Raw genomic sequence first — 57,671 nt, 5'->3', positions numbered from 1 at the left:
TTACCATTGGCGACATTCCCATTTACGAAGGGGAAGAAAAACAGCTTTCTCTCCCTTTACCAAACCTCTACAACACGCCCGCATTTTTGCCCTTACATGTAAAGCGTGGGCGCAAAAAAGGGCCCACGGTTTTCATCAGTTCGTGCATCCACGGCAATGAAATCAACGGCATCGAAATCATCCGTCGCTTGCTCGAAGTCTCCTTACTCAAACGCTTGCGCGGCACCCTCATTTTAGCGCCCGTGGTCAACCCTTACGGGTTTAACACCCTCTCGCGCTATCTGCCCGACCGCCGCGATCTTAACCGCTGTTTTCCAGGCTCTTCTACAGGCTCCCTCGCCTCGCGGGTGGCCAAAACCTTTTTTGATGAAGTGGTTCTTAAAAGCGACTTTGGCATCGACCTTCACACGGCGGCCCTACACCGCTCCAACCTGCCCCAAACCCGCGTGGCCTACGAAGATAGCGCCCTTTTGGAATTTGCCAAAGCCTTTGAAGCCCCTGTCATCCTCAACGCCCCTTACCGCGAGGGAAGTTTGCGCTACTGTGCCCACAAAGCGGGCATTCCCGTGTTGCTCTACGAGGCAGGAGAAGCGCTCAGAGTCGATGAGTCTTCCGTGCGCATCGGGGTCAATGGCATTGTCCAAGTCCTTAAAAAACTAGGCATGCTTCCCCAAAAAGAGGCGCAAAAAAAGCGGCGCAAAAAACCTCTCTACACCCAATCAAGCAACTGGGTACGCGCCAGTGAGAGTGGCATTATGCGCGCGTTAAAAAACCTTGGCGACACCGTAAGCAAAGACCAAGTGATTGCCCTTATTGAAAAGCCGTTGTCCACGTCGCCAAGTTTTGTGCGTGCACCTCACAATGGCATCATCATCGGACGCACGGAGATTCCTTTGGTGCAAGAAGGGGACGCGCTCTTTCACGTGGCCGCCTTTGAAAACCTTGAAAAAGCCGAAGAGCGCATCGAATACTTCCAAGACGCCGCCATCAGCCAAAACGACTTTTTGGAACTAAAGGACCAGCATGTCACTTCCGAATAAAACCATCATCGGCAGGGTCGAACTGGTCACCTTGCCCGCCTTTGAACTCGAGGATTTGGAAGCCAAGATTGACACAGGAGCCGACAGTAGCGCCCTGCACTGCACCAACATCGCCTTCCATGAAGACCACACGGTTTCTTTTCATGTGCTTGATGCCAACCATCCAAGCTACCTTTCCAAAACCTTTCGCTTGCCCATCCATGCGCTCAAAAAGGTGAAAAGCTCCAATGGAGTTTCCAAAAAACGGGCCTTCATTAAAACAGAAATCTCTCTCTACGGACACATTCACCCCATCGTTCTTTCCCTTACTGACCGCTCCTACATGGCCATGCCTATGCTGCTTGGAAGGAAATTTTTAGAGGGACGGTTTTTGGTGGATGTCTCCCTTAAACACACATTTAAACAAAGGAAACAGCCATGAAACTGGCGATTTTATCACGCAATGAGGAACTTTATTCCACAAAGCGTCTCTACGAAGAAGCCCTTGCCAAGGGATGGAAAGTCCATATTTATGATTATTTAAAATTTACCGTTGAAATCATGAAAGACGAATTGCTCATCAACTACGAAGGGACTAAAATTCTCAAGCCCGATGCTATCATCCCGCGCATTGGGGCATCGCGTACGTTTTTTGGTGCGGCCATGGTGCGCCATTTTGAAATGCTTGACACCTTTTGCGCCAATGGTTCGCTGGCAATTTCTCGCTCACGCGACAAACTGCGCGCCTTGCAAATCCTCTCCAAGCGCGGTATCGACATGCCAAAAACCGTTTTCGCCTCCAACCAATCCGACCCCAAAGATGTCATCAAGCTTGTCGGCGGCACGCCTTTTATTATTAAGATTTTAGAAGGCACCCAAGGGGTTGGCGTAGTACTAGCCGAAACCCAAAAAGCCGCCAAATCCGTATTGGACGCTTTTTATGGCATGAACGTCAACTTGCTGGTGCAAGAGTACATCGAAGAAGCCGCAGGAACCGACATTCGCGCCTTTGTGGTGGGCGGGGAAGTGGTGGGGGCGATGCGCCGTCAAGGGGCGGAGGGGGATTTTCGCTCCAATCTTCACCAAGGGGGCTCTGCCGAGGCTGTCAAACTCAGCCGCGCCGAAAAAGCCACCGCGCTAAGTGCGGCCAAAGCGATGGGGTTAGACATTTGTGGGGTTGACATGATTCCCTCAAAACGCGGCCCTTTGGTGATGGAAGTAAACTCTTCGCCAGGGCTTGAGGGCATCGAAAGCGCAACGGGCGTGAACGTAGCAGGGAAAATCATGGACTTTATTGAGTCGAGTCTTCACCTCTCTCCTGCGCCCAAAAAACGCAGACCCAGGGATGTTATCGGCGCTTAAAGGCGGATGTGGCGGGGGAGAATGTGGCTTTTCTCTCTCCCAAAAACGTGCTGCAAAAGCGCTTCGTTGTTCAAAAGCTCTCCCACCCCTCTTCCCACGGCCAACAAGGGTTCGTACGCCACGCGCACGGGCAATTCTAGCACCTCACTTAAGTACAAGTTGAGTCCTCGAATCAGCGCACCGCCTCCGGTGAGCACGATGCCATTGTCGACAATATCGCCCGCAAGTTCCGCAGGCATCACTTCAAGGACGCTTTTAATGGTCGCGGCCATTTGGCGCAAGGGTTCGGCTATGGCTTTGCGCACCTCTTCACTGTCAAGCTCCAAACGCACCAAGTAGCCAAAGTTATCACGCCCTTTGATGATTGTCGTAAGTTTTTCTTTGAGGGGATAGGCCGCGGCGATTTCCACTTTGATGCTCTCTGCCGTACGCAAACCGATGTGCAAATTGTACTCTTGGCGCACAAAATCCAAAATGGCTTTATCAATCCTGTCTCCCGCCACCCGACTGGCTTTGCACAGCACCAAGCCACCCAGCGAAGTCACCCCTACTTCCGTCGTACCCGCACCAATATCCACCACCATGTATCCCGTGGGCAGTGTCACATCCAGTCCCGCCCCAATGGCCGCCGCCATAGGTTCGTCCACCAAAAACACTTCCCGTGCACCCGCGCCAATAGCCGCGTCTTTGACCGCGTTGCGCTCCACTTGCGTCACTTCTCTGGGCAAGCAGATGATGATGCGCGGTTTAATGAAGCGCTTGCGCCGATACACCCGCTCAATCATGGTGCGAATCATAATCTCCGTGGCTTTAAAATCCGCAATCACTCCATCGCGCATGGGGCGAATGGTCTCAATCGCTTTGGGCGTTTTACCCATCATCAATTGGGCTTCTTTACCAATCGCTAATACCCCTTCTTTAGTTAACTGCCCTTTTTTAAAGGCAATCACGGCAGGTTCATTTAAAACAATCCCATCCCGCTTTGAAAAAATAATGATACTTGAGGTTCCTAGGTCAATGGCGATATCGTTTGAAAACATTCCTATGAGTCGGTTAAACATTGGCTAGCTTCTTTGCGTAAAAATTTTAGAGACTTCGTGGATGAATCTTAACACGAATCATGTTCTAAATGCTTTAAAGTATGTCTTGTCTTGCCTTTACATGTAAGGCTCTTTTGAAATCTCTCTTAAAAAAAGCTATAATACCCCTCTTATACACTTCATCTCCATTGCAATCTAGGGGTTTTCGTGAAAAAATTTATGCCTTCTCTGGTGGGATTATTTTTCTTTTTTTTTGCAACAGTACCGTTTGCGCATGCCATAAGCGAAACTGATTTTGACGAAGAATTCACTCCCGTTGCCTCCAAAAATGACCCCTTCGAAGGGTACAACAGGTTCATGACACGCTTTAATGACACCCTTTACATGGAAGCCCTTATTCCTCTTTCTAAGGGGTATGCGACTGTTGTGCCAAAACCCGCGCGCATGAGCATCAACAACGTTTTTAGAAACCTCCTCTTTCCCGTACGTTTTCTCAACAGCCTTTTGCAAGGAAGTCCCACAAAAAGTGCGGATGAATTGTTTCGCTTTGTTATCAACACCACCGCAGGAATTGGCGGTTTATTTGATGTCGCAAGCAACACCTTTGACATGCCTATTCACAACGAAGACTTGGGCCAAACCCTTGGGGTTTATGGCGTAGGAAGCGGGCCGCATCTTGTCTTGCCTCTGTTTGGGCCTTCTAACGTACGCGACACTTTTGGCCTCGTTGGCGACTCCTTTGCAAACCCCACAAGCTACATCCAACCTGACGCGCAAGCCTTAGGGGTCAAAGCCCTTAATCAGCTCAACAGCTTTTCTTTGCGCGAAGGCGAGTACGAATCGCTTCGCAACAATGCCCTTGATTTATACCCCTACTTGCGTGACTTTTATGAAAGCCGTCGCGAGACGCTGATTCGAGAATAACCATGGGCCGATTTTTACTATTTTTACTCTTACCCCTTTGGCTCTTTGGGGCAATCCAAAAAGACCAAATAGCCCCCATCATGAAATACAAAATCCAATCTGTTACCGACGTGCTTCAACAAGAAAATGTTGACAGAAAAACCCTCTCGGGACAGATTTTTGAAGAATTTGACCCTGTGTTTGACTTTGAACTCATGGCACGCCTAAGCTTAGGCACAGCCCAATGGCGCGCCTTAAGCGTCCAAGAGCAACAAGAATTTACCCTCCATTTCATCGCCAGGCTCAAACGCTCTTTTGTCGAAAAGCTTGAATTGTACTCCAACGAAGTTGCCGTGATTAAAGACGCAAAAGAGATGCAAATGGGCTCTAGCGCGCGGGTATTTTTGTTCACCGAACTCATCAGCAAAGAAGCCAACTATCAAGTGGATTATAAATTTTACGATGCCAAAGAGCGCGGGTGGCTCATCTACGATGTGGATATTTTGGGCGTGAGCATCGTGCAAACGTACCGCTCTCAATTTGAAGGATTTTTAAAAGACAACCGTTTTGAGGGTTTGATTAAATGGCTTCAAGAGGGCGTGGAACCCTAGATGCTTCTTCGCCTCTTCCGCGCCATCCTCGCCTACCCCCTTGCAAGTGTTGTACTTGTTACCTTGTGTGTTGGGCTTTTAGGAACCTACACGCCCCAACTGCAAATAGACGCTTCTTCAAAAACATTGATGTTGGAAGATGATGAAGACCTCCTTTTTAATGGCGTCATGAATGCCCGTTATGGCGGGGGAGATTTTCTTGTTATTGCCTTTAAGCCCCACGAAGACCTCCTTGCACCCCAAACCCTAAGCGCACTTAAAAAACTCTCCAATGAACTTGCTAGCCTCAATCGCATCGATTCGGTCATTTCTATCCTAAACGTTCCCCTACTCCAAAGCCCCGTGATGCCCGTGCGCGAGTTGGTGAAAAAAATCCCAACCCTAGAAGACGAACGGGTTGAAAAAGCCCTTGCAAAAGAAGAGTTTTTACAAAGTCCGCTGTACAAAAACAACCTCGTCAGTGCCGATTTCACCACAACTGCGTTGGTCTTAAACCTCACGCCTGATTTGCGCTACACCCAGTTAGAACAGCAAAAAAAAGAGCTTGAAGCCCTTAAAAAACCCACTGCCGCACAACGCCAACAGCTTCAACACACCCTGCAAAGCATCAAGTTTCACCGAGACACCCAACGGTCCATTGAGCACCAAAGCATCAAGCAAATTCGCACTATCATGGAAGATTACACCTCGCACGGTTCTTTGTTTTTGGGTGGGGTGAACATGATTGCGGATGACCTTATCACCTACATTAAGCACGATGTAGTATTTTACGGAGTGAGCTTACTCCTTTTGCTAAGCTTCACACTGTGGTTTATCTTTCGGCAATTTCGCTTCGTGGTACTCCCCTTGCTCATCTGCTTTTATTCGGTGTTGGCAAGTACGGGAACCTTGGGGTATTTTGAGTGGGAAGTGACGGTTATCTCTTCCAATTTTATCTCTTTACAGCTCATTATCACCATTTCCATCGTCTTGCATTTGATTGTGCGGTACCGTGAACTTGCCTTACGCTACACCAAAACTTCCCAAAAACGTCTTGTTTTTCTTACCCTTGCCTCCAAGGCAACCCCCTCTTTTTTTGCCATTGTTACGACGATTGCGGGGTTTGGATCACTCATTTTTTCCAACATTAAGCCCATTATCACCCTAGGGTGGATGATGAGCGTGGGGATTGCCCTTTCTTTGGGGATTGCCTTTGTTCTTTTTGGGGCGATTCTTGTGCTCTTGCCCAAAAAACGTCCCGTGCTCTCTTTTGAAAAACATTTTGCGCTCACCCATTGGTGTTCTTGGCTAGTCAAGCGGCACGGTAAAGCCATTCTCATCACAAGCGGTTTGATTTTTCTCTTAGGCGCCTCGGGTGCGAGTAAACTTGAAGTAGAGAACAGCTTTATCAACTACTTTAAATCCACCACGGAAATTTACAAAGGGATGGAAATCATCGATCAAAAACTTGGCGGTACTACGCCGTTGGATGTCATCCTCACCTTTACCCAAGACGAAGAAGCTCCGCTTGAAGAATTGGATGATTTTGAGGCCGAATTTGCCCAAAAGCAAAGCAAAGAGGAGTACTGGTTTAGCGCGCGAAAAATGCAAGTCGTCGAGCGCGTTCATGATTATCTTAACGCACAACCCGAAATTGGCAGTGTGCAATCTCTTGGCACCTTGCTAGAAGTGGGAGAAATCCTCAATGATGGCAAGCCATTAGATAGCTTTCAGTTAGCATTGCTCTACAACGAACTTCCTGTCCACTTTCGTAACCTCATCCTTGACCCCTACCTCAGTATCCCGCACAACCAAGTGCGCTTTTCAACGCGGGTTATGGATTCCCAAGAAGGCTTACGCCGCAATGAACTTTTAGCGCGCATCAACCACGACCTTGACGCCATGCTAGCCGACGACACCGCCACCCACCGCCTCTCTAGTTTGATGGTTTTGTACAACAACATGCTCCAAAGCCTTTACGCGTCTCAAATCACCACCTTGGGATTTGTGGTCTTGGTGTTGCTTGGCATGTTTTGGCTTTTGTTTCGCTCTTTAAAAGTCGCCCTCATCGCCATTGCCTCTAACATCATCCCCATGAGCATCGTCTTTGGCCTCATGGGTTGGGTGGGGTTGCCTCTTGACATGATGACCATCACCATCGCGGCCATTAGCATTGGAATCGGAGTAGATGACACCATCCACTACCTGCACCGCTTCCGCGAAGAATTGGCCCACGATTGGGACTATGAAGCAGCCATGGAACGCTCTCACCAAAGCATCGGATACGCCATGTATTACACCTCCTTTGCCATTATCTTAGGCTTTTCTATTTTAGTGATTTCCAACTTCATCCCAACGGTTTATTTTGGTCTTTTAACCGTCCTTGTCATGGCGATGGTCTTACTTGGCGCTTTACTCCTTTTGCCACGGTTACTCATCGTTTTTCGCCCCTGGGGCACATCTTATGTAAGGAATGCTCATGCGTCTTGAAACCCATACCATCCAAGCAGGGTGGGACCCCAAAAATGGCGAACCTCGTGTTGCACCTATCGTCCAAAGTACCACCTATGCGTACGACACAGCACAAAACGTCGCAGACCTCTTCGACCTAAAAGCCGCAGGGCATATGTATTCGCGTATCTCAAACCCCACGTGTGAAGTGCTAGAACAAAAAATAGCCCTTCTTGAAGGCGGCGTGGCTGCCCTTGCTACAAGCTCGGGACAGATGGCTTCGACGATTGCCATTGCCAACCTGTGTAGCGCGGGAGACCACTTCATTGCGGCGGGATCCTTGTACGGAGGAACAGTCGCTTTGTTTAGCAACACTTTTAAAAAAATGGGCATCGAGGTGAGCTATGTGGACGCCGAAGCTCCTTTACATGTACTAAAACAAGCCATTCGCCCCAACACCAAAGCCATCTTTGCTGAAACCATCGCCAACCCCGCCTTGGATGTTTTAGATTTTGAAAAATTTGCCGCCCTTGCCAAAGAAGCGGGGGTGCCTTTTGTGGTAGACAACACCTTTGCCACCCCTTTTTTATGCCGCCCTTTTGAGCACGGTGCCAACATCATCACCCATTCGGCCACCAAGTACCTCGACGGCCATGCCGTAGCCGTAGGCGGGCTCATCGTAGACAAGGGTGATTTTGACTGGACCAATGGCAAATTTCCCCAGATGACCGAGCCAGACCCCAGTTACCACGGCGTTGTTTACACCAAAGACTTTGGCACTCTTGCCTATATCGTCAAAGCAAGGGTGCAGTGGATTCGCGACCTTGGCGCCTACCTTAGTCCGATGAATGCTTTTTTAATCAACCTTGGCATGGAAACCTTACATGTAAGGATGCAACGCCACTGCGAAAACGCCCAAGCCTTGGCCGAGTTTTTGCAAAACCACCCCAAGGTCGCTTGGGTGAATTACCCTGGACTTTCCTCCCACAAGCACCACGAACGCCTCAAGCGCTACTGCGCAGGGGCCAGTGGTGTGCTTACCTTTGGGGTAAAAGGAGGACAAGAAGAGGGGGAAAGGGTGATGAATACCCTCAAACTTGCGCGCATTCTTGTCCATGTGGCAGACCTTCGCACTTGCGTACTGCACCCTGCCTCCATGACCCACCGCCAACTCGACGAAGACGCGCTCAAAGCCGCGGGCGTGAGCCCAGATCTCATTCGCGTGAGTGTAGGACTAGAACACATTGAAGACATTAAAGCAGACTTTGAACACGCCTTAAGCCAACTCTAACGCACACCTCTCTTGGGCGCAAGACGCCCAAGATTTTTTCATCAACCCAGTTTTATTTTTACTTAACATCAACCATTTTTCGCGGGCAGGCTAAGGGATAGTTTGGAAAAGTTTTTTTACCAAAGTGTTTTTGTTGCCTTTTTTTAACATTCCTTTAACCCCAAATTTCTTACAATACCTCACGAGCAACCCGGCCTAAGTTTAGGTAAACATCAGTTGACGCTTTCGCTACACCTGCCCTGTTAATCCCCCTCACAGTCTTGCTCACCATCTTTACATGTAAAGGAGAAAACATGGGCGTTGAAGCACACAAACCCTTGTTGGAGAGTATCGGAGTTGACGTCGAGCGTCATGCAAAAATGATGGGCATGGGCCTTGGTGCTTACCAAAACCTCTTTATGTCCCAAGAAAACCGTCCTCAGGGGATGGCCTATTTTGATTGGTTTATGAGCGAGATTCAAGGGGAGCGCATCGCCGAAATCAACGCCTTGCGCGCGCAAAAAAAGCCCGCGGTGGGTACCTTTTGTATTTTCGTACCCGAAGAGATTGTCACGGGTGCTGGCGGGGCCTGTTATGGCCTGTGCGGCGGTTCGGCCGCAACCATCGCGGATGCCGAAACGGAACTGCCGCGCAACATTTGCCCTCTTATCAAATCTGCCCACGGGTTCAAACTCCAACGCACCTGTGCCTACACCCAATCTTCGGACTTCATCTACGGCGAAACCACCTGTGAAGCCAAGAAAAAAGGGTGGGAAATCCTCAACAAACACCACCCTGTGCATGTCATGAACATCCCCCACATGAAGCGCGACAAAGACCTCGCTTTATGGCAAGAGGAGATTAAAGAGTTCAAAGAGCACATCGAAGAAGTCACAGGCGAACCGTTGAGTCTTGAAGCCATGAAAGAAGGGGTGCGTACTATCAACGCCAAACGCGCCGCCTTGCAGCGCCTTGATGCCTTGCGCGGCATGCATCCAGACATCATGCCCATCAGTGGCAAAGATGCCTTGTTTATCACCCAAATGGGCTTTTTGGACGACCCCAAACGCTACACCCAAAAGGTCAATGCCCTATGCGATGAACTGGAAGAGCGCGTCGCCCAAAAAACTTCCGTTTTCCCCGCCAACACCCCACGCCTCATCGTCCTTGGAACCCCTTTTGCGCCACCAAACTGGAAACTTCACCATGCCGTTGAAACCACTGGGGGCGTCATCATCAACGAAGAATCTTGCATCGGACACCGTTATTTTAAAGACAACGTAGACATTGAGGGCGTGGAAAACGAAGAGGAACTTTACAAAGCCCTCATGGAACGCTACAGCAAGATTGACTGCGCCTGTTTCACTCCCAACGAAGGGCGCATCGAAAAGATTTTAAACATGGTTAAAGAGCGCCAAGCCGATGGGGTCATCTACTACACCCTCTCCTTTTGCCACACCTACAACGTCGAGTCCAAACTGGTCTTAGACGCCATGGAAGAAGCGGGCATCCCTGCTCTTGCCATCGAGTCGGACTATTCGCCCGAAGATGCAGGGCAAATCAAAACCCGCGTGGAAGCCTTTTTAGAAAGCATTGCTTTTAGCCAAAAAGCACGCGCATTTAAAGGCCTGTAAGTGTACTGGGGCGTGGATGTCGGCTCAACCTACACCAAAATCGTGGGCGTCAATAGTGCGGGAGAGGTATGCCACGCTCACACCATTCCTACCATCATCAACCAAGATGAGATTGTCAAAGAAACCCTCAAACCCTATCCTGTGCGCATGCTTGTGGCCACAGGATACGGGCGCTATCTGCTTGAAAACGCCTTCGGGTGCCCTGTCATTAGCGAAATCAAAGCCCACGCGCGCGGGGCCTACCACGCCTTTGCGCAAAGCGACATGGTCATCGACCTAGGCGGCCAAGACAGCAAGGTCATCAAGCTTGATGGGCACGGGGGATTTGTGGATTTTAAGATGAACGACAAATGCGCGGCAGGAACGGGAAAGTTTCTTGAGATTGCTGCGGCGCGCCTTGGCATGGAGATGGATGCTTTTGCCCAAGCGGGGTTTGAAGCGGATAAGGAGCTGACCATCTCTAGCATGTGCGCGGTTTTTGCCGAGTCTGAGCTCATCTCTCTCATTGCTCAAAAAGAGCGGGTGGAAAACATCTGCTACGGGGTGCATGACGCCATCGCTAACCGCCTTGCGAGCATGGCGCGGCGCTTTGCCAGCACAAGCGCCCACATCACCTTTAGTGGCGGTGGGGCACGCAACCCTTTTTTGGTGCATTTGCTAGGAAAACTGCTTGAAAAACCCCTCCACACTGCCCCGCACCCCCAACTCATGGGTGCCCTAGGCGCGGCGCTCAGTGGTCTTAGTGTAGCGCCCTAAGGTACGAGGTCGCTGAGCGCGCGCCCGGGGTATTGTGGGCAATCCACTCGGCACGTTCGCGCTCCATCTTGGTCTGCACAATCCCCGCAAGGACCACGTGGCACTGCACTGCATGGACATGCACGTTGGAGCCGTAGATGTGTTTGTCTTGAAAAAGGCGGGTTTTTACGTCGCTTAAAATCGCAAGGTTGCGGTACGTGGTGCAATCCCCTTGCGTGGCCTTGGGATGAAAATACGCAATCACTTCACGGATACCCTCGGTCTCGTTGGCGATGCGCAACAAACGTTCTTTGTGGGCTACGTCTTCGTACTCCCCAAGGAGATACACCGTCCCATAAAAACTCTCTACCCCCACATAATACACATCTGAAGCGCTTTCTTCCGCAAGGCGTGACTGAATGGAAAGCTTAATGCGTTTATCTGTAGCCATCGTCCACAACGGGCGGCGATCAACGGTAATGGCATAGGCATCGTAGACACTCGTGCCGTGCAAGAGTGTCATTGGTGGCGCACACCCGTTCAAGAACACTCCGACTATCATCCACCACCAACCCCGCACAGGCACTCCTTTTTTTGAGAAGTATTATACCAAGAGGTGTAAGGTTTTCTTTGTTTTTCTTGTGCTATAATTCCGCTCCTTCACAATGGAGGGTATCTGACCCTGGTGGGCAGCACGGGCTTCAAACCCGATGTCTGGGCGGTTGACCGTTTGGAGGCAGGTTCGATTCCTGCACCTTCTCGCCATTACATGTTCGATAAACTCCAATAGTGTCTAGAGATCCCCCAATTCAAGCTATGCCTTCAATATTTCTGCATCTGCTCTATGACAAACCCCACACCTTCAAAACTATCAGGATAAGCATTTTGTTTTTTAATTTGCTGGCGCTCTTTGGCATACAGCATTGATGGGTTCTTTGGAGGCGGAGTGGGCGGGTAAAGCCAAGTGGGGCGCCTGAATTCATCAAAGCACCCCAAGCAAAAGTCTTAAGGCGCTTTGATTTACCTCTTTCTATCGCAGCAAGCCAAGCAAATGGATTGCAAAACTCTTGGTTATCTTGGAAGTTTTCCCACTAGCTCCTTAAAACACCTAATTTCCTCCGACAAAAGCCCATTGGTGTTTGTTATGCTTTGCGCCATTTCATAAGCTCGCATCACCGTTTCCACATCATCTGATTTAAAATCATGGTTATGGTTTTTTGAAACACCGTCTAGCCCTTCCCAGGGCACTAAACATGGATGAAGTTTTTTCTCTTTATCTTTTTTTACCTTATCTTTAGCGTCTTGAGGGATGTCTAGCTTTTGCCATCCATTAAGGATATGAAAGGCATTCCAACGCATCTTTTCTGTGCGGGCTAGGTCTTCTAAAACATCTAGTGGGATGTAGGCAGCCAATGTCTTAGCTCCTTTGATATCATCCCATAGCATAGTGCCACCATGCACAAACCATCTTTGCATGGCTTCTTGCTTGATAGTCTCAAAGTCGCCTTGAAGGATTGCTTCTTCTAAATACTTGTTGATGACTTTGAGTTTGACAAAAAGATGTTCCACTTGCATGCGGTTGGAGTCTTTTAAAAATGGGTCTAGGTTTTTCCATTGTTGGGCTGGAGAGAGGTTTTCTTCATTATACCCATGTAAGTCATTGTATCTGGCATTGGTTTGGATAGCCATATTATCTAATGCTTCATTGACGATGACATCATGGGCGCAGATTTTTTTGAACTCTCCAAAGGTAAAAAGATTTTTAAACACCCCTTCTTTACCTGCATCTACAAGGCTTGCGATCATCTCATGACTATCAGCAAATACAAATACCTCTTTATATTCAAGCAAGCTTGCTTTGTTGCGCACCAGTCGCATGGCATCTGCAAAGCTTTGTTGGGTGTTGCGTTTACAAAAGATGATTTGGTCACATGGGAGCTCTTTTTGGGCATAAAATACACTCTCTTCATGAAAGGCTATTTTCCAATAGGCACAATCAAGCTCTATGGGATAGGTTTTTAAAAAGTGCTGTTTTTTAGATTCTATCTCTTCATCATAGATAGTGACTTCGATGGGTTTGCCATTATAAAAATGCCCTAGGTTAAGCACCCTGTAAAGCACACTCATTCCTGCCGTATCTGCTCCGATGATAGCTACTCTAACTACATCTTCACCCATGGTATCTACATTGCTCCCTAGTGGCAAACGCATAAAAAGTGTTTGGGCTGCATGGTCATAGGTGTTAAAGCCTTTGATATTTAGGTTTTTAAATAGTGGGCTTTGGAGTAAGGCTTCGTTTTCTCGGTGTTCTAGGTGAACATAGAGCTTTGGCTCGTCCGCTTGCATGTTTGCTAGGGTGATGGCGATTTCTAAATTACAGATATCACTTCCTGTGAGAGCGATGATGGATTTGGCACGCTCTGCTTTGGCTTTTTTGGCTATTTTTGCATTGGTAGCATCACCATGTAAAACAATAGCCCCACGAAGGCGCATGAGCTCTACATTGGGATTGCTCTCATCTGGTTCGATGATGACAAGCTTGGTGTATTTTTGCTTATGATTATCTAGGATATCTTCAGCTAACACCACACCCATATGTCCTAAACCACAGATGATACAGTGACCCTTTGCTTGAAAGCTCAAGAACCACCATTTATTGAGCTCTTGGAAAAAGAAAAAGATAATCAACATAGCAACTGAAAGCGGTGCAGTAAAGGCTGCGATTTTTAAAAAAATAGAGCTTTGGATATCTTCTATGTCTCCATCTCCCCCAAAAAAGCCATAAATGCTATAAAAAGCTTCTGGTATTCCAAGACCAAGTTGAAATACATAGCCCAAGAAGGCAGAAATGACAGTAATGATGGCTAGGATGAGTACGATGTTATTAAGTGATTCTTTGGTTGTTTTCAATTGGGGTTTCCTTTTTGTGTTTAATTATTCATGCAATTTATACATAAGCTCATCGCCAAATGTCGAACTAGCAAACAGGCTAAATGTTTTATTTTTCATGTTTTTTGCTTGGGTTTAATCGATAACAAGCTACATCCACTTGACTATAAAGGCTTTGTCTGTATTTTTAATGTGTTTTGACAGAAGGAAGATTTTAGGATTTACTTTGTTTAATTGTTTATATTGCTCTAAGATTCCACTAAAGCCCATTGTTAAATCATCGTATAGCCCATTATATTCAAAATACGATTGAGCTATCATGGCTTCTAAAAAATATGATTCACTTTTATAAGGGCTACTTCTTATATAGTGCAGTTTTTCTATCAACCCTACAATATCTTTTCGAACCATGTCTTTTACAGGCTGCTGAGACATTTGGATAATTGTTTCTAATAGAATTTTCCTGTGAATTTTATCGTGGGAGGCTAATATTTTATTTTCCTCTAAAGACTTTTTTGCAAAGCCTAGTCTATTGGATTTAATATCTCCCTCTATACTCAAAAAAAGATTTTCAATAAAATCATCCTTTGTCTTCTGGGCTTCTAGCTCTTTTTTCTTGTATTTATCATTTAAGAGCAAGCTTTGCACCATGCTACTGATTCTACTTAGCGCCACAGAGTGTTCAAAAGCTGTAAAATCGATATAGTTTGATAGCGACTTAAATGCCAGATTGTTAGTTGGTTCATCAACACTCATGTCTAACTTAACTGGAATGATGCATTTTTTATAATCTATTGCAGTGAGGAGTTCTGCACGCACCCACTCACTTGCCTCTGCATCAAACCTTGGTCTTGAGTATTGAGATAAAAATATTAAAAAAATCTTTGTATTTTTTATTGCTGGCACGATTTCTTCATCATGTTTAGCACCCTCCAACTCAGAGGGCGCAAACCAATAGGAAATGTTTTTTGCAGTTAATTCTTGTAGAACATCTCGCACAACAGACTCATCTTTTGAGCTGTATGAAATAAATAAGTCTTCGCCCATTCCCTCTCCATTCTATTATCTGCCGTAAAAGTACCTCCATTGCTTTTCGTAGAATCTTTAAGCAATTCTTAGGCCTTTTTTACTGTATTTTTGACTAGCGATTTTGGTTAGTTTTTGTATTTATTTATTTGTGCTCTAATGTTTTGAACCGTTTTGTCTGCTTTGTCGTGCATTGCTCCATCAATAAGAGAGTTTTTATCATCTGTTTTGAGCTGTTCCAGCTGAAATTCAATGACCTCCACTTTGTCTAACTCTCCTTTATTCTTGGCGATTTCTAGCTCTTTCGCAAGCTGGCCAATTGTACTTTCATTCTTAGTTTGATTTGACTTATTTTGACTTAAAATTTTATCAAATGTATCTTCATTAAGAATGGTTATTGCAATGCTATCACCACTGCTAACCTTTAGCGAAACCTCAGTTGCTAGGGCTGTTTTATCATCTATTATTAATTTTCTTTCCACCTCTTTTTTAGAGATATTGGTAACATCTTTATAGTAAAAAGCTTGGGATTCTTTCTTGAAAAATCTATCTTGGATGAAGTCATAATGAGCTGAAAAAACATCGATTTTTTTATCACTTAGAAAAATGTATTGTATATATTGTGTAGCAAATACAACTCCACTGGAAGACTTCCAAAATGAGAGCAAATTATGCCTATTTAAAGATTCAGAGTCCTTTTGAATTAGTGAAGCATCGCGTAAGATTATTGGTTTTTTATCTGCTGATACAATATCATCCTCGGTCAAGCCACAGCATCTAAGTGCTTCTGCACATATATCTTCATCGACCAATTGTTTTATCCTGTCATCAACAATTTTAGATAATTTTATATAATTTGGCATCTTGCTCAATAGCCCCCATTTATAAGTGGATATATCACTATCTAGGCTATCTGCGACAGGCTTTATTTCATCAAAGGTTTGTACTGCACTTTCGAGTTTTTTGATTTCAAACTCAATATTTTTCTTTTGATTGGCCTCATTTAATACCAAACCAAGCACCAAAAAACTAATCCCCATGGCCGAAAAAGCAAGCAATGATTGCTGAAAGAACATTAGCACAAATATACCGCCGCCAAATAGAAGTGCGGCTATAACCCAGTAAGTTGAGGTGTTAGGGAAGCCAGATAGACTCTTTCTTAATTCACCAATCTTTGATTTAAGTTCTTCAGATTCTGTGTCAATTCTTTTTAAACACTTATCAATTTCACTTGCTTCGTCACTTAGAATTCCAACTATAGAACCCAGCATTGGCCTATTAAAAAACCTCCACATGGATTTTTTAGCATTAGACTCAAGATCAATATTTTGGTTTTCTAGCTCTTCTTGGATGTTGTTAATCTGTTTTGAGTAGGGATTGTTGATGTGAGGAAATATTTCAATTTTATTTTTTTCAATTAGCATTTTATCCAGCTTTGATCTTACTTGAATCAAGCTTTGCAGTGAAGCTAAAAGTTTCTTTGTGGGCGTGAAGGAGGATTTTACTTTGCCAACACTATCAATAATTACAACCTGTTTTGCGCGGGAGAGTATTATCAAATCATCTTCTTTTTCAATTATTTCTGAAAAATCAAAATTTTCATAGATATCACATATTTTTTCTTCTTTTTCATCCCAGAGTGAAATTAAATTACCTACCAAACTAAGCATTCTCCCAGATGGCAGTATCTTTACTTCTCTTATAAAATCAGTTAAACCATTTAGCTTATAAAGCAAACTTCCATTCATTTTTCTATATATTGCAGAAGAATTATCAGATAAAATATATATATAAGGATCACCAATTTTGATATCTTTCAAGGCTGCGAGCTTGGCATCTATAGAGTAGATTTCCTCTCCATTAAATTCCCAGCTTTTTACCCCTCCAGATGTTATAAAAATAACATAAGAGTCATTAATATCAATAGCCTTAATAGGGTGCTGACTTTCTAAAGTGCCTTTCAATGAACCGCTCTTGCTCCAAAAATTTGCACAATTATCTCTTGATACTGTTAAGAAGTTACTGTCGTCTAGCTTGTATACTCCGACAACAGTATCCTTGTGTCCACTTAACTCTTTTTCTATCTCTTCATCAGCGTTTTTGTATTGGATCACTTTATGCATGGGGTTCCAAGATAAGCTTATGTTGTCGTCGAATCGTTGTTTACGCACTTCGTCAACTCTTATATTTTTATCAATTTTTATCACACAACACCTCCATTTTTGTAGTATTTATTCATTGTATAGTCTAGCTTCGTGGTTTACACATAGACTCATCGCCAAATATATCTTTTAATTGCTTGACCCACTTGTAAATTTCCAAAAGCAGACCAAATTCCCGCCACAAGGACTTCATGCGAGTAATCGTACCGAATCTTTCTTTGACATTGTGCCCAGAAGGTTCTTGATGACATGGAAAATTCCTTTTTTAGGTATTTGGTGATGCGAGTTTACAAATCCTGTGCGACAGGGTTTGTCGTGTGGTGAAACAAAAGGATTATTGTCATAAAAAAAGTCTTTGGTGGCGCTGAAAGTGTTGGCATTTCTTTACCATCCAATCCACCTCATTGCACAATTTCATGATGAAATATTGCAAATGTGGCATCAAAAGAGATTCGTTTTGGTTTTTAAGTACTCTCCCAAAATCTCCCCATGGTCAAATACGAGCTTTTTTGGGTCGATGCTACTAGGGTGGATAACTAATGCTTTTTTGGCATCATCTTCCCCGTGAGGCTCGCCAGAAGCTTTACATGTAAAGACCACTGAAACTGTATGAAACCTAGGGTCGCGTTTAGGGTTTGAGAATACACCTAGCAGATTTAGCTCTTTTACATGTAGAGTGGTTTCTTCTTTCATCTCCCGCACGAGGGCATCTTCTACGGATTCGCCTATGTCAACAAACCCTCCAGGAAAGGCAAGCCCCAAAGGAGGGTTTTTGCGCTCGATGAGCACTATACCCTCAAATACTCCTTTGTCATTGTATATCTCAATAATGCCATCAGTTGCTAAAAATGGGGTTTTAGGTTGCCAGCTCATTTGGGCTCCTCATCAAATTTGATGTCCAATGGAACAATGTATCCATTTGGGTCGTTTTTATTAAACAAGGATAAAGTATTGGTTTTCAGCCTTCACAAAACTCTATGACCATATAGCCAGCCTCAGCCAAATAGTTTGGTAGATACACAAATGAATATATATCATATATAACGGTAAGCTTAATGCTGTTCTTGTTAAAATCTTTTAGTGGCAACAGGCAGTCATGCTCTTTTTTGCATTTATCTTTTTCTGGAGCATATTTCCAGCCGTTTAAATGGTGAAAAGAATTCCACCTATTGTGTTCCATTCGTATCATTTTTTCAAACAACGTATCAAAACTACTTGGAAAATACTTAACAACATATTCTTTTCCTTCATATAGCTTATTTAACTCTTTTGAAAATTCAATCAAATCATTCTCTTCGAATCCAATCTTCTCTCCATCTGCCACCAATTTTCCAAAAATTATTTTTTGATTTGACAATCTTAGTTTCTCTTTGTTTGAATTATCTGACCGACACTTGAACCTTTGCAGCCCCATGGCTTTAAGTTTCATGTCTATGTGTTTTGCTTGGGATATATTTGACAATTTATCACTGTATTTTGATTCAAGAAACCACTTTTTTTGTATTTCTACTTCGTTTTCCTTGGTGAATAATATTTTGTCCTTATCATACACATCACCATACCCATAGTGAATTAACTGTGCAATTTTATCATTCTCGTCATCCACAAGAATCCTATAGGTTAAAATATCATTTATATTGCCAAAAGTAAAAAACTTGTTAAATTCACTGATGTTGTTATTTATAGTTTTGCTTAATTGCAACTCATTGTAAATGCCAAAGAGTACGTTCGGCATAAATGCTTTGTTCACTGATTTTTGAAAATAAACTCTACTGTTTAGCGCAACAGCACATTCTAAATTTTTATCTTCTTCATCAAAACAAACAATCACATTTTCTAAACTGTCTTCATGCCACACAGTATCTTCATAAAATTCAAGATAGCTGCTGTCCAACTTAACGGCTTTTAACTCAATATGGGGGAAATTGTTTTCCTTGTAATATATTGTTTTTTTCAGTCTCTTTAATAAAGCATCCGCATTTTTATCTATTATGTAAACAATGTGTTTATTTTCGTTTGGCAGATGCGACAACAGAACAATTTTATATAATATTTTTTCAATCAGCACCCCATCCCCAATTAAAATGGTTTTGAAGGGCGCATTGCTATCTATGTAGGATAAACTATTTCCATCAATCGAGTGCTTTAAGAATAAGTCATTAGCAACTTCATCATAAAAAGAAAAGGTCTTAATGTTTATTCTCTTCTTATGCTCGCCTATGAAGCTCGTGTGGAAAATCATATCTAGTTCTTTATTTTGTATGTGAACTATAAGTTTTACATCTGTTTCTTCACTATATTTGTCTATTATTATTTTTGTTAATTCTATATTATACCTATCGCAACCAAGATCAATAACCGCATTTTTCATTGTTGAAAAATTAAGCAATTTGTAAATATTTTCATCAAAAGCATCGCACACAAATACCCCAAACCCTTTTTCTCTATAACTCTCAATAAATTGATTGTTTGGGTCTGATTCGATGATAATAGTATTTGCTACTTCACCAGCACTTAGACAACTTAAAAAATATCTGTTGACATTACTAAGTCCAAATACTGCCGTGTAATCTTTGGCGAAAGCATCATCTACCAACTTTTTATCAAAATAATCTTTCATGAAAAAAACTGCGGCTACAAAAAAGATGGTTATTGTTGCACTAATGCTGGCCAAAAATAATAAAATATTTGATCCTGCATTTTCGGGAAAATTAAGTCCAAACATAGGGATAGTGCCCAGTAAAGCATCGAAAATATTTACACCGCCGAATATAAATCCGAGTAACCCAAAAAATAAAGTTAAACTAGCAAATACGCCAGAAATTACATTTTTATGAAGGATTGCCGTATGCATCATATTTTTTGATTTTTTAAAATCATCTGCAACATCGAGTAATTGTTGCATTATTATTTTAATATACTTGTTTTTCATCCTAGCTCCTGTGTTGATGTTTTAGATTGAGTAAATACCATGGGTTTATTTTCTTTTGCCCTAAGAATTACACTTCGACACAAAAAGAAAAAAGCTATCGTCAAAACACCAAAGAAAAATGGTGCAGCTTTAAGAGGCGTTGTTTGAAAATTGTTTTTTAGGAATTTTTGAAATTCGGTTGTGAGTGATGATGGGGTCATTGAGGCTCCTTAAAATGGTATTTCATCGCTATCTGTGTCGTATGTTGGCGTTGAAGATTGTTGAGGCCATTCTATCTCCTTAAACATCTTTGTTAGCGCTTTAAGCTCCTTTTCTTTTTTTGCAATTAATTCTTTAGTCTCTTGAATTTGTGGATTTCCATGCACCCATCTCTCAAAAGCATTCTTTGATCTGTGCTCGTCATACATGTCATCATAATACTCATTATACTTTTCCATAAATTTTTCAATTTCTTCAAGATCATTAAGGCTAAAAGGGTTTTCACTACTCGAATCTTTATCATAAAATTTGTCCCAAGTGCCTATGTTCTTACTCTTGGTTGTCTTAATCTCTTCTCTGACTTCTCGTGTGCCATAATCTACCGCTTTCAATAGCGCTTCTTTATCAAATATATTAAAATTTATAGGGAGCTGAAGAAGTTTATAATTTTTTGATATTTTTCTTTTTTGTTCAATTGAAAAACTTATTTTTTCATTTATTTTCTCCAATACCGCCAAGCTAAAATTATCAGCATTATCTAGGTAAAAATCAAATGTATCAGAATCTATCGAACTCCAATTAAACTCATAATCTACAGTGATATGCTCAAAATATTTTCTGGTGATAAATTCTTTAATATCAAATACAAAAAGCTTATTAAGCTCCTTTACTATAAATTCTTGAGTTTTTTTAGTATCAAGATATCTCCACAGATCACACTCTTCAAAACCATCATAACTAATTTTTAATCCATCGTATAGATAAATATAGCACCCTGAATATAGGTAGTCTTTAAAATCTATCGTAGAAAATCTATTATAAATGTTTATTATTTCCTTTCTTGGATTTTCGGTCTTAAAATACTCTTTTAGTGACTCGTGGTGACTTGCACCTCTGCTTTTAAGATTATTGGATTTTATTTCATTGTTCTGCCAGTAATCAGAGTATAATAATTCTGAAAAACCATATTTGTCAACACTATTAATGCTAGTCATCCTTAAATCCTTTCTCTTCCAAATAAATTTTTTTAAATTCATCTAAATATTTTTCAAAATCTAAAACATCATTAGCGTAATCATAAAAATCATATTCACATTTATAGGCATTTCTATAATCACTTGAAGCCATTCCGTATATATAATCATCCCACTCTACAGGGGGCTGATCTCGCTCATATAAATCTTGATTTAAATTGGCAAATTCACATTCTGCATTATTTTGACAATCACTTCTCCATTCATCAAAATCTCCATGCATTTTACTATTCAGTTCAATATAGTCTTCATCATAAATAACGCCTTCAATAATATCTTCCAAATAGCGCTCTTTGATTACATGAAATGCACCACGCTTGGTTAAATTTTCAATATCACATTTTTTACAAAAGGCACCTTCGAGCTGTTCGCTCGTTCTAACACAGTGACAATTATCACAAACATATTCCTTTATTTGGGATTCAAGGTCAAAATCTAAATAATCTTCTCCAATCAAAGCCATATACAACCTGAGATAATTATTATTTATTAAAGAGTAATTATTCATCCAGGCGAGGTTGTCAATATTCTCCTCCTTCGGCTCCTCTAGTATGAATTTATTCAAACCCACTGCACTTACCACACTCTTGAAGGTTGAATCAAATTTTTCAAAATTTTCAATACCATACTCTTCAAGTTGTTCCGGAGTTACTTCGATTGCCTCATAGCTTTTTTTCGTATATTTTTTATTTTCTTTGTCAAAGCAAGTATCTAAAACAAATTTTAAGCCTTGAATTTTCTTTACTTCTGGAACATCACTATCAAAATCATAAATAGCCATCAAGTTATCAAAGTCTTCTTTGTATAAATGCTCAATAATCTTATCATTAAACATAATCATTAAGATTTCTAACTTTTCAAATTCATTCAAATGAAACAGATGGTGCATAAAGTTTTTAAGCTTAAATATTATTTCATCATGTCTCACCATCAAGTCAAATGATATAGATCTATAATACCCTCCAAGCTTTACATGTAAAGCCCTTTTATTTTGGCTTATATGTTCTTCAACTACTGTAGTAAACTGCCTATGGAAAAACTTCATAAGAGGTTGTTTGTCTATATCTCTTTCAACTAGAAACGGTTTTATGTGGGTATGTAATCTACTCCAAGTTGAAAGGGGCAGTATGAGTTCTTCTTTATTTTCTCTTCTTGGGTTTTTGGTTCTAATTGGCTCATGGTATTCATTGATAATTGCTTTTTTAAATACCTCCTCATCTTCTAAATCTTCTGAGAGGACTTCAAGCAGTTCTTTTTCACTAAGGCCATCTTTGGAGGTGTAGATATAGCCAAAGACTTTATCTACTAGGATAGGTTCGTGGTGATAGAGTGTTGAAAGGTTTTCTATGAACTCTTCAATGATTCCTTCAGTGCTATCACTTAAGGTTTGCTTTTCTTTATCGCCATAACTAGACCAGTTTTTTATCTCTTCAATGGCGATTTTAAGATACAAGGGGGAGTAATCTGCTTTTTTCCATTGCTTTAATACATTGCTTTTTTGGTCTTCTTGGAGCTTTCTATTTTCCAAAAAGAGAAGTGAAGTGAGCAGCTCTTCTTTTTTAGACTCAAGGCTGTCTTGGGCGATGTCAATGAGTTGAGCTTTTTCTACACTTTTTTCAAACAGATTAAAATAGTGGCTATCCTCTTCGTATTTACTATCTTTTAATACAGTAAATACAATTTTGAGTTCTTTTGGCAATAGTTCTGGTAGCCATTGCAAGTAATCTTTTTTTTGCAACTGATCGAGTGCATCGATAAAGATTGTGGTAGGTGTTTTTATGGAGGAGAGAGCTTCTTTGATTTGAGCTTGGAATTTATTCTCATCAGATTCATAACTTTCTATTGGTGCAATAATCTTTTTTTCTTGAAGCTCATCGCAGATGGATGTGAGTAATGCTTTTAGAGTGGTGGAGCTCTGTGTAGCGCCTACGAAGCGGTAGATTAGATCTGCGTCATTTAGATTTTGTTCTGCTTCTTCAATGGCTTTTGCCATGAGAGAGGATTTTCCCATGCCTGAAGGGCCATAAATAACAAGGGGTTGTTTTGTTTCCTGGTTGCTTAGGTATGTAGCAATACGAGAAAGTGTCTTTTCTCTTCCTAAAAAGCCTTTTAATTTATCGTTTTTAAACTTTTGTTGTTGGGCTAACTCTTTTTGCAGAGGCGTAAGGCCACCAGTTTGTTCTTTTTGCTTATCGATAGCACCCTTGAGATGTTCGTAAAAATACTTTTCAAATGCTTCAAAGTTACTTGATTCACACTCTTTAACAGATTTATAACTAGCTCGGTGAATGTTTTTTTCAAGCAGGGTATTTCTGAGGTTTTCTTTGAAAGTCTTGGCACTGGATTGCAAAGACTCTTCTTGGTCAACATAATCTCCACTTGGGCTACCAATAGTTCTCAAATAACCAAATACATACTCTTTATCCATAGTATTGCTTTGGCTAGAAGTTTGGAGGCCATATTCTGTGATACCCTCAATGGCCTCTGCTTCGGTAGCGGAGGTGAAGTATTTTTTATAAGCTGGAGTTAATTCGTCTAGTGTCGCTTTGGCTGCTTCTTGGAGTGTCTCTCTAAGTGCGTTTTCTTCTGCTTCCCAGTTTTCATAGATGGCATATTCATCTCTTCTTGGTTGAAGGATATGGGCTGTTGAATTTTCGTATTCATGAGGGATTTGGTTTTTGTCTTCTTTGTACCATTCATCCAAGAGTTCAAGTTGTGTTGTTTGCCTTGGTTCCTTATATTTAATGATTTTTCCATCTTTATCTTTTTGCGGTTTGTATGTGATGGTGATAGACTTATTGTTTTTAGTAATGTAGCCACGCAATAATTCAAACTCTTTTTTCTCTATCATATAGGACAAAGGAATATAGCCGTATCTATCTCCACACATTATGAGAAAGTTTGGATGAGGGAAGTGTTTACACGCTTTTACTTCCTCCAGACAAACTTCAAGGGTTTTTTGATCAAGCTGGGCTTCGTTGTTTACGCCCCATCTAAGATCAATTGGCTGGAAGCTGTAGCCTTGTTCTGTGCAGTACTTATCAATTCTAGGAAAAACCCTCGTGTGTAAAACTTCACGCTCTTTTTTAAAATCACTAAATGTTGAACTTATAAAGAGACGAAAAGTGTTTGTTTGCATGGGGATTCCTTTCTAATTCCAAATCGATGAGGCTTTTACATGTAGCTCTTTGATGGTATCGCCACTAAGCCACTTGAAGGAGCTGTTTTTTTCTAAAGGTGTGAACTTTTTTTGGTTTAAGATGTCTGAAACGGACTCTATGTAGATTGCTAGGCTATGTTCATCCTTTACATGTATGAACATAAACAGATACACATTGTTCCAGTTGCTTTGGTATTTTTGTGCTTGCCTGTATAGGTCTCCGCCTTTTTGTACTGCTTTTTCAAAAAGAGAGCTATTGGCGTAACTTCTGTATTTTACGTCCATGAGGTAGGCGTTTATCATCTCGTTTTTATCATTGAGCTTGATAACAAACAAATCGGGTGATGTCATAAAACGCTTGATTGTGTCTGAGGCATTTATGTCTTCTAGCACGGAAGTCTTTTGAATGAAAGATATAGAATTGCCCAGAATATTTTCTGCGCCAAACTTTTGCACCACCAGTTCATTTTTGCTCAAAAAAACTTCCGCCAGAGTTTCGGCTATCCTGCCATCGTAGTTTTCATAATCCACGCTGCTTTGTAGCTTTGCGTCATAGCGGATGGCCTCAAAAGCCTTTTCAAAACCTATGTAACGACCGCCTTTTATGCCCTCAATATCGTCTTTGCCAAGCCCCCACCATGATGGAAACAAAGAGTAATTAAGATACAAGCTTGGCATCTGCTCACCCTCTTGGTATTTTCCCACAAGAGGCATTGAGTAGGTTTTTGGTTCAAACTTTGGCGGCGTTTTAACATAAAGGTAAAAGAGCAAACTTAAGCGCTTTGATGCTTTGCTGCGAAATAGACTCGCCAAATGAGATTTGAGCGTAAAGTCAATATCATCTTCTTCTATAAGCTCTTCTGGCTTTTTTAAATCCTTGAGCACTTTTTTTAATTCATCCTCATTCCATAGTACCTTTCTAGCTTCCCAAAAAAAGTTTGATTCGAGTGTCTTAAAATACGAAGAGGCTTGGGGATTTTCTAGGATTTTTGCATTGACTATCATAGAAACACCTTCTTTTTTAACATGAAAGCAGTTTGCCTCTAGGTAGTTTAATACGCACTCCCTCCATTTGGGGTTTTTGTGCAAGTGTGCCTTGACTTCAGTAAGCTCTGCCCAATCCACACTGCCTTTTGCTTGAACTTCATAGCCCATTTCTTTGAAATGTTGCAAAGCAAAGGTTTGTATGTTTTTTGTATTGAGTTTTTTTGTTTTATCATCTTTTACACCAATCTGTTTCTTCAGATGGGCAATGAATTTTTCAAAATTCTCTTTCCCGTTTTCAAAAAGATCTACATATTGGCAACCGCTTAGCCAATACTCCATCGCCTCTTGGGGCTCAATGTCCTCTATCCGCAAAGGAAAAATGGGCTTTTTGTAGCGCAGGGCCAAGTCCAACTCCCTTTGTACATGTACGGACTCTTCAGAAGATTTTGAATACAAAAGCACGAGGCATTGAGAGGATTGAATGGCGCTTACAATGTCTTTAGCATAGTTACCGCCAGCTTCAATAGAACGGTTTGAATACCAAACATCGAACCCTTCTTCTTTTAATCTTTGATGAGCTCTATCGGCTTCCTTTTGGTTTTTACTTGAAAAAGATAAAAATACCACTCATTCTCCTTAATTTATTCATGCAATTTGCACATAGGCTCATCACCAAATATCTCTTTTAATTGTTTCACCAACTCTTTCATCTGCTCATCGTAGGGGATTTTTGGAGATGCTTTGGCTAACCCGATGAGCATAGCGCCCTGATCGGATTCTTGTAAATTGTCCATGTGTACACCAAAAACCTGTCTGAAAATACTCTCGGCTTTTGGGCTTAGTTTTACAAAATGTAGGGCATTGTAAAGATGAACTAAAGCAATCTCATCACTACTTGAGTGAATCGCCATACCTTTGGCAAGGTAGAGGAGCGTGGTGAGGGGCTCGTCAAATTCTTCTTGGCTTGAATCTGCACCCGAGCTTCCTTCTAATTCTCTTTTTACATGTAGATAGTTTCCTTTCCGTCCTTGTGTCAAAGAGTGCTCTTCTCCAAAGTGCTGTTTGGCTATTTCATAAGCATCTTGAAACATCTCCAAAGCCTGCTCTTTTTTGTCTTGATGATAATAAGACATAGCTAAATTATTTAAGCTTCTAGTGTAATCCTCTGCCCAGCGCTCGGGGTTTGTTTGGTACAGCGCCCTTCTTATTTCTAATGCTTCTTCAAAAAGCCGTATGACTTCATCTAAGCGGTTGGAGTTGTAATAAGAAAAAGCTAAATTATTTAAGCTTGTAGTGTAACGCTCTGCCCAGCGCTCGGGGTTTGTTTGGTATAGTGCCATTGTTATTTCTAATGCTTCTTGCTCAAGCCCTATAGCTTCTTCTAAGCGGTTAGATTTTTTATAAGAGCTAGCTAAACCATTTAAGCTTGTAGTGTAAAGCTCTGCCCAGCGCTCAGGGTTTGTTTGGTACAGCGCTCTTGTTATTTCTAATGCTTCTTCAAAAAGCCCTATGGCTTCATCTAAGCGGTTGGATTTGTAATAAGAGGTAGCTAAATTATTTAAGGTTAAAGTGTAATCCTCTGCCCAGCGCTCTTTGTTTGTTTGGTACAGCGCCCTTGTTATTTCTAATGCTTCTTTTTGGAGCTCTATGGCTTCATCTGAGCGGTTAGAGTTTTGATAAGAGGAAGCTAAACTATTTAAGCTTGTAGTGTAATCCTCTGCCCAGCGCTCTTTGTTTGTTTGGTACAGCGCTCTTTTTATTTCTAATGCTTCTTTTTGGAGCCCTATGGCTTCATCTAAGCGGTTGGAGTTGTAATAAGAGAAAGCTAAATTATTTAAGCTTGTAGTGTAATCTCCTGCCCAGCGCTCGGGGTTTGTTTGGTACAGCGCTCTTCTTATTTCTAATGCTTCTTCTTCAAACTTTATGGCTTCATCTGAGCGGTTAGAGTTGTAATAAGAGCTAGCTAAATTATTTAAGCTTGTAGTGTAAAGCTTTGCCCAGCGCTCTTTGTTTGTTTGGTACAGCGCCCTTGTTATCTTTAATGCTTCTTCTTCAAGCCCTATGGCTTCATCTAAGCGGTTAGAGTTGGAATAAGAGGAAGCTAAATTATTTAAGCTTCCAGTGTAAGGCTCTGCCCAGCGCTCGGGGTTTGTTTGGTACAACGCCCTTCTTATTTCTAATGCTTCTTCTTGGAGCCCTATGGCTTCATCTAAGCGGTTAGATTTTTTATAAGACATAGCTAAATTATTTAAGCTTCCAGTGTAAAGCTCTGCCCAGCGCTCAGGGTTTGTTTGGTGCAGCGCTCTTGTTATTTCTAATGCTTCTTCAAAAAGCCCTATGGCTTCATCTAAGCGGTTGGATTTGTAATAAGGGGTAGCTAAATTATTTAAGCTTGTCGTGTAATCCTCTGCCCAGCGCTGTGGGTTTTGCCTATGGGCCCATCTGTAAAGATTAAGCTCACACTCTTTGAAAAAGAGCATAGTGTTGTACTCTTGTTGACTAAGTCCATCGGCGTGTTTCCCAACATGGGCCTGTGTATCTTCTTGGGCCTTGAGCGTACTATGAGCGATCTCTACTAGCGCATCTTTTCCTTCACCATCAAGCGTGGCGTCCAAAAGGCTGTTGAGCTGGTTGATTAAAAAGATGCTTTGCAGGGCATGACGGAAAGCATACGCTCCTTCTAGGAGCGGGTAGCGCTTGAGGATTTCATAGATTTCATCCATGATGGCGTAGTGCTCAGGGGTGGGCTCTGTAGCATCTTCTTTTTGGTAGAGTTTAGTTTGAAGTGGTTGAAAAAGTTGGTTGTCTGAGCCTTGGAGCTCTTTGAGCAGGGTTTGGACGATTTGTGAGTGAAAAGGCACTCCAAGAAGGGCAGAAAAAAGCAGTGCATTGACCGCAGCATTGCCGTGGGATTTAAAATGCGCCCTAAGAAGCTCAAGACGCTCTTCTAGTACAGCATAGCCCATGAGTGTAAAGCCACCAGGAAGTGGTACGGCGCTAAGAGAGTCGTGGTATTTTTCTTCTAATGCTTTAAAAGCAATAGTGATATTGTCTTTAAATGCTTCTAGCCCTTGAGTCACAGCCAGAGGGTTTTGAGCAATAAGTGGCGTGGCCTCTTTTTTGTAAAAATTCGGATCACACAAGAGGTTAATCGTCTCCACCGCAAAAAGAGTGTTGATGGTTGGCTCTTCTTTTGCAATATGGGTCAAAACAGCCCCTGCAAATGCTTCGTAGTACTCATCCGAAGGCGCCTTAATGGCTTTTTTAATCAAAACCTTCATGGTTTCTTTGTCAAACCCTTGGAGGATAATATCACACACCGTAAAATCATGGCTTTTTGGTTCACTGGCTCCTTTGACGCCAGTTTGTTCAAAGAGTGCTTTAGTATGGGCGGCATTGGCTCCTAAGTCTTGGTAAATCTTGGCCGCGTCACTAGGGCGCAAAGAAGCTAGGATATAGGGATGAAATCTTGGTATAAAGTGCTTTAGCAGGTACTCGCAAGCAGTCTCATCAATCCACTGCAAATCATCAACAAAAAGCACAAGAGGTTGCTCTTTGGACGCAAGGGTGAGTAGCTTGGTGATGGCTTGGTTGAGCTTGGCAAACTGTTCTTCTTTTTGGCTGGGCTTGTCGCTCTTGGCGCCTTCGTCTTTGAGCATAGAAATGTTGCTATCAACTTGGCTTCGCTCGTAAGTACTTTTGACGATCTTGAAAGCTTTTTCAACCCCAAAGATATCCATAATACTCTCGGCCACCCCTTGTGTTGTTGCCTTTTCTTTGATGCCTTCTATTGCTTTTTCTGACCAGTTTTTAAGTGTTTCAATGCGCTTTGCTTCTTCTAGGATGCTTTGCTCTAGGGCGCTAAGCCCTGTGGCTTGAGAAGAGTGGCCTACTTCATTGACGATGTTGAGTTGCACTGTACGTTCTTCTTTTTTCTTTCCCTGTAATGCGATGGCTTTGAGGTGGGTTTTAACAAGAGAGGTTTTCCCAATGCCTGGTTCGCCTTGTATTACCACAAAGGTTGTTTTATCGAGGGCTTTTGCCTCAAAAAACCCTTTGAGGGCTTTTAGCTCCTTTTCACGTCCTACAAACATGGAGGATTTGATAGCCACTATAGGCAGATCACTACTCGGGCGCTCTAGCATGCCGTAGCGCTGCGCAAAGCGGCGCTGTTCATCCAGAAGCTGCTTGGCTTTCGTGTACTTTTGAGGGGCTGGCTCATAGGGCTGGAAGCTCTCATCTTCGTACATGTAAACGACACTAATGCCAATGTGCTTCTCTTCGTCTTTATGGTACTTGGCAACCGAGAGCAAAAGAGAGAGTAGTCCCAAAGAGGCATCATCTAACTTGTGGGGATTTTTAATGAAGATAAGCTTGGGGCTGTCTTTTGTGCAAGCAAGCAATAGCTTAAGCACCAGACTAAAGATCTCTTGAGGGTCTTTGGTGCTTGAGAGTGCGCCTAAAAAAACAGCAAGCTCATTTTTCTCTTTTACATGTAAGGGCAGTGTTTTTTCTAAAATGTCACTGAGATTGTAGGTATGTGCTTGTTGTAGTTTGGTCTCGATTTGTTTGATGGCATCTTCGGCGCCTTGTGTTGTGGCGCCTAGGTCCACCAGCTTATCTATGCCATAGTCCATCATCTTTCCCAACACAAACTCAACTCCTTTTTCAAGGCTCTGGCCAAATACACCCTGTAGTGCCCCGCCACCAAAAAGCGAGAAAACTGCCCCAGCCGCATTTTTACCAATTTCTTTAGTTTGAAGTTCTTTAAAAAGTGGACCAAGAGCGTCTAACAAGGTGTTAAGTAGTGCAAATCCCTCTTGCTTGCCACCCTCTAGACTTAGGATATTGGTATGTCCCTCTTTAGCTGTAGTTTCGTAAACTGACTGCGCAACCAAGAAAGAGAGGAGATGGTTTGAATCTTCTTTTTCGACAGAGAAAGCTTGGATGTCTTTACATGTAAGCTCCATAAGCAAAGGGGTGGCACAAGACCTAATAAGGTCATGGGTGTAGTTTGTAAGAAGCTCCATATAACAATCCTTTTTCTTAGTGTGTATGATGTAATAAAAAGAGTCTCGATGTAGCCATTGACCCCATGAGAGTTACTTTTGTTTTCTAGGAATCTTCTTCCATTGATCCGCTCTCCAAAGCAATCTTAATATGCGTTTGCAGTACTTTAAAAAAAGCATCTTTGTTTTGCTTTTCACACTCTTTTTTAAGTGCTTCTACAAGGTCTTGGGTAGATTCGTTTCGGCTGTCTAGGAATTCAATGTAGGGGTTTAGAAAAAGTGGCTCTTCTCTTTTTACGACCTCCCTTGCAACATTGACCAACACGCGCTCACCACAATAATTCACTTCGGCAAAATCTGGCTCTGGCGCAGACCAACCAAACTCCTCATCCTCTTCTCCATACTGCTCCTCTTCGTCACTATCGTATTCCTCGTATTTGTCGTATTCGCCCTCGCGAAGATAAACATCAAAAGAATATAAAATACCAAAAGTGTAATCAACTGCTTGGATTTCCATCTCAGAAAGAGGGGAGCCATCAGACTCATCATATAATTCATGAAGTGTATCCAGATCATCCAGATCAGCAAACAAAAGAAAGTTTTCTTTAGCATACTTTTCAAAATCAATATTATGGACATAGGCGTACTCCTTAGAATCAAAACACGTTGAGCACTCCATATACAAAACAACCACATTTCTATCATCATTGTAGGTTAAAACACCATTATAACTATCGCACTCGTGTTCATACATCTTAGCTCCTTTTTTTGTTTATTGTGTAAATTAATTGAACATTTACTAGTCTTGGACAAAACCCCATCAATGGCCCTACCCCATCAGCGCTCAGGCGCATGTTCTTTCTCCAAAAGCGCCACATAGTCTTTGAGCTCTTGGGTGATGCGGTTACGAAAATGGGCAGGTTTTAGTACCTTGATGTGAGGCAGCCACGCCTTAACAAGGTTGTCTAGGTCTTCATCGTGAGAGATTTCAAACCTTACATGTAACGAACCATCCTCATAGGTTTTTATAAGCTCTTGCGAGGAAAGGTGCTTGCGCAAGGTAAAGAAGTGGGCGATGCACGCATCTACCCTAACCTCCACATCAAAGCTATTTCCCTCGTCAAACCATGCCGTGTGAACGCCCGCTAAAACTTTATCAATATCAGCAGGCCTTTGAAAACGCTCAAGGGCTTGGGCCAACTCTTTGAGCTTGGCGATCGTAAAAGAGCGTGTCTTGTTGTCGCTCGTGTCTTTGGCAAACAGATACCAAATCCCATCAAAGTTCACGATTTTATAAGGCAAAGCACGCACGGGCCTGTTTTTGTACACAAAGGTAAGAACAATGCACCGCTCCACTGCTTCTTCTAAAATACGCATGGTAGGATGGGTCAAATCAAGCGCCTGCGCTTCAAGCGGCTTGATGAAGTAGTGGCTTTGAAAACCGGTGCGGATCATCTTTTTTAAAAGCCGCTCAGAGAGCTCTTTGAAACTGCCTTGGGTGTTTTTAAACTGCGAGAGTGCAAGACTTAAGAGCAAGAACTCTTCGTGATGCTGGAGTTGCGCGTACCCTAGCTTAAACCCATCAATAAACTGCAAATGCCCCTGCGGGGTTTTTTCAATGGGAAAGTTGTGCAATCTTTGGTAAATGTCTCGCTGGATGGTGCGTGGACTCACGTTGAACTCTTGGGCAAGTTCCAAGATGGTAGGAAGTCTGTTCTCATGCAACATACCTAAAATCATCACAATCCGCTCGATGGTTTTATCGTGTTCACTTAAGGACACTTTGTCTCCTTGTGCATTAGTGCTAGAAAAGCGTGCGACAAGAAGATGTCGCCATGTTGAAGCGAGGTATTATCTGTAAAAAAAACTTCAAGAGTGCTTTTTTCTGCACAGCATTTATCCCAAAAGAGAAAAAGCAGGGTTTCCCCTGCTCTTTAGAACAGGGACATCACACCCAGAGCTACAATTAGCCCAAAAACCACGAAGACTCCATAAACAACAGGAACCCATGTGTTTACACCTCCAAGCTGGCGCATTGTCTCAATCTGCTTCTCCTTGGACTCCACAGTTCTTTCGATGGTCTCTTTCTTCTCAAGAAATGTTTTATAGACAAAGTACGGCGCTAGTCCGCCTTGGCAAATGAGCAAGATAAGCCCACCAAAAGGGATTATCGATATGAAAATACTAATCACAAACAGCACAGCTGCTGGAATGTATGTTTTTCGGTAAAGAAGAAAAAACGCCCCACCAAAAAACGCCCACCAGCTCCACACCCATCCTATCTTGCTCACGCCATTAACATCGTACCGTGCAAATGCCTCTTTGTACCATTGTACCTTTTCGGGTTTCCCCACAAAAGCCTCCACCATTGCTGCACTGTGTGCCATCTTTCACTCCTTTTTGTAAGTTTACATGTAAGCTTGTGGCCCCATGCTTGATGGTGAAATCTTACAGGTGCCTAGCGACAGGATGTGTCGCGCTGCTAGGTTTGTGGTTTTTTTCTCAACCGATGGTAAAATAGCACCTACTATTTAAAGGAAAAACAGATGCCAAGAGATTTGCTTAAAGAGTACGATGAAGCCTATAGAGTAGGCAGAGCGCAACTGATTGCTAGCCATTACGAAGAGATTGTGGGTGAAGTGCATCGTTTTTTTCAAGAACGGGTCATTGTGCAGATAGCTCCTTCTTTACATGTAAGAGAGATTGTTAAGTTTGACTACATGACCAACCTAAAAGCCAACGGCGATAAGCATTTGTGGATAGACTTCATGGACACAGAAGGGGCCAAGCACCACTTTGAAGCCATTCGGTTGCCAGACATGGAAGAGTACTGCACTCTTGATGGCGCCTCCCATGAGTACAGTCCAACGTTGACAAAAGCGTGCATCGGCGAACTTGCCAACCGTTGCTTGGGTATTTTTCGCAGAGGATACGACAAGCCCTAGCAACCCCTTGCGACACATCCTGTCGCTTAGATGTTTTATGCTTCCTTATTTATTTTAAAGGAGGCTTTTATGGCTGGCTTTATCATTACACCGCTTCAAGAAAAAAGCCCTATTGTTCCGAGTGATTTTCGCCACGCCATGTGCGTAGGTGAAACAGGATGCGGTAAAACCACATCGTTTATCCTTCCCAACATCAAAGACCGACTCAGTAAAGACCATGGCTTATTTGTTCTAGACTACAAAGGCACTTTGCATCAGCATGTTAAAGCCCTCGCTTTAGAGGCAGGTCGCATTGGCGATGTTGTTGAGCTTGGTGTACCTTGGGGTGGAAGCTTTGGTTTTTTAAAAGGAGTAAGCAAGCAGTTGCTTTTAGAAGGCTTGGAGTGTTTAACAGGGGAAGAACAAGAGAAGTTTTGGTCAACAGCCTCTTTCTCCTTGATTGGTCTGTTGTTTGAGAGCATGGAGCTTATGGACCATTTAAGCCAACTTGGCAATACTGTTGCCATAGAGCGCAAAAATGCTTACAGCCTCTCTTTGCATCACCTTATTGCCATCACCCAAGGCCGAAAAGAGCTTTTAAAATTTTGCGCTCAGATGGAGCTTTTTTGTAGTGCTTTTAACAACACAGCCCTTGCAAACTACTACCTAAAGTCCCACCATCGCACCTTTGCACTTTTGTATCAGTATGTTGCTCTTTTAAAAACACACCATGAGCGCATCAATGCTTTTGTACAAACCGTTGATGACGAAAAACCCTCATCGGGGTCTGGCGGGGTGCTGTTTCAAGTGCGCAACCTTCTTCTCTCGCTAGATTCCCTCTCTTTTCACGGGCAAGAGGATTTGGTAGAAATGTTAGAAGGTGGGAAAATCGTGCTTTTGCGGTGCGATAGTTATCCGCCTCGTGTAGCTCAGGTGCTAATGCATCTTTTGTACACACGCCTTGCAAAACGCCTTACATGTAACCGTCCTGTTTCTTTGTTTATGGATGAATTTCAGCGCTCTTTGACCAAGAACTCTTTGCCTTTTGTGGATGTGTTTCGCGAGAAAAATGTGGAGCTTATTGGGGCGCTTCAAAACATGGAGCAACTTGAGATTGTCATAGGAGAAAAGGAGTCTTTGGCCTTCATGGGCAATGTAGTACACCAATACACCTACGCGCCAGAGGCCATGTTCTCCTGTGAATATCAGGGCAAAAAGACAAAGGCTATCCCCTTGTTCTTGGAAAAAGAGGAGCTTAACACGGCGCAACTTGTTTGGCAAAAAACGCTCAGTCCCTTGTTGCAACCAGAGGAGAATTGGGCCTATGAAGCAGCTTTGGGCTCCCACACGTGCTTGGTGCGCCACACAAAGACCGGCCACACCAAAACCCTACACCTATTGCGCGATACGGAGGCGTTTGAAGATTTTTTGAAACATGTTAAACCCAGTGGAATAAAACAAAGGAGTCTTTATGAGTGCGCGTAATTATGAAAAAAACATTCAGGCCATGCTAAATATTATAGAAACCATAACACGGCAAGCCATTGGCGCAAACAAATCGGTCTCAGAGGCCGTTGAGCCCTTTATTAAGATTGTGTACTCAAACCCAAGCTTGGATGTGACAGAGTTTAAAGATAGGATTAGAGACACCATCACAGAACAACTCTACCAACAAAACCCACAACGCTACATGCAGCACCTTGGGGAGATTGAGGCTATGTTTGAGAGGCATTGTGAAGAAAGAATAAACAAATAAGAGGTGATGGGTAATGAACACAGGGTTTTCCTGTTGTATAATTACGCCCATCTAACGTTTCGTACATCTCCAGTAAATTTTTGAAATCTGGAGCTTTACCCATCAAACCCAAAAGGATTCGATATGAAAAAATGTGTCATTTTTCTACTTCTGGTATTTACAGCTTCTTTTGCAGAAAAACCTTGGAATACTTTTACCCATTCAAAACCATCTTCTGAAAAAGATAAAGAAATTGTTAAAGAATATGTTAATAAAATTATTAAAGCAAATTCTAACAAGAAAGAAGAAAATCCATATAAAATGAAACCAATTGAATGGGATTATACCAATTCAATACACAAAACAACTCCAAATCAATAAAGATAAAAAATAACAAATGATTGCCCGTTCTTCTTGCTAAAGCGGAGCAGGCAATGGCGCCCCCGCTTTGCAGAGGAAATCAGCGGTCTCAACGTGGCCTCTTCGCAAAGCCTCGTGAAGTGGAGTGCGACCATCTTCATCTGTTGCATTTTTGGGTGCCAATAGAAAAATCTTTTTTGGATTCTACTCTAAGCAGCTATACTAATATCAATTTTTTTATTGAAAGTCTTAGAGACTTTTTGCAAAAAATCAATCCCCACATTAACAGAACCATTTTCAATTCTACTAATAACGGCTTGAGTAGTTCCAAGCTTTTGCGCTAGTTCGGATTGGGTTAACTTGTATTGCACCCTGATGCCCACTAAAATATCAATTATCTTATAACGAAACTCTTTTGCTTCATATTCGGCTTTAAATGCTGGGTCTTGTAGTGACTCTTTGAGATGTTTTTTAAAATCATCCATTTTGTATCTCCCTAGGCCCCTACAACGCCCCTGAGCCCACTCTCGATTAACGCACTTCGGCTTACATGTAACTCTTTTGCTCTTTTATCAGAAAGTGCTAGCAAATGCTCATCAATGGTGATATTGATTCTTTTGACCTTGCCTTTGACAAGCTTGCTTAAAAGCAATTGGTCAGGCTCCACAAAAGCTACAAAATTACCCTTTGCTTCTTTTTGAATTGCCTCTGCATCAAAAGAAGGTGCTGGCTCTTTATCTTCTATCATTCCGCTTACATGTAACGTGAGGGCTTCTTTCGTGTTTTTGATAGCTTCGTCAATATCTTTTCCATAACTCACGCACCCTGCAAGGTTTGGAATATAGGTAGAATACCCCTCGCTCGTTTTTTCCAAAATCACGGGATAAGATTTTATGAATTCAACCATTTTTCAAACTCCTCTTGAGAGATTTGCATCTGTTTTAAGATGCTTTTTTGGGTGCCAATAGAAAAATCTTTATCTTTCCAACCAGATTTTAGGTTTTATTGGAATTATGGTGGTTTATTGTAAAAATGGGTTTCAAACCCGATGTCTGGGCGGTTGAGCGTTTGGAGGCAGGTTCGATTCCTGCACCTTCTCGCCATTTTTCTGAGTGTTCTCTCTTCTTTGAGGTTTTTAGAAAACGGTTTTCTCGCTATGTTTTTGAACCTACCCGTACCCCAGTTTCGATGAGATTTGGAATCAAATCTGGAAACAAGAACGTTCCCATATGTGAAGTGAAATTTATTTTTAAAGCCCCTTTGACACTCGGAGAGGAAAGCATTTCATCTTTAAGCATCCAGCCTATCAAGCTAGTAGACTGGCGATCACCCAGCCCAGTAATGATTTGGACTTCCCCTCGTTTTATCTCCCCTTTTAACAGCAGCTCTTTTAAGACAGCTTCAACGCCATTAGGAATTTTACCTTTTGCGCCAATTTGAACTCTTTTTTGGGCACAAAAATACTCAATTCTCAAAGCCAAAGAGTCAAGCCCTAAACAGTTGTGCATATAATCAATTTGATCTAAACACGTATCTAGCATAAAAGAGACAAACGCATGAAGATACTTTTCCGAGAGAACACCTCTGCCATCGTGTGCGTCTAATTTTGGAGAATCCGCATACCTCAATGCTCTTTTATACTCTTTGATATTTCGAGCAAGCCCTCTGGAGATATTCCAAAGACCGTATCCTTCTCCAAGAATTGTTCCAAGCAGTGCATCCAATATAAGCCTAGAGGTCCTTCCATTGCCATCAGGAAAGGGGTGAGCCCATGCTAGACGGTGGTGAAATGCAAGAGCGCTAATAAGCCGTGAGGATTTAAAGTCAACATCTCTTAATTTATACAAATGCAACATTTGATGCATAAGGCTTTCAAGTGTTTCATAGGTGGGAGCAATATGGTCCCCAACCGCCACGTCAATATCTCTAAGGGCTCCTGGACGCATTGCATAGAAGAATTTATCCTCTCTTTCAATGTTCAAAAAAGACTCCATCCCAAGTTGAGAGTAAAAATTCTTATGGGTGTGTAAAATAGTAGGCAGATCAAAAAAATTCGGCTTCCCGCTACTAATCATTTTTTCCATCTCGAGCTGAGTCTGGATATAAGCCAAAGCGAGCCTTTGTAAGCGTTGATTCTTCGCATCATCCGAAAACTTGCTTTTCATAGCTTTTTCTATGTCGACAGGATGAGTGTCTTCGGCTTCAATTTTATTAGAATAAAAACAATTCACGATACGCAATAATTGTTTAATAGCATCAACAATAATAGGTGATGTAGTCCCTCTTAGCATTGCAGTTTTGTAAATGACCTCGTCGGCTTTTTCAATAAGATCACGATGGTCTTGTCCAGAAAGTGTTTGGGGGTAAATTGGTGTAAAGTTCATGTTGCTTCTTTAGTGCGGATTTAATTTTATTGAATTATAGCCTATTTTAAGCGCTTTAGAAAACATTTAACCACACCAAAATGCGGATGTTAGTGCGGATTTAAGATTGAAAGCAAAATCTGGCTATATTGTTGCCAAATTCCATAAATATTATACATTTACTGCGGATTTTATATGAGCACAAAAGCACTACTATTTAGATATTTATTAAGAAGTATTTCTTTTTAACTGCGGATAAAATTGCGGATTTAAGGTTTATCGCTTAACCAATCCTTTTTCTCCACCGCGCGCACCACCAACCACGCGCGAAAGTCAAACTCAACTTGATGATACGAGGGTAAAAGATGGGCGCAAAACTGGTAAAAGGCTTTGTCGTGCTCTTTGGATTTAAAGTGGGCCAACTCGTGCACCACAATCATCTCCAAAAAGGCTTCGGGGGCGGTTTTGAACACCGAAGCGATGTACACTTCGTTTTTAGCCTTTAGCTTTCCTCCTTGCACGCGCGAGACAAAACGGTGGAGTCCTAGGGCGTTTTTTACCACGTCGATTTTAGCATCATAGGCGACTTTGCTCAGGGGTGGAAATTTTTTAAGATGGCGCTGTTTGAGGGCATTGACGTAGGAAAACAAGGCTTTGTCATCGTTGATGGCGTGCTGGGTGGGGTATTTTTTCTCCACATACTCGCGCAAGGTGCCTGCCTCAAGGCGTTGACGCACGGTTTCTTGAAGGTGAGAAGGGTAGTGCCCAAGAAAACGCAACAAAAAAGCTTCCATCTTAAAACAGCACTTCAAAGGTCGCGCCCTCGTTCTCTTTTGAGGCGATGCGCAAGGTAAAGCCATTGGCATGGCAGATGGTATTGACGATGTCTAGCCCGATGCCAAACCCGCCTTTGTCGGTGTTGGCGCGCTTGTAACGTTTGAGGATGTGGGGCAGGTGCTCGGGTGCGATGCCCACGCCTGTGTCGGAGATTTTTAACCCCTTAGAATCAAGCGTTAGGGTGATGCTTCCACCCACACGGTTGTATTTGATGGCATTAGAGAGAAGGTTGTCGATGAGTTTTAGCATGCTCTCTTTGTTTACATGTAAAGAGACAGGGGTTAACTCGCTCTTGCAGTGGAGCTTTTTACTACTGATAAAATCCCCAAAATACTCCAACCGCTCTTCCACGAGGGCGCACAGGTCGAGGGTGGTTTTTTCCTCGTCGGTTTTATCATGCAGCAACATGTAGCTGAGGTTACCATAGAGCGTAGCGATGCGCCTTGCACTGAGTTCTAGCCGTTTGCGCTTTTTTTCTTCCACCTCACCAAGAGAGCGAATGCTCATCAAAATGGCCGTGATGGGGGTGTTGAGCTCATGGGTCGAGTCTTTGATGAAGCGGTCAAGGTGGGCGATTTGTTCTTTGATGGGCTTTAAAAACAGCTTTGCTAGTACCACGCCAAGGCCAGTGGCAAACACAAGGCTCAGTCCCACCCAAAGGCCCATGCTCCGCTGCACAGCGCCTAGCAAACGGGCGATCCCCTCTTCTTTAACCACCACATACTGCACCCCAAGGTGCCCCCTCGCACTTTGGTCAAGGGTGTAAAAGGCATCGTTGTGAAAATAAAATTCCCGTGAAAAATCCACCGCTTCAAGAAAACTTCCCGCCATGGGCGTGGTCTTATCGCGGTAAAGTGCTAAAGTAAACCCCTCTTCAAGCTCAAAACATTGGGCAAGTGCGCCCTCTTCTAAGCACGCAGGCAACGCCACCTCGCCCATCATGTGTGCCCTGACGATGTTGTGAGAGATAGAAGCGGCCAAAGAGCGCAGTTGCAAAGCGTGGTTTTCATGCAGATTGCGCACTTGCAAGGTGGTTGCCATCCACCCAAGCACGCCAATAAACAGGTACATGGAACCCAGATAAATGACCAAAAAACGCGCTAACGAGCGTTTTTCATAGGCACTTAAAGCGATACCCCACCCCTTTAATGTTTTCAATCATCCGCTCAAGACCGTAACTGCGCAGGGTTTTGATGTAAGTGCGCACGGTGGCATGGGTGGGCACTTCTTCAAAGCGCCACACCTGTTCAATAATCTCCTCAAAACGCACGATGCGCTCTTGGTTGGCGAGCAAATACGCCAGCAATTGCGCCTCTTTGTTGCGCAAAGGATGCACCGCTTCGGGCCCAATGATGCAGAGATTTTCAGGGTCATACACGTGACTTGCCCCAAGGTCTACCCGCGAGGAGTGGCCGATGGCATGAAGCTTTTGCGTCCGTTTGATGCGGCTTAGCAACTCTTCTAGGTCAAAGGGTTTTTTCAAATAATCCTCCGCCCCAAGGGCAAACCCTTTTTTCACTTCGCTGATTTGGTTTAAAGAGGTGATAAAAAGCGTGGGAATGCGCATGCCTGCTTCATTGAGCGCACTTAAAAACTCAAAACCATTGAGCGAGGGGACATTGATGTCCAAAAGCAAGATGTCATAAGGTGTTGAAAATACCGACTCCAACGCCTCTTTTCCATCATAAAAAGGCGTTACATGTAAGCCATTCTCCACCAAGAACTCTTCAATGATTTCGCTTAAAACCGGATCGTCTTCAAGTAGGAGTAGTTTCATGGAGGTATTATACACCGTGTCTGACCCAAGCGTTCCATAAATCTTGCACACAAGCACCCTATACTGTTTTTATCTTTTTAAAGGAGTATGTATGAAACGAGTCTTAGGAATTTTGCTTGTCCTTATGGTGGGCGCGGGTAGCCTTTGGGCAAATGCTTTTTCACGCACCGTATCTGCGGGAGAACTTAGCGTAACGTACAACAGTGCCAAACCTATCGCACGGGGCGAAAACCACATCACCGTCCAAGTGCGCCAAGGGGAGGTGGAGATTAAAGATGCCAAGGTGACTTTTGTGGCCTTCATGCCCGAAATGCCCGGCATGCACTACATGGAAGAAAAAGTAGAAGCCCCTTACCTAAACGGCGCCTACCAAGCCAACGTTTTTCTTTCCATGAATGGCACATGGCAGATTCACATTTTCATCGAAACAGCCGATGGCAAAAAACAGCGTGCGCGCTCTAGCGTCACCCTCTAATGAAACGCTTCCTTCTTTACGTAGCCCTCGCGGGCTACGCCCTTGCCAACTCCGTAGCGTACGAACGCGCCTTAGAGCACAACCCTCAACTGCGCGCTTTGTATGCCCAACTCCAAGCATTGGAAACAGAGGTAACGCTTGCAAGCCTCTGGGAAAACCCAACCCTTACCCTAGAAGTCATGGACATTCCTTTTGACAAACCACTCACCCGCAACCAAGAGATGCAAAGCGAATCCATCTCTCTAACGCAAGTGATTCCCACCGGCTCAAAACGCACCCATGCGGCCACACTAGCGCGACAAGAAGTGGAAATCAAAGCCCTAGAGATTGTCCAACAACGCCTTTGGCTTGCACTGCAAATTGGAGTGTTAGAGCAAAGACACTGGCAACTCACCCGCGATTTGGCCTTAACCAAGGAGGCTTCAGCACTCCTAGATACCCTCTTGGCACTGCGCCTTTCTTACAATGCCACCTCCAGCCAATTTTCCCAAAGCGTTGCCCTCACTCTCTCTCAAAAAACCCTTGAAGTAGAAAAACGCACCCTTGAGCGTGCGCAAGCAACTCTGGTGCGTGAACTGGAACAACTCGTAGGTACCTTTGCCTCCTTTAGCCCAACAGACACTGGCATACTGCCCTTTGCGTTTGAGGTTGGTGTTGAGGATATTTCTAGCAACCCCCAGCTTCAAGCAGCACTTCTAAAAAGCCGTCAAGGACAGACCCTTGTCGCCCTTGAAGCTTCCCAAAAAACTCCCGATGTGATGCTAAAACTTGGCTACAACAGGCGAGAAGGCAAAAGGGATGACGGCTTTTTAGAGGTGGGTTTCTCTTTGCCGCTTTATGGCAGGGAAACCTTGCGCACCCACAAAGCACACTTTGCACAAACCGCCCTAGACGAAGAGGTGACCGCCTTGCGCCAACGTCTCACTTTTGAACTGCACGACACCCTTTTAGAGCGTCAACTGCAAGAGGAAAAGATTGCCCTTTACCGCGCCCTTGTCGCCCAAAGCGAAACACTCTACGCCGTGCTTGAAGAGACAGCATTTTCCCAACCCCAATCCCTGCCCTCTTTACTAGAAGCGCTTCAAACACAATTAGAAGCCAAAAAACTGCTGAGTGAAGCCGTGTATGGCCACAATGTGGCCGTACTGCAAGTGCGTTATCTTTTAGGAGTTTTACCATGAAAAACATGCTACTGCTGTTACTTTTACTCAAACCGCTACTCTTTGGAGTGCAAGCATTTAACCTTCAAACCGTAGCCGTAGAGCGTGTCACCCAAGGGGCCAGTAAAACCTTTTTTGGCACCACCGCCGTTCCTGATGGGAGTGTCAAAGAGATAGTGTTACGCTACGATGCCTTTGTAGAAGCCTTACATGCAAGCGATACGTTCACGCCCATTTCCCTTGGCCAACCCCTTGCACGCCTTTACGCGCCAGAAGTGTACACCGCGCAAGTGGAGCTAGTACACGCCCTGCGCCTTGGCTCGGCCTCACTCATCCAAAGCGCCACCCAAAAACTCACCCTCCTAGGAGTGCCAGAACAAGAGATAGCGCGTGTTTTACAAGAAAAAACCCCCGCCAAAACCTTTACCCTGCCTTCCCCTTTTCAAGGCACCATCACCCAAAAAAACATTAATGCGGGAAGCTTTATCCCTGCGGGTACACCGTTGTATGGAGTAAGCGACTACAGCACCTTGTGGATCACTGTTAATGTGTACGAACGGGATATTGTCTTTGCCAAAAGCGCTCAAAAAGCCGAGGTTGTGTTTGACATGGACCCAGCACACACGCACCTTGCAACCCTTGAGCGCATTTTACCCCGCATCGACCCTCAAACCAAAAGCGTGCAAGTACGGCTCTCTTTGTTAAATCCTCAAGGTGCCGTGTTTGAAAATGCTTTTGCCAAGGTGAGTCTTGGCACACCAGAGCGCTCCTACCTTGCCCTGCCAGCCACAGCCGTGCTCACTAAAGGCCAAAGGCATTTTGTGTTTAAAAAAGGGGAATTTGAAGGTGAGTATGACCCCATACCCATCCAAGCCAAACGCCTCAACAACGGCACGTTTGAAATCCTAAGCGGTCTTCAAGAGGGGGATGAAGTGGCTGGCAACGGACTTTTCATGCTTGATAGCGATGTGCAAAACTTTGGAGGAGTCTCTCCATGGTAGAAGGAGTCATTGAAAAAAGTTTACGCAACAAAGCCACCGTTGTTTTGGTCTTTTTTTTAGGAGCCATCCTCTCCGTGTGGGCCATGCGTAACACGCCGCTGGATGCCCTTCCTGACCTCACCCCTCCGCAAGTCATCATCAGCGTTGAGTTTCCAGGACAATCCCCAAGCGTCATTGAAAACCAAGTCATTTACGAACTCACCAGCGCCTTGTTAAGCGTGGCTAAAAGCAGTACTGTTCGCGCATTTACCGCTTTTGAAAACGCTTTGGTGTATGTGATTTTTGAAGAAGGCACCGACTTGTACTGGGCACGAAACCGTGTCAATGAGGTGCTTTCTGGTCTTTCTAACACCCTCCCATCCCAAGCCAATGTCCGCCTTGGGCCTGATGCAACGGGTATTGGATGGGGATTTGAATACGCACTGGTTTCAAAAACCAAATCCTTGCAAGAACTGCGTAGCCTCCAAGACTACCTTTACCGCTACGCCCTGCTGGGTGTCAAAGGGGTTAGCGAAGTAGCCAGTGTGGGCGGGTTTGTCAAAACATACGAGCTCACCTTGCGCCAAAGCGATTTAATCAAATACAACCTTAGCCTGCAAGAGTTGCGCGAGGCACTGGAGCAAAATAACCGTGATACGGGCGGTAGGGTCATCTTGGAAAACGGATTTGAACAGATGGTGCAGGCTAAAGGCTACATCGCTTCTGTAGAAGAATTGCTGGCGATTCCTTTGCTAACCCGCAATGGCATTCCCCTCACCCTAGGCGACGTGGCAGAAGCCACCATGGTGCCCGCTTACCGCAACGGGCTTGCAGAGCTCAATGGCCAAGGCGAAGTGGTGGGCGGGATTGTGGTGGTGCGCCACAAAGAGAACGCGTACGAAGTGATTCAAGCCGTCAAAGAGCGGTTACGCACTTTACATGTAGAGGATGTAGAAGTGGTCACGGTGTACGACCGAAGCGCGCTGATTGAAGCTTCCATCGACACACTAAAGCGCGTTTTACTGGAAGAGAGCGTTGTCGTGTTTGTGGTTGTGGCCCTTTTCTTGCTCCACGTGCCAAGCTCCCTTGTGGTGCTTATTGTCCTGCCACTCACTATCGGCCTCACCTTTTTAGCCATGAAACTCTTTGGAGTCGAATCCAACATCATGAGCCTTGGAGGCATTGCTATTGCCATTGGGGCGATGATTGATGCGTGTGTGGTGATGCTTGAAAATGTCCATAAAAAACTAGGCGGCAGAACTAACGTCCCCGCCAAAGAGCGCCTTGAACTTATTGCCTCCTCCTCCAAACAAGTAGGACGGCCTATCTTTTTTGCCCTGCTGATTGTCGTGGTGAGTTTTTTGCCTATTTTCTCCCTAGAGGGGCAAGAAGGAGCACTGTTTCGTCCGCTGGCCTTTACCAAAACCTTTGCCATGCTCATTGGAGCGGTGCTAGCCATCACCCTTGTGCCCGTGCTTATGGCGTTTTTCGTGCGTGGAAAGTTGCGCGCCGAGGAGGCAAACCCCCTTAGCCGTTTTTTCATCGCCCTGTATGGGCCTCTTTTAAAGTTTTTTATGCGCTTTTGGTATCTAGGCTTGCTGGGTTTTGCCGCCTTGGTCCTCCTTGGCTATTTCACCTACGCCAAGCAACGCTGGGAATTTATGCCGCCTCTGAATGAGCACACCTTCATGTATATGCCCGTCACCTCAAGCGGGATCAGCATCGAAACCGCCCGTGCGTATGCCCAGCAAAGCAACGCCATCTTAACAAGTTTTCCTGAAGTGCAAAGCGCTTTTGCCAAGGTGGGACGTGCCGCAACCGCCACCGACCCGGCGCCCCTTTCGATGATTGAGACGATTATTGAACTCAAGCCCCAATCCCAATGGCGCGAAGGCGTGACCTTTGCTTCCTTACAAGAAGAGATGAACGCCAAACTCCAACTGCCTGGCCTTGTCAATTCATGGACCTACCCCATTCGCGGGCGCATTGACATGCTCATCACAGGGATTCGCACACCTGTTGGCATCAAAGTGTACGGGGATGATGACCACGCGTTAGAAAAAACCGCAGCAGCTATTGCGGCCACACTTGCCACCCACCAAGGCACCCGCAGTGTTTTTGCCGACACCGCCAATAGCGGGTACTATCTTGACATCACCCTTCTTCCCGAAGCCCTTGCCTTGTACGGCATGCACAAAGAGGAGATTCTTGAAGTTATCGATGTGGGCATAGGCGGGATGCGCATCACAACCTTTTTAGAAGGTATTGAGCGCTATGGCATCACCTTACGCTTGGAAGAAAAGTACCGCAAAGACCTAGAAGCTATCGCGGCCTTGCCCATTAAAACCCCTTTTGGTTTTCAGCCTTTGGAGACATTTGCATCGCTCTCCTACACCCTAAGCCCTGGGGAGCTAAAGTCAGAAATGGGCAAAAAAGTCACCTACGTGTACATCACGCTGCATGAGGGGGTTTCCTCTAAAACCTACAAGGAAGAGGCTTCTTTATTGCTTGCCGAGCAGGTGCAGATGCCCCGAGGTTTTTACCTTGAATGGACAGGCGAGAGCGAATACCTTGAAAGCGCCCTAGAGCGTCTTGGCCTCATTATCCCTCTGGCGCTTTTGCTTACGTTTGTGCTGATTTACATGGGACTTGGTTCGCTCTCTCAAGCATTGCTTGTGTTTTTAACCTTGCCTTTTGCTGTTGTGGGCGGACTGTTGTATGTGGATTATCTTCATTTTAATCTTTCGGTGGCAACCATAGCGGGATTTTTGGCTTTGCTTGGTATCGCGGTAGAGACGGCCATTGTGATGATTATCTACCTCAACGAAGCGGTGGCAAAACTGACCGTACACACCAAAGAAACCCTGCGCCAAGCGGTGTTTGAGGGGGCCGTCTTGCGGGTTCGACCCAAACTTATGACCGTACTTTCGACCCTTTTGGGCCTTTTGCCCATCATGTGGGCGCAAGGGGCAGGCAGTGAAGTGATGCAACGCATCGCCGCACCGATGATTGGGGGATTGGTCAGTTCGGCGATTTTAACGCTCTTTATCATCCCCGTGATGTATTACAAACTCCAAAAAGAAGACCAATAGTCCTTTACATGTAAGGGAAAATCCTTACATGTAAAGGTTACAACACCCACGTAGGAAAGATTTTTTTCTTCACTTTAAAGCGTTTTTCTTTGACCTCATCCACCCGTGCTTGGGAGATGGCCACGTAGCTTTGCTTGTCGTAAATGTCGATTTTGCCAATCTCTTTGGCCTCTAGTCCCATCTCGCCCGTGAGCGCACCTAAAATGTCGCCAGGGCGCAATTTGTCTTTTTTGCCCCCTTCAAGCACCAAGGTGCGAAAGGGAGGTTTCATGGAAAAACCGCGGCTTACATGTAAGGAATCTTCGCGCTCAAACTGGCGAAAGGGGGCTTCGTACTGGGCGATTTTTTCCCATTCTCTTGAGGTGTAAAGGCTCACCGCCAACCCCTCTTCCCCCGCGCGCGCGGTGCGTCCGATGCGGTGGGTGTAAGACTCTAGGGTGTGGGGCAAGTCGTAGTTGATGACCATGGCAAGGGCTTTGATGTCAAGACCGCGCGCGGCGACTTCGGTGGCCACCAAGACCGAACAGCTGTTGTTAGAAAACTGCACCAACACGTCGTTGCGCTGGTACTGTTCCAAATCTCCGTGCAAGGAAAGGGCGTCCACCCCGTGGGCAAACAAAAAATCTGCCACCGCGTTGGCCTCCACCTTGGTGTTCACAAATACAAGGGCATTGCTAGGCTTAAAGGTCGCAAGCGCGCGCAAAAGTGCTTCGGGCTTCGTGGAGGTTTCGTAAAAACGCTCTATTACACGGTTGTCTTGCGCTTCCACTTCCACACTTTGAGGTTCACGCTGAATCCGCTGGCTCAATGCCACAATATCTTCAGGAAAGGTCGCCGAAAAGAGCAAGGTTTGGCGCGTGCTTGGCACAAAAGCGATGACCTCTTCCACTTCTTCCAAAAAGCCCATGTCGAGCATCCGGTCGGCCTCATCTAGTACCAACGTCGTAGCGTTTTCTAACACCAAGGTCTTTTTTTGCAAGTGCTTCAGCACGCGCCCAGGTGTGCCCACCACCACGTGCGCCCCGTGCGCCAACGAGCCAATCTGCGGCCCAAACGCCGTGCCACCGCACAAAGTTAAAATCTTTAGATTAGGCGCAAAGCGGGCGATGCGGCGCAGTTCCTTAGCCACTTGGTCGGCCAGTTCGCGGGTGGGACACAGCACCAACGCTTGGGGCTTAAACGAGCGCACATCTAGGCGCGCCAAAAGTCCTACCCCAAAAGCGGCGGTTTTTCCACTGCCCGTTTTGGCCTTAGCGATGAGGTCATGGCCTTCTAGGATGCGCGGAAGCGCGGCTTCTTGGATGGGGGTCATGGCATCAAACCCAAGGCTCTCTAGGGTTGCAACTAAGGGGGCGGGCAAGGAAAGGGTAGCAAAAGAAGGCATGGGGTCTCTTTTTTGGTGAAGTATACCCAAAATAGACGCTCTTTTTTGCCGATATACCTCCAAGACACTAAAGGAGATGCCATGCATGTCACCCAAAGCAATTACCAAACCTCTTCTTCTTACCATTTTGAACGTACCCAAAGTACTAGCGTTCGCGTAGAATCTACAGCATCCTCCCAAGCTTCTCAAGTGTTCCAAGCTCCAGCGCTGATGACCCTTGAGTTTTCGGACACCTTGGGCATGGACGAGGAGTATGCAAACCTAGACCCACGCTACAGAATGCTTCTTTCGCTCCTAGAGCACATGTTTGGCAAAGGCGCCCTCCATGGGGCAAAAGGAGCGCGTTTTCACACGACTTCACCGGCTAGCCTATCGTCCACCTTACCCCAATCTTCTTCGCCCATCGTGCATTACCAAGCAAGTCTTGAGGAACACCAAGCCCAAGTGGTGGAGATTCACGCCAACATCGACCTCAAAAGCGGCGAAAAGGTGGACGTGTCGCTGAGCCTGCGTTGGGAACAAAGCTTCCTAGAAAAAGAGACGTTTAGCCTCCAAAACGGACAAATCTTTCGTGACCCGCTCATCCTCTCCCTAGATGGTTCTCAACCTCTTGCGCACACCACCTTTGCCTTTAACCTTCAAGGCAACGAGGGAAAACTGGTCCACCTAGGCGCCAACAGCGGCTACCTTGTGCTGGATAAAAACGGCAATGGGGTGGTGGATAATGGAAGTGAGTTGTTTGGGCCCTCAACGGGCGAAGGCTTTAAAGAACTGGCGCGCTTGGATGAGGATGGCAACGGGTGGATTGATGCAAACGATAGCCTTTTTTCCCAACTCAAATTTTGGCATGTGAGCGCATCGGGCGAGCAGTTACTAAGCCTTGAAGAAGTGGGAATCGGGGCACTCTCGTTACATGTAACCCCGATGGATTACGTGCATAAAGCCAACGCTGACACTCCCTTGGCCGCTTTTAAAAACGTTTCTTTGGGCCTTACCACAGAGTATCAAGGCGCGGCGTTGTTCGAGGTGGACATCGCCACTTAAAACATTTTACATTCTCTCTTTAGAAGAAGCTTGTTTGGCCGAGAGCGACAGGCTAATCTCGGCAATGACATCTAGCTTTTGCGTGATGTCCTTCATGGCTTCACTTTCCCCTTTGGCCGCAATGCTAATCTTCTCAATCTCCTGCTGTGTCGTGACGATTTCATCGACCGTTTTTTGAAGGGCAGGAACGATGCTGTTAACCATCTGCTGTACTTGCTTGATGGAAATATGAATATTGTCCGTCAAGCGGTTGCTTTGGTCGGAGAGCTTGCGCACTTCACTTGCCACGACCGCAAACCCGCGTCCGTGTTCGCCTGCGCGGGCCGCTTCGATGGCGGCGTTAAGCGCCAAAAGATTCGTGTCGCTGGCAATGTGCTTGATGGAACTGGTGATGGAGCCTATCTCTTCCACGGCATTCATGAGGCTTTGGGCAAGGGTGTTGGTTCCTTGCACATTTTGCACTTCGCCCGTGAGCTTACTGTACACAAGCGCGATGGTTTTGGCGGTTTCTTCGATGGAGCGAAAGGCTTCTTGGGTGATGTGGGAAATCTCCTTGGTTTGGTCGGCGAGTGTCGTGGAAACCGCACACGATTCTTGGAGGATTTTTTGAGAATTGATACTCGTGACAATTTGCGCCAACGCACTCACACTCGCAGGTGTTGCCGTGCGGGGTGGACTGGGGATGATAACCACGTCTTGTTTAAGCGCATTGCCATAGGTGGTGTGCAACGCTTTTCCGCGCGACACGTATCCGTCTGTCCCAACCACATACCGTACGCTAGCGAGCTTTTCTCGCACTTGGGTATTGTCCCACTCTTCAAAGGGGACGATGGTGTAGGTCACATGGGTGAGTTGGTACTGTTTTAAAAACTTGAGCATGACATTAGCACCCGAAGTGCTGTTATTGAAAATCACCACTTCTTCGCCCGCAGGAATCCGACTCGCCGCTACGAAAAAATCCGTTGGGGGCACAAACTCAACGGCAATCACCCGTTCTTTGCCGTACTCTTTCACCATCTCATCATAGCGGTTCACAAAACACACGATCAAATCAAATGCCCCTGCATCATACCGTTTGTAGTTTTGTAAAGTTGCGGCTTGGTAAGTCACGGCATTTTTGAGCGTCGCATCCACAAGAGAGACAAGCTCTTGGGTGGTTGCGTCATTGGCACCAATTAGAAGAAGGGAAGCACTCACGATGACTCCTTTTTAACATAGCGTCTTGCCAAATCCATCGCATAATGCTTTTGGAAAGACCCTTGTGCAGAATAACATCACGTAGTGTACCAAATAATTTAGACAAAAAAGGGATATTTAATTGTAAGTTATAAACTTAATAATTTTATCTAAAAAAATTTAAAGATTACTGTTTTTGTGCTGTAGTGCCTTTTTACATGTAAAGGGATTTTTGCCTCCCCTTTACATGTAAAAGCGTATTCGGAGTTTTAATCCTGTGTAGCGGGCGTGTATTTTAACACCGTGCGGGCAAAGTCTACGTTTCTAAAAAACAGCAGTTCAAACACGGGGTCAAGGTGCAACACCCCTTCTTTTGGTTCTTCAAAAGGTGGCACTTCAAAGCCCACACCGATTTTGGCATTTTTGGGCTTCACGCGCACGCGCAAAGGAGCGAGGGCTTTGGCCATATTGAGGGCATTTTTTTGTTTTTTTTCATCCAAACCTTCTAGGAGATTGCGGGAAGTGCGGGGGGCAAAAAGAAGGGTTTCAAGCAAGTCTACCTTGTCTTTAAAGACCACTTTATTCCATTGCATGATGAGCTGTTCGGTGCGAATGTCACAAGATGTTTGCAACAGGCCGTGGGGCTTGGTAGCGCGAATCGTTTCAATGAGGCCAAGCAAAAAATTGGCTCCACCTAGCGCGGTAGCCGCTTCTGTAAGACGGGTGTGAAAAAGTGTTTTTGTGGCGGTATCGTACTGGTGAAAAGGATGCATGAAATGGCCTTTGGGAGAGATGTGGAAGTATAGCCAAAGTTTAGGCCAAAGCGTCCTTACATGTAAAGACGCTTTGAGGCCAAAAATCTAGTTTTTCCACTTTCCTATGTAGTGTTTTACGTTACACAACGGGCAATAATTTAGAGTGCCAAACACGATGGGCACAAGCCCCAAAAGTCCCCAATAGCTCTGAAAAATCAGGCCAAGCGTGACGATTATCACGCCTGCACTGATGCGAAAAGCCCTACTTGGTTTTTTAATTCCGCATGTCATCATCATTCCTTAGGAAAAAATACTTGCCGTAATGCCCTTGTACCAATCTTTGGTGGCAACAGCGGTGGCTTCATCAGCATGTTCAAAAAGTTCGACCTTCACTTTAACAGATTTTTCCTCTAAGTAGGCTTGGTGCGTCACGGCGATGGCCGTGGTTGGACTGACCATAGAGTAGCACACATTCGCAGGAAGCTGTGCCCCCACGCGTGGGTCACGCCCGCTCAAACGCCGCCCAATCTGCTCGCCCGCAATGAGCCCGCACGAGTTTGCCATTTGGGCACTTTTAGGAAAAGGGTACTCCCCAAGCACGTCGCCCACGATGTACACATCAGGGTCACTCACGCTTTGAAACCCGGGTGCTACCACCCTACCCCACCCCGTGCTGGTCACTTCAAGACCTGCCCCAGTGAGTAAAGAACTGGCTTTGTTGGCGGGGATGATATTGGCATCCTCAAAGGCCAAGGTTTTTTTCACAAACTGCTTGGTGTTCACATCAAAGGCATCGTAAGCAACGACTTTTTTGGCAACATCAATGCCCGTGATATTGCTCGTAGGCAGGTATTCCAAATACCCCTCGTACTTCGCAAAGGCTTCTAAAAAGCCCTTGGACTTGGTGGTTGGCTTGTCTCTGGGGTCCAAAAGCACCACCTTGGCCTTGCGCCCCTTGGCTTGAAAATAGCTCGCAATCAGCGCGGCACGCTCATAGGGCGCAGGAGGGCAACGGTACGCGCCTTTGGGCACGGTGATGACAAAGACCCCTTCTGTAAAGTTTTCCACTTTTTTCTTTAAGGTCAATTGCTCTTCGCCCCCGGTGTAACTGGCAGGAAACAGCGTGCGGCACGCTCTGGCTTCCTCGGCGTCTAGCCCAAAAGGCGCGTAATCGTACTCAATCCCCGTGGCAAGCACCAACAAGGTGTACGCGTATGTGCCCCCAAGGGTCGTGAGGGTTTTGGCCTTGCGGTCGATGCTCACAACTTTTTCGTTCACCACGTCATAGCCGTAGGTGATGGCAGGCTCTAGGGGCGAAAACAACAACTCTTCGTACGTCGTCCCTTCCACGCCACCAATCCACAAGTTGCTATAAGGGCACGAAGCAAAGACGTTTTTAGACTCAAAAATCACAATCTGCGCTTCCTTGTTGTGTTCGCGGATGGCTTTGGCCACACTAAGACCCGCGTACCCACCTCCAACGATGGCCACGCGCGCTTTCCCATTAAGAGGGTGTGTTAGGGGTGCTACTGACGTTTTTTGTACTTCACTTTCTTTGGCTACACCACTGGTCACCACTGCCGCTGCGCCCAATACGCTTAACTTTAATGCATCTCTACGGTTCATTTTTTCACCTTTACTTTTATTTTAATAACGCCCTTGAAGCAAAGCTCCAAAAGCTACGCTAACGCTGTGTTCTCCTCAGCGGAGGGCTCGCGCACCTTTGGTGCTTTGGCTCGCGAGGGCATTATTTTATGGAGACTTTGTTCCAAAACTTGCTCGAATCATAATCTATTTTTTCATCAATGTCAAGTATTTTGACAAGTTTAATCAAGTTTGCTATACTACGCTCATATTTCCAAAGGACGACGATGAAAAGAATAACCTTGGCTTTTTTATTGTTAGTACAACTAAGCTTCGCGGGAGACCCGCACAAAGGGCAGATTTTTTACCAGTATGTGGTTTCACCCATTACAGAACTTCGCGGGGACACCTTTACCAAAACACATACAAAAGCAGAATGGGAAACATTGATGAGCAAAGAGGGAAAAGCATTTTTAAGCACCTACAAGGTACCCCAAGGCACGCTAGATGCGGAAGCCTTGGAGCACTTGAGGGCCTTTTTCGTCCACTACGCCAAAGACAGCGACGTGGTGGCCGTGTGCGGGGAACTATAACCCCACAAGAAGTCCCAATCCAAAAAGGCCAAGCACCACGCCTGAGCCTTTTTGAATCCACCCTATGGCTCCATAAAGCCTTGCTTTGGTGTGGCGGTTTCCCGCAAGCAGTGCCACCACCATGTCCCACGCGAGCACCACACCCACCATCCATGCCCCGTACCAAAGACGCATTTGCATCCCCGTATCTGGGCTAACCATCGCTCCAAACAGCACCCAATAAAACAGGGCATTTTTAGGGTTAAGTACCGCAGAACCAAATCCAAGGGCCACATGTTTGCCCCACGCCTTTACATGTAAGGCTTCACTAGCGCTCTCACGCACCTTTGGGGCACGCAAAAGGTGCCATCCGATGTAACACAAATAGACCCCACCAAGGCTTCGCACCACTACAAATAAGATCTCATGCTGGGTTAAAAGTGCCGCGCTACTCAGCGCCAAGGCGATGTACACCCCGTTGCCAAGGGCTATCCCCAAACACACCCCAAAGGCATAGCGCAACGGCAGTCGCAAGGCCGTTTGGATGATGAGGAAAAAATCAGGCCCAGGACTCAACAGCGCTAAAAAATGCGCCCATGCTACCAAGAAAAACTCCATAATACTCCTTTTGAAAAGGAGTATAGAAAAATCTAGGCTTTTATATCTTGTAAAAAATTGCGTTGGTAGGCTTTGGGGGTTTGAGTGGTGAAGGATTTAAAGTGGTGGTGAAAATGGCTTTGGTCGTAAAAGCCGCACATTTGGGCAACTTCGGCGATGGCGCGGCCTTGTTGGAGGTGGTGGCGCGCCGCTTCGACGCGGCAATTGAGCCTAAAGGCGTGGGGCGTGACACCAACATGGGCCTTAAACGCGCGAATCAGCCCGTATACGTTAGCGCCCGCCTCTTTTGCTAGCTTTTCCAAGGGCAACTCTTGGTCCAAGTCGCACCCTAGCATTTCTAGCACCCGCTCCACACGCGGGTGGGGTAGCAGTGGAGGCAAAAGAGTGACGTGTTCTAACAAGGCGCCAAAAAATTCCGTCAGTTTTTCCTCTTTCTCCATCCTAAACCCCTCAGGGTCCAACAAGGCCCTCACCGCGTCAAAATAGTGCGCCACGAGGAGCGGGTCATGCAAAAGCGGTGTGTCAAAAGGGGCAAAAGTTTCCCGCCCCTGCAAAGACGCACACCAAGCAGTGTCCAGATACAGCATGGCGTAGGTGCGTGGGGCGGAAGGGGAAGGGTTGCACGCATGAAGCACATGGGGGTTGATGAGCGCCAAAGTGCCCTCGCGCAGAGTAAGTGCACGTTCTCCTAGGGTAAAATGCACCTCGCCCTCGGCCACCGCCCCAATGCTTAGGCGTTGGTGCAAATGGGGTTTAAAATGTTCAAAACTGCGCACCGCCAAGCGCGCTTCTGCAAACAAAAGGGTGCTTGCCCTCACCCTAGATAATCCTCAGAGCAACGCTTTCTCGCGCAACCACGTCGCCAATAATGGTGGCGAAGATGTAACCCAAGTCGTGAAGCACAGGTAGGACTGCTCTTGCTTCGTGTTCAGGCAACGCCACCAATAAGCCGCCCGAAGTTTGCGCGTCAAAGAGCGCGATGTCCACGTCGCCTTTACATGTAAGGAAACGCTCAACGTGGGATTTGTTCCCATAGCTTCCCGCAGGGATGATGCCCATGTCTGCGTAGGTTTTAGCGCTTTTTAACACCGGAACCGCCCCTTGGGTAATGCACAACGTGGCATTTTCTCCCGCCATCTCCAAACCGTGTCCCAAAAGCCCAAAACCCGTCACGTCCGTGCACGCACTCACCGACAAAGAACGCAACGCGCGCATGGCATAGACGTTAAGTTGGGCCATGAGTTGCGCGGCTTCGCTTGCCTCGCTTTGGTTTAGCAAGTCCGCTTTGATGGCAGTGGAGAGAATCCCCATGCCAAGGGGCTTGGTAAGCAAAAGCACATCGCCAACGCGCGGGGTGTTGTTGCGCCAAAAACGCTGGGGATGCACCATGCCTGTGACCGAAAGACCATAATACATCTCAGGGGTTTCGATGGTGTGCCCACCTGTGACAACGCCGCCACACTCAAGCACTTTGTCGCGCCCACCTTCTAAGATTTCCCGTAAAAGCGCACGGGGATGGTGGCATCCATCAAACCCCACAAGATTCAAGGCACTCAGCACCTCTGCGCCCATGGCAAACACATCACTCAGGGAATTTGCCGCGGCAATCTGGCCGTACACAAAAGGGTCATCCACCACTGGCGTGATAAAATCCACCGTTTGCACCAAAGCTTGGGTTTCATTGAGCGCATACACGCTGGCATCTTCGCTGCCTTCACTGCCAACAAGCACGTTTGGATGCGGGGCATAAAGGCCGCTAAGGGTGTTTGTGAGATCCTCCGGACCCAACTTAGCAGCACAACCCGCAGCCTTGACGTACTTGGTCAGCTTGGCTTGGTTGTTTAGGTTCATTACATTCCTTAGAGGCTAATCACATCCTGGGCATTTAGGAGCATTTCGATGGTGCTGTACGCATTGCCAATGACCCCCACTTTGAGGGCGTCTTGCACCTTGTAAAACTCCAAGCACACGCCGCACGAGTAGACCTCTACCCCTTTGTCAGCGAGGGCTTTGAGTACGGTGATAACATCACTTCCCTCAGGGGCCGTGGTGAGCAAAACGCCCTTATTAACACAAATAATACGGCTTGGCAGGGCTTTTTGCTCTAGTACGGTTTTTAAAAACCCGACCATGAGCATGGCCCCAAGCTCACCCTCACCTACTTTGTCATCTTTAATAAACAAGGTTTTGTTTAAAAATCCACTAGAAGCTTGGGGTACGATGTCGCAACCATAGCCCTTCACAAGGGTGATGAGCGTTGCATCTCCTTGGGTGCTCTCACGCACTTCGCACCCGCTGTTTTTTCCAAAACGCATGACGTTTTCGCGCGAGGCGACGGAGTTTACAAGCACTTCAAGAACGGCATCCTCTGGCAAAGATTCGAGGGCTTTTTTGGTTTCAAGGACAGGTTGGGGACATTCTAAATTACGGCAATCGATTTGCATTTGTTACTCCAAGGTTATGGGTTTACATGTAAGGGTGTTGGCACTTGAACCTCAAGTCTAGCGGGAGTGCCGACGCGAAGTCGGCAGGGGGTTATTTAAACGTGGCTTCAATCCACGCTTGTGCGGCTTCGACGGTGTCAAATTTTTGACTTTTTGCCACTTGGGTTTCACCTTCGTAAAAGCGGATGCGGATGCCATCTTGCACTTCATCCACTTTGATGCGGGTGATTTTATGGGTGTTAAGGTACACACGGTCGTTAAGTTTGATAAACATGAGAACTCCTTTTTGTTTTGGCGGATTGTAGCACGTTTGAACTAAAAGCTACGAAAAATCACGCTTGTTTCGGGGTTTTAAAAACAGCTCTTTAAAACGCGCATTGGCATAAGCTTCGATGTCTGCTTGCAAGGTTTTGTACGCTTCCATCAGTTCATACGCCTCAGGTGTTAGCGTGGTCCCACCGCTTTCGCCGCCCCCTTTTTGGGTTGCGACCAAGGGTGAAGAGAAACTTTTTTGCAAAATCTGAATGTGGCTCCAGGTTTTTTTGTAATTCATCCCCAGTTTTTCTGCGGCCCCTGCGATAGACCCTGTGCGCGCTACGTCTTCTAAGACTTCGGTTTTGCCTTTGCCAAAGAGCAACTCACCTTTTTCGTTTTCAATCCACGTTTTGGTTTTCACATAAAGCCTAAGGCGTTTTTTCTCCGTAAAACAACCTAGCTCACAAAATTTCACATCAATGCCACACTCTTCTAGTGTGCCGCGAATCTTTTTCAGCCCAAGGCCCGCCGCTGCTGCTCTGGCGTCTTTGCAAAACACTTTTTTGTTTTCATCCAACAAAGGCTCCAAGCGCGCTTTGGCTTCCGCGTCGTATTCGCCATCGCCCTTAAGGGCGCCAAATTGTCCAAGCCCGCACTCACTAATGCGCACGCCCATGGCTTTAGCTGTCTCGCCCACTGTTTTGATGGCTTCTTTTGTTTTGGCGGCAACCTTGTAGGCATCTTTACATGTCAGCTTGCCTTCTTCGTTAAGGTTTTCTTTGATGTGGCGTTCTAGCTCAGACATGGATGCGCTCCGGCGCGTTATAAATGTTCATACGGTCATTACGCGCAAATCCCACCAACGTGAGGTTAAATTTTTTAGCAATCATCAATCCCAAACATGTCGAAGCCGTGCGAGAGACAAGGATGGGAATCCCGTGCATGACCGCTTTGGCGACCATCTCCGAAGAGAGTCTGCCACTCACCATCAAAAACGCTTTGGAAACATCAGCACCCGCTAAGCGCGCTTTGCCAATGGCTTTGTCGATGGTGTTGTGTTGGGCGATGTCTTCACCAATAAAAAAGGTTTTTTCATCAAGAAAAAGCTTCGCCGTGTGCACACAGCCTGTTTGTTCGTACAGCGGGCATTCGGTGTAAAACTGGCCCATCTGCTTAGAAAGGAGTGCCGCTTCGATAGTAAGAGGGTTTTGAATGACTTTGGCCTCAATGGCTTCGGGGTCGATATTGGCGGTCATGCTGCGCCCACAGCCGCTGATGACCACACCCTCGGCATTGAGTTTGCCAATATTGGCGGCATTTACCTTGGCTTCAATCTCTACACCCATGCCATCATTTACAAGTTCCATACGTGTAATATCTTCAAAGCTTTCAATGATGTTTTCACTCATCAAATACCCAAGAGCAAGTGCTTCTTGGTCTACAGGTGTTGCCATCACCGCACCAACGCGCTCGCCATTCACGATGAGTTCAAGCTTGATTTCACGCACCAATGTGTCGTCACTCTCAATCTTTTTTCCGTCTTTTATTTTTATAATCTGTGTGGTAAATACGGGTTCCATCATTGTTTTTCCTTGTCTTGAAGTACGCAATTTTAGCATATTACCCCGCAAGATGCTATGCTAAAACTGCAAAAGGCAGCACCCTTCAAAAAGAGTACCGCCCCTTACATGTAAACAAAAAAGCGCCTTAAATCTCGCCTTTTTCCTTGAGTCTT

At 44.9% G+C, this 57,671-nt stretch carries 53 protein-coding genes and 1 tRNA gene (1 of these 54 running past the window's edge); 20 read left to right on the top strand and 34 right to left on the bottom strand.

The window, feature by feature from the left end:
* The 3 genes in view from AC5SLM_RS13550 to rimK are tightly spaced (each overlapping or abutting the next) and all read left to right on the top strand, a layout consistent with a single transcriptional unit that may run on beyond the window.
* Positions 1-1,040, top strand: the 3' portion of a protein-coding gene (locus tag AC5SLM_RS13550) for a succinylglutamate desuccinylase/aspartoacylase family protein (RefSeq protein WP_495251507.1). Its footprint begins 13 nt before the window's first position; only the last 1,040 of its 1,053 coding nucleotides appear in the window; its start codon lies beyond the left edge, outside the window; its stop codon occupies positions 1,038-1,040.
* Positions 1,024-1,461 (top strand): ATP-dependent zinc protease family protein, encoded by a 438-nt coding sequence (locus tag AC5SLM_RS13545; protein WP_495251506.1) that lies wholly within the window; start codon positions 1,024-1,026, stop codon positions 1,459-1,461. The genes AC5SLM_RS13550 and AC5SLM_RS13545 overlap by 17 nt, the downstream gene beginning before the upstream one ends.
* Positions 1,458-2,381 carry a 30S ribosomal protein S6--L-glutamate ligase gene (gene rimK, locus AC5SLM_RS13540; RefSeq protein WP_495251505.1) on the top strand — a complete coding sequence of 308 codons (924 nt, stop codon included), beginning with the start codon at positions 1,458-1,460 and terminating at the stop codon, positions 2,379-2,381. The genes AC5SLM_RS13545 and rimK overlap by 4 nt, the downstream gene beginning before the upstream one ends.
* On the opposite strand, the gene AC5SLM_RS13535 is transcribed toward rimK, so the two are convergent.
* A complete protein-coding gene (locus AC5SLM_RS13535) occupies positions 2,378-3,442 on the bottom strand; it encodes a rod shape-determining protein (protein ID WP_495251504.1) in 1,065 nt (354 codons plus the stop codon). The genes rimK and AC5SLM_RS13535 overlap by 4 nt on opposite strands.
* A gap of 186 nt (positions 3,443-3,628) precedes the next feature.
* Between AC5SLM_RS13535 and AC5SLM_RS13530 the strand changes: the two genes are divergently transcribed.
* The 6 genes from AC5SLM_RS13530 to AC5SLM_RS13505 all read left to right on the top strand — a co-directional run bounded on the left by AC5SLM_RS13530 (position 3,629) and on the right by AC5SLM_RS13505 (position 11,025).
* Positions 3,629-4,345, top strand: a complete 717-nt coding sequence (locus AC5SLM_RS13530) for an MlaA family lipoprotein (protein ID WP_495251503.1) — start codon at positions 3,629-3,631, stop codon at positions 4,343-4,345.
* 2 nt (positions 4,346-4,347) lie between these two features.
* Positions 4,348-4,935, top strand: a complete 588-nt coding sequence (locus AC5SLM_RS13525) for an MlaC/ttg2D family ABC transporter substrate-binding protein (protein WP_495251502.1) — start codon at positions 4,348-4,350, stop codon at positions 4,933-4,935.
* Positions 4,936-7,404 carry an efflux RND transporter permease subunit gene (locus AC5SLM_RS13520; protein WP_495251501.1) on the top strand — a complete coding sequence of 823 codons (2,469 nt, stop codon included), beginning with the start codon at positions 4,936-4,938 and terminating at the stop codon, positions 7,402-7,404.
* Positions 7,394-8,656: an O-acetylhomoserine aminocarboxypropyltransferase/cysteine synthase family protein gene (locus AC5SLM_RS13515; protein WP_495251500.1), complete on the top strand. Its 1,263-nt coding sequence runs from the start codon at positions 7,394-7,396 to the stop codon at positions 8,654-8,656. The genes AC5SLM_RS13520 and AC5SLM_RS13515 overlap by 11 nt, the downstream gene beginning before the upstream one ends.
* 293 nt (positions 8,657-8,949) lie before the next feature.
* On the top strand, positions 8,950-10,269 hold the full coding sequence (locus AC5SLM_RS13510; RefSeq protein WP_495251499.1) for a double-cubane-cluster-containing anaerobic reductase: 1,320 nt from the start codon (positions 8,950-8,952) through the stop codon (positions 10,267-10,269).
* Positions 10,270-11,025 (top strand): acyl-CoA dehydratase activase, encoded by a 756-nt coding sequence (locus AC5SLM_RS13505; RefSeq protein ID WP_495251498.1) that lies wholly within the window; start codon positions 10,270-10,272, stop codon positions 11,023-11,025.
* Here the strand turns inward: AC5SLM_RS13505 and AC5SLM_RS13500 are convergent.
* Complete coding sequence (locus AC5SLM_RS13500; RefSeq protein ID WP_495251497.1) at positions 11,009-11,584, bottom strand: BON domain-containing protein; 576 nt, start codon at positions 11,582-11,584, stop codon at positions 11,009-11,011. The genes AC5SLM_RS13505 and AC5SLM_RS13500 overlap by 17 nt on opposite strands.
* A gap of 87 nt (positions 11,585-11,671) precedes the next feature.
* Between AC5SLM_RS13500 and AC5SLM_RS13495 the strand changes: the two genes are divergently transcribed.
* A tRNA-Sec gene (locus tag AC5SLM_RS13495) sits at positions 11,672-11,769 on the top strand.
* A gap of 306 nt (positions 11,770-12,075) precedes the next feature.
* On the opposite strand, the gene AC5SLM_RS13490 is transcribed toward AC5SLM_RS13495, so the two are convergent.
* The 13 genes from AC5SLM_RS13490 to AC5SLM_RS13430 form a co-directional block, all read right to left on the bottom strand.
* Positions 12,076-13,914, bottom strand: coding sequence for an NAD-binding protein (locus tag AC5SLM_RS13490; RefSeq protein ID WP_495251496.1), 1,839 nt, complete (start codon positions 13,912-13,914; stop codon positions 12,076-12,078).
* A 129-nt stretch (positions 13,915-14,043) separates the two neighbouring features.
* The gene (locus AC5SLM_RS13485; RefSeq protein ID WP_495251495.1) at positions 14,044-14,940 is read right to left on the bottom strand and encodes a toll/interleukin-1 receptor domain-containing protein; all 897 of its coding nucleotides are present in this window, start codon (positions 14,938-14,940) and stop codon (positions 14,044-14,046) included.
* Between the two features lie 107 nt (positions 14,941-15,047).
* The gene (locus tag AC5SLM_RS13480; RefSeq protein ID WP_495251494.1) at positions 15,048-17,126 is read right to left on the bottom strand and encodes a WD40 repeat domain-containing protein; all 2,079 of its coding nucleotides are present in this window, start codon (positions 17,124-17,126) and stop codon (positions 15,048-15,050) included.
* Positions 17,127-17,522: 396 nt separating this feature from the next.
* Positions 17,523-17,954 (bottom strand): NUDIX domain-containing protein, encoded by a 432-nt coding sequence (locus AC5SLM_RS13475; protein ID WP_495251493.1) that lies wholly within the window; start codon positions 17,952-17,954, stop codon positions 17,523-17,525.
* A gap of 85 nt (positions 17,955-18,039) precedes the next feature.
* Positions 18,040-20,013: an NAD-binding protein gene (locus tag AC5SLM_RS13470; protein WP_495251492.1), complete on the bottom strand. Its 1,974-nt coding sequence runs from the start codon at positions 20,011-20,013 to the stop codon at positions 18,040-18,042.
* On the bottom strand, positions 20,010-20,213 hold the full coding sequence (locus AC5SLM_RS13465; protein WP_495251491.1) for a hypothetical protein: 204 nt from the start codon (positions 20,211-20,213) through the stop codon (positions 20,010-20,012). The genes AC5SLM_RS13470 and AC5SLM_RS13465 overlap by 4 nt, the downstream gene beginning before the upstream one ends.
* Before the next feature lie 9 nt (positions 20,214-20,222).
* Positions 20,223-21,206 (bottom strand): hypothetical protein, encoded by a 984-nt coding sequence (locus AC5SLM_RS13460; RefSeq protein WP_495251490.1) that lies wholly within the window; start codon positions 21,204-21,206, stop codon positions 20,223-20,225.
* Positions 21,199-24,384, bottom strand: coding sequence for an ATP-binding protein (locus AC5SLM_RS13455; RefSeq protein WP_495251489.1), 3,186 nt, complete (start codon positions 24,382-24,384; stop codon positions 21,199-21,201). Before AC5SLM_RS13455 ends, AC5SLM_RS13460 begins: the two co-directional genes overlap by 8 nt.
* A 12-nt stretch (positions 24,385-24,396) precedes the next feature.
* A complete protein-coding gene (locus AC5SLM_RS13450) occupies positions 24,397-26,019 on the bottom strand; it encodes a toll/interleukin-1 receptor domain-containing protein (RefSeq protein ID WP_495251488.1) in 1,623 nt (540 codons plus the stop codon).
* A 14-nt stretch (positions 26,020-26,033) separates the two neighbouring features.
* Entirely contained in the window at positions 26,034-30,422 is a 4,389-nt protein-coding gene (locus AC5SLM_RS13445; protein ID WP_495251487.1) for a tetratricopeptide repeat protein, read from the bottom strand.
* A gap of 85 nt (positions 30,423-30,507) precedes the next feature.
* Positions 30,508-31,155: a hypothetical protein gene (locus AC5SLM_RS13440; protein WP_495251486.1), complete on the bottom strand. Its 648-nt coding sequence runs from the start codon at positions 31,153-31,155 to the stop codon at positions 30,508-30,510.
* Positions 31,156-31,238: 83 nt separating this feature from the next.
* Entirely contained in the window at positions 31,239-32,183 is a 945-nt protein-coding gene (locus AC5SLM_RS13435; protein WP_495251485.1) for a helix-turn-helix transcriptional regulator, read from the bottom strand.
* Between the two features lie 152 nt (positions 32,184-32,335).
* The gene (locus AC5SLM_RS13430; RefSeq protein WP_495251484.1) at positions 32,336-32,788 is read right to left on the bottom strand and encodes a DUF2628 domain-containing protein; all 453 of its coding nucleotides are present in this window, start codon (positions 32,786-32,788) and stop codon (positions 32,336-32,338) included.
* A gap of 159 nt (positions 32,789-32,947) precedes the next feature.
* Between AC5SLM_RS13430 and AC5SLM_RS13425 the strand changes: the two genes are divergently transcribed.
* From AC5SLM_RS13425 to AC5SLM_RS13410, 4 genes are all read left to right on the top strand, one after another.
* Positions 32,948-33,346 carry a hypothetical protein gene (locus AC5SLM_RS13425; protein ID WP_495251483.1) on the top strand — a complete coding sequence of 133 codons (399 nt, stop codon included), beginning with the start codon at positions 32,948-32,950 and terminating at the stop codon, positions 33,344-33,346.
* A gap of 69 nt (positions 33,347-33,415) precedes the next feature.
* Positions 33,416-34,810, top strand: coding sequence for a type IV secretory system conjugative DNA transfer family protein (locus AC5SLM_RS13420; protein ID WP_495251482.1), 1,395 nt, complete (start codon positions 33,416-33,418; stop codon positions 34,808-34,810).
* Complete coding sequence (locus tag AC5SLM_RS13415) at positions 34,797-35,081, top strand: hypothetical protein (protein WP_495251481.1); 285 nt, start codon at positions 34,797-34,799, stop codon at positions 35,079-35,081. The genes AC5SLM_RS13420 and AC5SLM_RS13415 overlap by 14 nt, the downstream gene beginning before the upstream one ends.
* Positions 35,082-35,204: 123 nt before the next feature.
* Entirely contained in the window at positions 35,205-35,441 is a 237-nt protein-coding gene (locus AC5SLM_RS13410; protein WP_495251480.1) for a hypothetical protein, read from the top strand.
* Positions 35,442-35,477: 36 nt separating this feature from the next.
* On the opposite strand, the gene AC5SLM_RS13405 is transcribed toward AC5SLM_RS13410, so the two are convergent.
* From AC5SLM_RS13405 to AC5SLM_RS13375, 7 genes are all read right to left on the bottom strand, one after another.
* A complete protein-coding gene (locus AC5SLM_RS13405; RefSeq protein WP_495251479.1) occupies positions 35,478-35,603 on the bottom strand; it encodes an ankyrin repeat domain-containing protein in 126 nt (41 codons plus the stop codon).
* Positions 35,604-35,629: 26 nt separating this feature from the next.
* The gene (locus AC5SLM_RS13400; RefSeq protein ID WP_495251478.1) at positions 35,630-35,905 is read right to left on the bottom strand and encodes a helix-turn-helix domain-containing protein; all 276 of its coding nucleotides are present in this window, start codon (positions 35,903-35,905) and stop codon (positions 35,630-35,632) included.
* A gap of 11 nt (positions 35,906-35,916) precedes the next feature.
* A complete protein-coding gene (locus AC5SLM_RS13395) occupies positions 35,917-36,327 on the bottom strand; it encodes a type II toxin-antitoxin system HicB family antitoxin (RefSeq protein ID WP_495251477.1) in 411 nt (136 codons plus the stop codon).
* A 247-nt stretch (positions 36,328-36,574) separates the two neighbouring features.
* Positions 36,575-37,804: a Fic family protein gene (locus AC5SLM_RS13390; RefSeq protein WP_495251476.1), complete on the bottom strand. Its 1,230-nt coding sequence runs from the start codon at positions 37,802-37,804 to the stop codon at positions 36,575-36,577.
* A 248-nt stretch (positions 37,805-38,052) separates the two neighbouring features.
* A complete protein-coding gene (locus AC5SLM_RS13385) occupies positions 38,053-38,565 on the bottom strand; it encodes a M48 metallopeptidase family protein (RefSeq protein WP_495251475.1) in 513 nt (170 codons plus the stop codon).
* 13 nt (positions 38,566-38,578) lie between these two features.
* Positions 38,579-39,778 carry a sensor histidine kinase gene (locus AC5SLM_RS13380; RefSeq protein ID WP_495251474.1) on the bottom strand — a complete coding sequence of 400 codons (1,200 nt, stop codon included), beginning with the start codon at positions 39,776-39,778 and terminating at the stop codon, positions 38,579-38,581.
* Positions 39,735-40,397: a response regulator transcription factor gene (locus AC5SLM_RS13375; protein WP_495251473.1), complete on the bottom strand. Its 663-nt coding sequence runs from the start codon at positions 40,395-40,397 to the stop codon at positions 39,735-39,737. The genes AC5SLM_RS13380 and AC5SLM_RS13375 overlap by 44 nt, the downstream gene beginning before the upstream one ends.
* Before the next feature lie 91 nt (positions 40,398-40,488).
* On the opposite strand from AC5SLM_RS13375, the gene AC5SLM_RS13370 reads away from it, so the two are divergent.
* The 4 genes from AC5SLM_RS13370 to AC5SLM_RS13355 are packed head-to-tail and all read left to right on the top strand — an operon-like array spanning position 40,489 to position 46,104.
* On the top strand, positions 40,489-40,872 hold the full coding sequence (locus AC5SLM_RS13370; protein WP_495251472.1) for a FixH family protein: 384 nt from the start codon (positions 40,489-40,491) through the stop codon (positions 40,870-40,872).
* Positions 40,872-42,053 carry a TolC family protein gene (locus AC5SLM_RS13365; RefSeq protein ID WP_495251471.1) on the top strand — a complete coding sequence of 394 codons (1,182 nt, stop codon included), beginning with the start codon at positions 40,872-40,874 and terminating at the stop codon, positions 42,051-42,053. Before AC5SLM_RS13370 ends, AC5SLM_RS13365 begins: the two co-directional genes overlap by 1 nt.
* Positions 42,050-43,033 carry an efflux RND transporter periplasmic adaptor subunit gene (locus AC5SLM_RS13360; RefSeq protein WP_495251470.1) on the top strand — a complete coding sequence of 328 codons (984 nt, stop codon included), beginning with the start codon at positions 42,050-42,052 and terminating at the stop codon, positions 43,031-43,033. Before AC5SLM_RS13365 ends, AC5SLM_RS13360 begins: the two co-directional genes overlap by 4 nt.
* Positions 43,027-46,104, top strand: coding sequence for an efflux RND transporter permease subunit (locus AC5SLM_RS13355; RefSeq protein ID WP_495251469.1), 3,078 nt, complete (start codon positions 43,027-43,029; stop codon positions 46,102-46,104). Before AC5SLM_RS13360 ends, AC5SLM_RS13355 begins: the two co-directional genes overlap by 7 nt.
* Before the next feature lie 37 nt (positions 46,105-46,141).
* Here AC5SLM_RS13355 and dbpA read toward each other — a convergent pair whose 3' ends face one another.
* Complete coding sequence (dbpA, locus tag AC5SLM_RS13350) at positions 46,142-47,488, bottom strand: ATP-dependent RNA helicase DbpA (RefSeq protein WP_495251468.1); 1,347 nt, start codon at positions 47,486-47,488, stop codon at positions 46,142-46,144.
* Between the two features lie 81 nt (positions 47,489-47,569).
* On the opposite strand from dbpA, the gene AC5SLM_RS13345 reads away from it, so the two are divergent.
* Positions 47,570-48,532, top strand: coding sequence for an SPM autocatalytic domain-containing protein (locus tag AC5SLM_RS13345; RefSeq protein WP_495251467.1), 963 nt, complete (start codon positions 47,570-47,572; stop codon positions 48,530-48,532).
* 6 nt (positions 48,533-48,538) lie between these two features.
* On the opposite strand, the gene AC5SLM_RS13340 is transcribed toward AC5SLM_RS13345, so the two are convergent.
* The 4 genes from AC5SLM_RS13340 to AC5SLM_RS13325 all read right to left on the bottom strand — a co-directional run bounded on the left by AC5SLM_RS13340 (position 48,539) and on the right by AC5SLM_RS13325 (position 52,089).
* Positions 48,539-49,729 carry a methyl-accepting chemotaxis protein gene (locus AC5SLM_RS13340; RefSeq protein ID WP_495251466.1) on the bottom strand — a complete coding sequence of 397 codons (1,191 nt, stop codon included), beginning with the start codon at positions 49,727-49,729 and terminating at the stop codon, positions 48,539-48,541.
* Between the two features lie 248 nt (positions 49,730-49,977).
* On the bottom strand, positions 49,978-50,481 hold the full coding sequence (locus tag AC5SLM_RS13335) for a hypothetical protein (protein ID WP_495251465.1): 504 nt from the start codon (positions 50,479-50,481) through the stop codon (positions 49,978-49,980).
* Positions 50,482-50,568: 87 nt separating this feature from the next.
* Entirely contained in the window at positions 50,569-50,754 is a 186-nt protein-coding gene (locus tag AC5SLM_RS13330; RefSeq protein ID WP_495251464.1) for a YgaP family membrane protein, read from the bottom strand.
* Positions 50,755-50,763: 9 nt separating this feature from the next.
* On the bottom strand, positions 50,764-52,089 hold the full coding sequence (locus tag AC5SLM_RS13325; RefSeq protein ID WP_495251463.1) for an FAD-dependent oxidoreductase: 1,326 nt from the start codon (positions 52,087-52,089) through the stop codon (positions 50,764-50,766).
* A 245-nt stretch (positions 52,090-52,334) separates the two neighbouring features.
* Between AC5SLM_RS13325 and AC5SLM_RS13320 the strand changes: the two genes are divergently transcribed.
* Positions 52,335-52,640, top strand: coding sequence for a hypothetical protein (locus AC5SLM_RS13320; protein ID WP_495251462.1), 306 nt, complete (start codon positions 52,335-52,337; stop codon positions 52,638-52,640).
* Here the strand turns inward: AC5SLM_RS13320 and AC5SLM_RS13315 are convergent.
* The 7 genes from AC5SLM_RS13315 to fdhD all read right to left on the bottom strand — a co-directional run bounded on the left by AC5SLM_RS13315 (position 52,635) and on the right by fdhD (position 57,516).
* Positions 52,635-53,237 (bottom strand): LysE family translocator, encoded by a 603-nt coding sequence (locus AC5SLM_RS13315; protein WP_495251461.1) that lies wholly within the window; start codon positions 53,235-53,237, stop codon positions 52,635-52,637. The genes AC5SLM_RS13320 and AC5SLM_RS13315 overlap by 6 nt on opposite strands.
* 32 nt (positions 53,238-53,269) lie before the next feature.
* Positions 53,270-54,055 carry a helix-turn-helix domain-containing protein gene (locus AC5SLM_RS13310; protein ID WP_495251460.1) on the bottom strand — a complete coding sequence of 262 codons (786 nt, stop codon included), beginning with the start codon at positions 54,053-54,055 and terminating at the stop codon, positions 53,270-53,272.
* A 1-nt stretch (position 54,056) separates the two neighbouring features.
* Entirely contained in the window at positions 54,057-55,088 is a 1,032-nt protein-coding gene (gene selD / locus AC5SLM_RS13305) for a selenide, water dikinase SelD (RefSeq protein WP_495251459.1), read from the bottom strand.
* Between the two features lie 8 nt (positions 55,089-55,096).
* The gene (yedF, locus tag AC5SLM_RS13300; RefSeq protein WP_495251458.1) at positions 55,097-55,681 is read right to left on the bottom strand and encodes a sulfurtransferase-like selenium metabolism protein YedF; all 585 of its coding nucleotides are present in this window, start codon (positions 55,679-55,681) and stop codon (positions 55,097-55,099) included.
* A 91-nt stretch (positions 55,682-55,772) separates the two neighbouring features.
* Positions 55,773-55,955: a sodium-dependent tyrosine transporter gene (locus AC5SLM_RS13295; protein ID WP_495251457.1), complete on the bottom strand. Its 183-nt coding sequence runs from the start codon at positions 55,953-55,955 to the stop codon at positions 55,773-55,775.
* A gap of 48 nt (positions 55,956-56,003) precedes the next feature.
* Complete coding sequence (locus AC5SLM_RS13290; RefSeq protein WP_495251456.1) at positions 56,004-56,741, bottom strand: winged helix-turn-helix domain-containing protein; 738 nt, start codon at positions 56,739-56,741, stop codon at positions 56,004-56,006.
* Positions 56,734-57,516, bottom strand: a complete 783-nt coding sequence (fdhD, locus tag AC5SLM_RS13285; RefSeq protein WP_495251511.1) for a formate dehydrogenase accessory sulfurtransferase FdhD — start codon at positions 57,514-57,516, stop codon at positions 56,734-56,736. Before fdhD ends, AC5SLM_RS13290 begins: the two co-directional genes overlap by 8 nt.
* Positions 57,517-57,671 lie beyond the last annotated feature (155 nt).

The sequence above is a fragment of the Sulfurospirillum sp. HTRB-L1 genome (genome assembly GCF_059415125.1).
The sequence above is the reverse complement of the archived record's forward strand: the minus strand, read 5'-3'. Positions and strand labels throughout refer to the sequence as shown.

Coding starts and splice junctions, on each gene's coding strand:
- AC5SLM_RS13325 (WP_495251463.1), bottom strand. CDS start 52,089: ATGAACCGTAGAGATGCATTAAAGTTAAGCGTATTGGGCGCAGCGGCA.
- AC5SLM_RS13420 (WP_495251482.1), top strand. CDS start 33,416: ATGGCTGGCTTTATCATTACACCGCTTCAAGAAAAAAGCCCTATTGTT.
- fdhD (WP_495251511.1), bottom strand. CDS start 57,516: ATGGAACCCGTATTTACCACACAGATTATAAAAATAAAAGACGGAAAA.
- AC5SLM_RS13465 (WP_495251491.1), bottom strand. CDS start 20,213: ATGACCCCATCATCACTCACAACCGAATTTCAAAAATTCCTAAAAAAC.
- AC5SLM_RS13545 (WP_495251506.1), top strand. CDS start 1,024: ATGTCACTTCCGAATAAAACCATCATCGGCAGGGTCGAACTGGTCACC.
- AC5SLM_RS13400 (WP_495251478.1), bottom strand. CDS start 35,905: ATGGATGATTTTAAAAAACATCTCAAAGAGTCACTACAAGACCCAGCA.
- AC5SLM_RS13485 (WP_495251495.1), bottom strand. CDS start 14,940: ATGGGCGAAGACTTATTTATTTCATACAGCTCAAAAGATGAGTCTGTT.
- AC5SLM_RS13355 (WP_495251469.1), top strand. CDS start 43,027: ATGGTAGAAGGAGTCATTGAAAAAAGTTTACGCAACAAAGCCACCGTT.
- AC5SLM_RS13520 (WP_495251501.1), top strand. CDS start 4,936: ATGCTTCTTCGCCTCTTCCGCGCCATCCTCGCCTACCCCCTTGCAAGT.
- AC5SLM_RS13320 (WP_495251462.1), top strand. CDS start 52,335: ATGAAAAGAATAACCTTGGCTTTTTTATTGTTAGTACAACTAAGCTTC.
- AC5SLM_RS13445 (WP_495251487.1), bottom strand. CDS start 30,422: ATGGAGCTTCTTACAAACTACACCCATGACCTTATTAGGTCTTGTGCC.
- AC5SLM_RS13475 (WP_495251493.1), bottom strand. CDS start 17,954: ATGAGCTGGCAACCTAAAACCCCATTTTTAGCAACTGATGGCATTATT.
- AC5SLM_RS13525 (WP_495251502.1), top strand. CDS start 4,348: ATGGGCCGATTTTTACTATTTTTACTCTTACCCCTTTGGCTCTTTGGG.
- AC5SLM_RS13315 (WP_495251461.1), bottom strand. CDS start 53,237: ATGGAGTTTTTCTTGGTAGCATGGGCGCATTTTTTAGCGCTGTTGAGT.
- rimK (WP_495251505.1), top strand. CDS start 1,458: ATGAAACTGGCGATTTTATCACGCAATGAGGAACTTTATTCCACAAAG.
- AC5SLM_RS13345 (WP_495251467.1), top strand. CDS start 47,570: ATGCATGTCACCCAAAGCAATTACCAAACCTCTTCTTCTTACCATTTT.
- AC5SLM_RS13510 (WP_495251499.1), top strand. CDS start 8,950: ATGGGCGTTGAAGCACACAAACCCTTGTTGGAGAGTATCGGAGTTGAC.
- yedF (WP_495251458.1), bottom strand. CDS start 55,681: ATGCAAATCGATTGCCGTAATTTAGAATGTCCCCAACCTGTCCTTGAA.
- AC5SLM_RS13390 (WP_495251476.1), bottom strand. CDS start 37,804: ATGAACTTTACACCAATTTACCCCCAAACACTTTCTGGACAAGACCAT.
- AC5SLM_RS13360 (WP_495251470.1), top strand. CDS start 42,050: ATGAAAAACATGCTACTGCTGTTACTTTTACTCAAACCGCTACTCTTT.
- AC5SLM_RS13365 (WP_495251471.1), top strand. CDS start 40,872: ATGAAACGCTTCCTTCTTTACGTAGCCCTCGCGGGCTACGCCCTTGCC.
- AC5SLM_RS13460 (WP_495251490.1), bottom strand. CDS start 21,206: ATGACTAGCATTAATAGTGTTGACAAATATGGTTTTTCAGAATTATTA.
- AC5SLM_RS13410 (WP_495251480.1), top strand. CDS start 35,205: ATGAAAAAATGTGTCATTTTTCTACTTCTGGTATTTACAGCTTCTTTT.
- dbpA (WP_495251468.1), bottom strand. CDS start 47,488: ATGCCTTCTTTTGCTACCCTTTCCTTGCCCGCCCCCTTAGTTGCAACC.
- AC5SLM_RS13535 (WP_495251504.1), bottom strand. CDS start 3,442: ATGTTTAACCGACTCATAGGAATGTTTTCAAACGATATCGCCATTGAC.
- AC5SLM_RS13430 (WP_495251484.1), bottom strand. CDS start 32,788: ATGGCACACAGTGCAGCAATGGTGGAGGCTTTTGTGGGGAAACCCGAA.
- AC5SLM_RS13415 (WP_495251481.1), top strand. CDS start 34,797: ATGAGTGCGCGTAATTATGAAAAAAACATTCAGGCCATGCTAAATATT.
- AC5SLM_RS13440 (WP_495251486.1), bottom strand. CDS start 31,155: ATGTATGAACACGAGTGCGATAGTTATAATGGTGTTTTAACCTACAAT.
- selD (WP_495251459.1), bottom strand. CDS start 55,088: ATGAACCTAAACAACCAAGCCAAGCTGACCAAGTACGTCAAGGCTGCG.
- AC5SLM_RS13425 (WP_495251483.1), top strand. CDS start 32,948: ATGCCAAGAGATTTGCTTAAAGAGTACGATGAAGCCTATAGAGTAGGC.
- AC5SLM_RS13335 (WP_495251465.1), bottom strand. CDS start 50,481: ATGCATCCTTTTCACCAGTACGATACCGCCACAAAAACACTTTTTCAC.
- AC5SLM_RS13455 (WP_495251489.1), bottom strand. CDS start 24,384: ATGCAAACAAACACTTTTCGTCTCTTTATAAGTTCAACATTTAGTGAT.
- AC5SLM_RS13470 (WP_495251492.1), bottom strand. CDS start 20,013: ATGAAAAACAAGTATATTAAAATAATAATGCAACAATTACTCGATGTT.
- AC5SLM_RS13330 (WP_495251464.1), bottom strand. CDS start 50,754: ATGACATGCGGAATTAAAAAACCAAGTAGGGCTTTTCGCATCAGTGCA.
- AC5SLM_RS13375 (WP_495251473.1), bottom strand. CDS start 40,397: ATGAAACTACTCCTACTTGAAGACGATCCGGTTTTAAGCGAAATCATT.
- AC5SLM_RS13395 (WP_495251477.1), bottom strand. CDS start 36,327: ATGGTTGAATTCATAAAATCTTATCCCGTGATTTTGGAAAAAACGAGC.
- AC5SLM_RS13370 (WP_495251472.1), top strand. CDS start 40,489: ATGAAACGAGTCTTAGGAATTTTGCTTGTCCTTATGGTGGGCGCGGGT.
- AC5SLM_RS13295 (WP_495251457.1), bottom strand. CDS start 55,955: ATGTTTATCAAACTTAACGACCGTGTGTACCTTAACACCCATAAAATC.
- AC5SLM_RS13290 (WP_495251456.1), bottom strand. CDS start 56,741: ATGTCTGAGCTAGAACGCCACATCAAAGAAAACCTTAACGAAGAAGGC.
- AC5SLM_RS13515 (WP_495251500.1), top strand. CDS start 7,394: ATGCGTCTTGAAACCCATACCATCCAAGCAGGGTGGGACCCCAAAAAT.